This window comes from Pseudomonas sp. ATCC 13867 (assembly GCF_000349845.1).
Lineage (GTDB): Bacteria > Pseudomonadota > Gammaproteobacteria > Pseudomonadales > Pseudomonadaceae > Pseudomonas.
The window spans coordinates 5,592,794-5,650,464 of record NC_020829.1 but is presented as its reverse complement, the minus strand read 5'-3'; the positions used below and the strand labels follow the sequence as shown (position 1 = coordinate 5,650,464).

Genomic DNA, 57,671 nt, shown 5'->3' with positions numbered 1-57,671 from the left:
TAGCTGCGCGACAGGTACGACGGCGTCTCGAAGCCGCAGGCCACGCCGATCTCCAGCACGCTCATGTCGGTTTGCCGCAGCAGTTGGCGCGCCTTGTCCAGGCGCAGGCCGAGGTAGAAGTTCGACGGGGTGTCCTGCAGGTGCAGGCGGAACAGGCGCTCCAACTGGCGCCGGCTGACCCGGATGTGCTCCGCCAGTTCCAGCGTGGAGAGCGGCGGCTCGGTGTGGCGCTCCATCTCGTCGATCACCCGCGCCAGCTTGCGATTGCTCACCCCATAGCGGCTGGCCACCTGCAAGCGCTGGTGGTCCTGGCGGGTGCGGATGCGGCTGACCACGAACTGCTCGGATACCTGCACCGCCAGCGCCGGGCCGTGGTCCTGGGCGATCAGGTCGAGCATCAGGTCGATGGACGCGGTGCCGCCGGCGCAGGTGATGCGCGGCCCGTCGATCTCGAACAGCTCCTGGGTCGCCTGCACCTGTGGATAGGTTTCCCGAAAGGCCTCCAGCGCCTCCCAGTGCACCGTGCAGCGCTGGCGCGCCAGCAGTCCGGCCTCGGCCAGCACGAAGCTGCCGGTGTCGATGCCGCCCAGGATCACGCCGGCGCGGTCGAGCCGGCGCAGCCAGTGCAGCAGCGCCGGGGTGCTGGCGCGCAGCGGCTCGAAACCGGCCACCAGCAGCAGCGTATCGCCCGGCTTGAGTGCCTCCAGGCCGCTGTCGGCGTTCATCGACATGCCATTGCTGGCCAATACCGGACCGCCGTCCAGACTCATCAGGTGCCAGCGGTACAGCTCGCCGCGAAAGCGGTTGGCCACCCGCAGCGGCTCCACGGCGGAGACGAAACCCATCACGGAAAAGCCGGGCAACAGCAGGAACCAGAAGTCTTGGGACATGGCGGATACCGTGCGATTCGGGGCGGCGGTCGGGTGGCGTTCGATTGGCATAGTGCAATTGGCCGGCACTGGCAATCGGGGAGGTCGCTACCGTGCAAGAGCAGGTCGCACCAGTGCGATTCGCCCGGCCTGGCGCTGCGTAACGTGAAGACCAGTCCCCCGTGAGGGACCGCATGACAAAAACAACGATAACCAACGCCGCAAAGGCCTTGTGGGAGATGTCATGAAGCTATCGATCAAAGCGGTCGGCTGCGCAGCGCTGTTAGTCGCCGCCAACGCCACCTGGGCCGCCGAGCCCGCGCAGTGCCAGAACGTGCGCATGGGTTCGGTGAACTGGACGGATGTGGTGGCCAGCAGCGCCGTCGCCGAAGCGGTGCTCGACGGCCTGGGCTACCAGGTCAAGCAGACCAGCGCCTCGCAACAGATCATCCTGGCCGGCATGGCCGACAAGCAGCTGGACCTCTTCCTCGGCTACTGGCAGCCGACCATGCAACCGGTCGCCAAGCCCTACCTCGACAAGCAGCAGATCGACGTCATCACCCCGCCCACCCTGGCCGATGCGCAGTCCACCTATGCCGTGCCGGCCTACGTCTACGACGGCGGCCTGAAAACCTTCGCCGACATCGCGAAATTCAGGGACCAGTTGGGCAACAAGATCTACCTGATCGAGCCGGGCAGCGGCTCCAATCGCATCACCGCCGCCATGATCGCCAAGGACCAGTTCGGCCTGAAGGGCTTCCAGGTCGTCGAATCCAGCGAGGCCGGCATGCTCACCGCGGTCAAGCGCGCCATCAAGCGCAAGCAGTGGGTGGTGTTCTTCGGTTGGAAACCGCACCCGATGAACCTGCAGATCGACATGAAATACCTCACCGGCAGCGACGATGTGTTCGGCCCCAACGAGGGTGCCGCCACCGTCTCCATCATGACTGCCGGCGGCTACCAGCAGCAGTGCGGCAACGTCGCCAGGCTGCTGCACAACCTGAGCTTCAGCAGCGAGCAGGTCAGCCAGGTGATGGAACCGATCCTGAGTCGCACGCCGCCGGTGGATGCCGCCAGGGCGTGGCTCAAGGCGCATCCCGAGCCCCTGCGGAAGTGGCTCGACGGCGTGACCACCTTCGATGGCAAGGATGGCCTCGCCGCCGTCTGGGCCTCGCTCGAGTAACCCCTCCCCCTACAGGACGCCCTGTGCCCCGCCGCGCAGGGGTTCCGCTCGCCCACACGAAGGAGTACCACCGTGAACTACGAAGTCATCGTCACCTGCGCAGTGACCGGCGCCGGCGACACCGTCGGCAAGCACCCGGCCATTCCCGTCACGCCCAAGGAAATCGCCGCCGCCGCCATCGAGGCTGCCAAAGCCGGCGCCACCGTCGCCCACTGCCACGTGCGCGACCCGCAGACCGGCAAGCCCAGCCGCGACGTGAACCTCTACCGCGAAGTGGTCGAGCGCATCCGCGAGAGCGACACCGACGTCATTATCAACCTCACCGCCGGCATGGGTGGCGACCTGGAGATCGGCAAGGGCGAGCGGCCGTTGGAGTTCGGCGCCGGCACCGACCTGGTCGGTCCGATCGAGCGCCTGGCCCACGTCGAGGCGTTGCTGCCGGAAATCTGCACCCTGGACTGCGGCACCCTGAACTTCGGCGACGGTGACTTCATCTACGTCTCCACCCCGGCCCAACTGCGTGCCGGCGCCAGGCGCATCACCGAGCTGGGGGTGAAGGCCGAGCTGGAAATCTTCGACACCGGACACCTCTGGTTCGCCAAGCAGATGCTCAAGGAGGGCTTGCTGGAGGACCCGTTGATCCAGATCTGCCTGGGGATTCCGTGGGGCGCCCCGGCGGACACCACCACCATGAAGGCGATGGCCGACAACCTGCCGCCAGGCCTCACCTGGGCCGGCTTCGGCATCGGCCGCTCGCAGATGCCGATGGTCGCCCAGGCCATGCTGCTGGGCGGCAACGTGCGGGTCGGCTTGGAGGACAACATCTGGCTCGACCGTGGCGTGCACGCCAGCAACGGCCAACTGGTGGAGCGCGCCATCGAGATCATCGAGCGCCTGGGCGGCCGCGCCCTGAGCCCGGCCGAGGGGCGCAAGAAGATGAACCTCAAGGCCCGTTGATCCTGAACTGTAGGAGCGAGCTTGCTCGCGAACCAGCCCTGCTGCGGACCCTGTTCGCAAGCAAGCCCGCTCCTACGAAAAGCCCATGCCCCTATTCGTTGGAGCGCTTTCCATGTCCTTCATCACCCACATCAAGACCTTCGCCGCCCTCGGCAGCGGCGTCATCGGCAGCGGCTGGGTCGCCCGCGCCCTGGCCCACGGCCTCGACGTCATCGCCTGGGACCCGGCTCCCGGCGCCGAAGCCGCGCTGCGCGCGCGCATCGCCAACGCCTGGCCGGCGCTGGAAAAGGCCGGCCTCGTCCCCGGCGCGTCGCCCGATCGCCTGCGCTTCGTCGCCACCGTCGAGGAGTGCGTGCGCGACGCCGACTTCATCCAGGAAAGCGCCCCCGAACGCCTCGACCTGAAATGCGAGCTGCACGCCAGGATCAGTGCCGCCGCCAAGCCCAACGCCCTGATCGGCTCCAGCACCTCGGGCCTGCTGCCCAGCGAGTTCTACGCCGACGCCACGCACCCCGAGCGCTGCGTGGTCGGCCACCCGTTCAACCCGGTCTACCTGCTGCCGCTGGTGGAAGTGGTGGGCGGCGCGAAGACCGCGCCGGAAGCCATCCAGGCTGCCATCCAGGTCTACGAATCCCTCGGCATGCGCCCGCTGCACGTGCGCAAGGAAGTGCCCGGCTTCATCGCCGACCGCCTGCTCGAAGCCCTCTGGCGCGAAGCCCTGCACCTGGTCAACGACGGCGTCGCCAGCACCGGCGAGATCGACGACGCCATCCGCTTCGGCGCCGGCCTGCGCTGGTCCTTCATGGGCACCTTCCTCACCTACACCCTGGCCGGCGGCAATGCCGGGATGCGCCACTTCATGGCGCAGTTCGGCCCGGCGCTGCAATTGCCCTGGACCTACCTGCCGGCCCCCGAGCTGACCGACACCCTGATCGACCGCGTGGTGGAAGGCACCGCCGAGCAGCAGGGCAGCCGCAGCATCGCCGAGCTGGAACGCTACCGCGACGACTGCCTGCTGGCGGTGCTTGGCGCCATCAGGGACACCAAGTCGGAACACGGCTTCGCCTTCGCCGACTAACCTCACGGTTCATCACCCGCTCCGAACCGCCCCCTCTTCCTCCGGGAGAGGGCTGGGGTGAGGGCCTCACGGAAGCCGCGCCATGCACGCCCTGAAAACCTGGGAAACCCCCATCCTCGCCGAGTGGACCGACTACAACGGCCACCTGCGCGATGCCTTCTACCTGCTGCTGTTCAGCCATGCCACCGACGCGCTGATGGACCACCTCGGCCTCGACGCCGAACACCGCGCGGCGACCAACGACTCGCTGTTCACCCTCGAAGTGCACCTCAACTACCTGCACGAGGTGAAGGAAGGCGAGAAAGTTGAAGTGCGCACCCAGCTGATCGCCCACGACCGCAAGCGCCTGCAGGTTTTCCACAGCCTGCACCGCGCCAACGAAGACCTCGCCCTGGCCGCCAGCGAGCAGATGCTGCTGCACGTGAACCTCGAAGGCGGCGCGCGCTCGGCGCCCTTCGAAGGCCTGGTGCTGGAGCGCGTGCTGGCGCTGGCCGAAGCCCATCGCTCGTTGCCGCGCCCGGACTACGTCGGGCGCACCATCGGCCTGCCGGTCGAACGTCGATGACGCACCACTACCCGCTGTCCGACGCCATGCAGGCCTTCATCGCCCGGACGGAAGCCTTTGCCGTGGCCGACCCTTCCCTCGCCGCCCAGCGTGACGGCTATGAACGCATGGCCGTTGCCTTCGCCCCGCCGCCTCCAGAGGGCGTGCTGATCCGCGATGTGCAACCCGAGGGGCTGGTCGCCCTGCGCCTCTACCGGCCCGACGGATCGCCCCCGGTGGCAGGCTGGCCGGCCCTGCTCTACCTGCACGGCGGCGGCTGGATACTGGGCAATGCGCGCACCCACGACATGATCTGCGCGGAATTGGCTGCCGAGCTGGGCGCCCTGGTGGTCGCCGTCAGCTACCGGCTGGCGCCGGAACATCCGTATCCCGCCGCCCTGCACGACTGCCTGGCGGTGTGGCGGCAACTGCTCGCCGGCGGTTTGGGCGAGCCTGTGGATAACCGCCGCCTGCTGGTGGCTGGCGACAGCGCCGGCGGCAACCTCAGCGCCGCGCTCTGCCTCGCCCTGCGCGATGCGGGCGAGACGCTGCCGCGGGGGCAGGCGCTGATCTATCCCGCCCTGGGCAATGCCGACACACCGTCGCGCACAAGCTGCGTTGACGCGCCGTTGCTGTCCAGCGCCGACGTTGGCCGCTACCTGGCGGCCTACCTTTCCCGCCCCGCCGACTGGCAGGACCCGCTCGCGCTGCCACTGCTGGCGCCGGACCTGCGCGGGCTGCCGCCGGCCTTCATCGCCGTCGCCGAATCCGATCCCCTGCGCGACGACGGCGCGCTGTACCGCGACCGCCTGGGTGAAGCCGGCGTGGCGGTGGATTATTTCGCCGGCGCCGGACTGGTACACGCCTGCCTGCGCGCTCGCGGCGTGGAAGAGGTGGAAGCCCTGTACCGCGCGATTTTCCAGGCGTTGCGGGGCTTTCTCGGGCGCTAGGGCAGCGCTTGACCGAACATAAATCCGGCGAACGCCTCCAACGGCACATCGCCTCAGCGCCGAGCGAAAAAAATCCCCTGGGACGCCCGACGCGTGACAGGGGACAAAGCGAGCCGGTGTCGGGCTCTCGGTGTGCGTGAAGCCTGGGCCGGTGAGGCTTGCAGGTTCCGTATGGATCGCAGTCTGCCTGGCGGATTGCCCGTGCGATTAGCCGAAAACGACCTGTGCGTGCCCGTTGCGGACATTCCGTCGGCCGGGCGCTTGCCGCCCTTCGCCGGGCTTACCAGAATCGATGGAAACCCGAGCCGCTCCCAGGAGAACCGCCATGATGCATGCCGACCTGATCGACCAGGACGATTTCCGCGAACGCCTGCAAGCGCTGGGCTTCGCCGTGCCGCCGGATGTCACTGCGGAGCAGGCCTGCGAATACGCCGTCCGCGCCCTGACCCCGGAGCGCTCAATGGCCCTGCGCCGCCTGGTGGAAGAAATGCTCGCCGGCAACGCCACGCTGCTGCCCGCGGTGCGCGAGGCGATCTCCCGCCAACTGCTGCCGGCGTTGGTGCCCAGGCCGTGACAGATGGGCGGGCAGGAGAAGCCCTCCTGTGCGTCAATTCCCATAAAAATGGGAAAATGCTTACATCCTGAAAAGATGATGGCTTATGGGTATCATGTATCATTTATGATCCTATCGACCTTTTGGGGTGGGCTGTCCGGTTGGGCAGATGATAGGGATCGAAAGGATGCACGTTATCTACCGTGGCTGGATGCCTCTCCTGGCATTCTGCTGTGCCTCGGCAAGCTTTGCCGCGCCACTCCCCTCGCCGGGTGACAACGACCTCCAGCGCCAGCGCCAGGAACAACTGCTGCGCGAACAGCGCCAGCGCCTGGAAGAGCTCCAGCAGCTCCCCGGCAAGGCACCGGCCGAGGCGCCGCCGACCACCGCGCCGGACACCCGTTGCTTCACTATCCGCAGCATCAGCCTCGAAGGTGCCGAGCACCTCGACGCGCGTTCGCGCGAAGCGCTGCTGGCGCCGTACCAGGGTCAATGCCTGGGCGTGAACCAGCTCAACGAGCTGCTCAAGGGCATCACCGACCACTACCTCTCGCGCGGCTTCGTCACTACCCGCGCCTACCTGCCGCAGCAGGACCTCTCCAGCGGCGAGCTGAAGATCATCGTGGTCGAGGGCCGCTTCGAAGGCTTCGACCAATCGGAGCTGGCCAGCGAGCGCGAGCTGGCCATGACCTTTCCCGGCGCCACCGGCGAAATTCTCAACCTGCGCGACCTGGAACAACTGGTCGACCAGATCAACCGCCTGCCCTCGCGCCAGCCGCGACAACAACGGCGACTCGACCTCCGGTGAACAGCAGGCCGGTGTCGGGCTGGACTGGGACAGCCCGCTGGGCCTGGCCGACCAGTTCGGCCTGCGTTACGGCGAGGATGTGGTCAGCGACCACTGGAAGCACTCCGACAACCAGAGCCTGTGGTACAGCGTTCCCTACGGCTGGTGGACCTTCAACTACAGCTACAGCCGCAACTACTACCGCACCCGCAACGAGGACGCCGGCTTCGCCTTCAAGTACGACGGCGACAACGAGACCCATCAACTGGGCGCCGAGCGCGTACTGTTCCGCGACGACGTGAGCAAGACCGGGGTGAATTTCGGCCTCAGCCACCAGCGCACGCGCAACTACATCGACGACACCCTGCTCGACGTTTCCAGCACCCACCTCAGCGAATTCAGCCTGGGCTTCAACCACGGCCGGCGCGTCGGCAGCGCCTTCGTCAACGCCGACATCGGCTGGCAGCGCGGCGTCGGCGCCTTCGGCGCGCAGGACGACGACCACGACGCCCCGCACGGTAGCCCCACTGCCCGCTACAACAAGTACAGCCTGACCCTGAGCTACCTGCAGCCGTTCACGCTGTGGGAGCAAGCCTTCAGCTTCGAAAGCCTCGCCACCGGCCAGCACAGTGAAGACGTGCTCTACAGCCCGCAGCGCATCAGCCTGGGCGGCCTCAGTTCGATCCGCGGCTTCAAGGACCAGACCCTCTCCGGCGACTCCGGTTACTACTGGCGCAATCAGCTGCGCTGGCGCCGCGCCGTGACCTGGGAGCCGCTGCTGCCCTGGGTGCAGGAGTACGGCGTGGCCTATGCCTACGACTTCGGCGTCATCGAGCACGGCCAATACAACCCGGGCCTCTCCGGGCGCATGAGCGGCCATGGCCTGGAGTTCAGCGCACGCGGGCAGTACGCCGCCGCCTCTGTGACCCTGGCGCGCTCCCTGGAGCGCCCCGACATCATCGAGCGACGCGAGCACCCGGTGTATTTCCGCGTCGACCTCTTCTTCTGAACCGATTCGCTCTTTAGCTAGTAGCTGGCATCTGCCGGCACTTGGGAGATTCCCACATGGACGTACGCCACCCGCTGTACCAGGCCATTGCCAGCGTGCTTTCCGGCATCCTGATCCTCAACCCCATCGTTGCGGCAGCGGCCGAGCTGGCGGTGGATGCGGCAGCCGGTGGCAATACGCACCTGGGCGCGGCGGGCAACGGCGTGCCCGTGGTGAACATCGCCACGCCCAACGGCGCGGGCCTCTCCCACAACAGGTTCAGCGACTACAACGTCGGGCAGAACGGCCTGATCCTCAACAACGCCACCGGCAAGACCCAGTCCACCCAACTGGGCGGGATCATCGTCGGCAACCCGAACCTCAAGGGTGGCGCGGCCAACAAGATCCTCAACGAAGTCACCGGGGCCAATCCCTCGCAGCTGCGCGGCTACACCGAAGTGGCCGGGCAGGCAGCCCACGTCATCGTCGCCAACCCCCACGGCATCACCTGCAACGGCTGCGGCTTCATCAATACTCCGCGCGCCACGCTGACCACCGGCAAGCCGCTGATGGATGGCGAGCGCCTGCGTGGCTACGACGTCGACGGCGGCGAGATCAGCGTCGAAGGCGCCGGCCTGAACGCCAGCAACCTCGACCAGTTCGAGCTGATTACCCGCAGTGCCAAGCTCAACGCCGACCTCTACGCACAGCAACTCGCCGTGGTGACCGGCCGCAACCAGGTGGACGCCGAGACCCTCGCCGCCACCGCCAAGGCCGACGACGGCAGCGCCAAGCCGCAACTGGCGATCGACAGCTCCGCGCTGGGCGGCATGTACGCCGGCGCCATCCGCCTGGTGGGCACCGAGCAGGGCGTCGGGGTAAAACTCGCCGGCAACATGGCCGCCAGCGGCGGTGACATCCAGATCGACGCCAACGGCCAGTTGACCCTGGCCCGCACCAGCGCCGCCGGCAACCTGCGCGCCAGGGCCCAGGACATCGCCCTCACCGGCCCGGCCTATGCGGCCGGTGCTGCCGAACTGAATGCCAATGGAACGCTGACCAATCAGGGGCAACTGGCTGCCGGCTCGCGCATTCAGCTTTCCGCTGCGCAGTTGGCCAATACCAGCATCCTCGAAGCTGGCGTGAATCCGGACAACAGCCGCAACGCCCAGGGCGATGTGGCGATCAGCGCGCAAAACCTGCGCAACAGCGGCAGCGTGGTCGCCAGTCGCAACCTCGATATCAACGCCAGCGGCACCCTGGACAACCAGGGCGGCGCGCTCAAGGGCGCCACCACCCGCATCAGCTCCGCCAGCCTGGACAACCGCCAGGGCCGATTGCTCGCCAGCGACCAGCTGAATCTCAGCGCCGCGCGTCTGGACAACCGCAACGGCCAGGCCGTCGCTAACCGCGTGCAAGTCAGCGGCGGCGCGCTGGACAACCGCCTGGGCCTGTTCTCCGCCGAGCAGTCGCTGGACTTCACCCTCGACAGCCTCGACAACAGTGGCAAGGGCACCCTGGTCAGCAACGGCACCCTGCAGGCCCGCGTCCAGCAGAAGCTCGACAACCAGGCCGATGGCCTGCTCTCGGCCAAGGGCGCGCTCGGCGTGCAGGCCGGCACCCTCGACAACCGGGGCGGGCTGGTGGTCGGCGACGCCGGCGTGACCCTGTCCGGGGCCAGCCTGAACAACAGCGCGCTGGGCGTGATCAGCAGCCTGGGCGAGTTGAAGATCGACGTCGGGCAGCTGGACAACAGCCAGGGCGGCGCCCTCGACAGCGGCGCGGCACTGCGCCTGACGGCCAGCCAGGTGAACAACGCCCAGGGCAGCGTGAATGCCAAGGGTGACCTGCAGGCCAAGGCCGACAGCTTCAGCCAGCAGGGCGGCGAACTGCTCGCCCAGGGCGCGCTGAACCTCGAAGCCGGGCAGCTCGACAACCGTAACGGCGGCCTCATCGCCGCCAACAATGGCGTCAGCGTCAAAGGCACCGACCTGCTCAACCAGGGCGGCGAAATCTCCAGCCGCGCCAAGGTCGCTGTGCAGGCTGCCAGCCTGGACAACGGCGCCGGCAAGGTCATCGGCGACGCCGGCCTCGACCTGCAGGTGCAGCGCATCGCCAACCGCGCCGGCACCCTGGCCGGCCGCGACGGCCTGAGCATCACCGGGCAGAGCCTGGACAACAGCCAGGGCGGCCGGGTGAACAGCCAGAACAGCCTCTGGCTGCAACTGGCCGGCGCGCTCGACAACAGCGGTAACGGCGCCTTGCTCAGCCAGGGCAGCCTGACCCTCAACGCCGGCAGCCTCGACAACCGTGGGGGCGCGGTCTCCAGTGCCGGCCTGCTGTTCTCCCGTCTCGCCGGTGCGCTCGACAACCGCGGCGGCAAGCTGCTCAGCGACGGCAGCATCGACCTTGCCGGCGCCGACCTGAACAACGCCGGCGGCCTCCTCAGCGCCGCCGGCGACATTCGCCTGCAAGGCGCGAAGCTCGACAACAGCCAGCAGGGTCGCATCGTCACCGACGCCGCCATCCACCTCGCCACCGTCCAGCTGGACAACAGCCAGGGCGGCAGCCTCTCCGCGCGCGGCGTCATCGACGGCCGCATCGCTGGCCTCGACCAGCATGGCGGCGGCCAGCTGATCGGCCAGGGCGGCGTCGACCTCGACCTCCAGGGCGGCGCCCTGAACAACGCCGGCGGCCTGCTCGGCAGCCCCGGCCAACTGGTGTTGCGCAACGTCGTCAGTCTCGACAACCGGGGCGGTGAAATCTCCAGTGACCGCGCCTTCGCCCTCACTACCGGGACATTGCTCAACCAGGACGGAAAGATCCTCTCCGGCGACCGTCTGACCCTCACCAGCGGCGCGCTGAACAACAGCAACGCCGGGGTGCTTTCCGGAACTAACGGCCTCAGCGTCAGCGCCGCCAGCCTGGACAACAGCCAGGGCGGCACCCTCGCCAGCCGGGGCGACCTGCTCGTGCGCAGCCAGGGCGCGCTGGACAACCACGGCGACGGCGCACTGGTCGCCAGCGGCAAGCTCAATGTCGGCAGCGCCAGCCTGAACAACCAGGGTGGCCTGCTGTCCGCCACCGGCGACCTGCTGCTGGCCACCGGCAGCACCGACAACCGCGACGGCCGCCTGCTCGCCCAGGGCCGCCTCGACGCCAGCACCGCCGACCTCGACAACCGCGACGGTGTGATCAGCGGTGCCCTGGGCCTCGACCTCGGCGCCGGCAACGTCCTCAACGGCGCCAGCGCCACCGGCAAGCCCGGTGGCCTGATCACCAGCCAGGGCGCGCTGACCCTGCGCGGCGGCAAGCTCGAATCCACAGACGGCGGGGAAATCTCCGCCAAGGGCGACCTGCACCTGATCGTCGCCCAACTGATCCAGCGCCAGGCCGCACTGATCGGCGAAGGCAAGGTCACCCTCGACCTGGGCAACGGCGCCCAGCGCGGCGACTTCGACAACCGTGGCGGCCTGCTCAGCGCCACCGGCGCCCTGCAGATCAACGGCCTGGGCAACCTCGACAACCGGGGCGGGGAAATTTCCGCCAGCCAGGGCTTTGCGCTCACGGCCAGCGGCCAGCTCGACAACGGCGACAGCGGCCGGATCATCAGCGCCGGCCAGCTCGAACTGAACGCCGGCGCCCTGCGCAACGTAAGCCAAGGCCTGCTCTCCGGCTGGCAAGGCCTGCTGGTCAACGCCGCCAGCCTGGACAACAGCAGCAGCGGCACGCTCTCCAGCCGCGATGGCGCGCTGACCCTGACGGTCAGCGGTGCGCTGGACAACCACGACGCCGGCGCGCTGGTCAGCAAGGGCAACCTCGGCCTTGGCGCCGGCAGCCTGAACAACGCCGGCGGCATCGTTTCCACCCAGGGCGGGCTCGGCCTGACCGTGGGCGGCGACGTGGACAATAGCAACGGCGGCCTGCTCAGTGCCCAGGGCGGCCTGACTGGCAGCGCCAAGGCTGTGGATAACCGCACCGGGCAGATCAGCGCGGCCAGCGTCGACTACGACGCCGCCAGCCTGAACAACAGCGGCGGCAGCCTGGTCAGCCAGGGCGCGCTGCGCCTGGGCTTGCTCGGCGCGCTGCTGAACAACGGCGCCGGCTCGAAGATCGCCAGCGGCGGCCCGCTCAACCTGAGCGTCGGCAGCCTGGAAAACCGTGGCGGCCAGCTCGCCAGCCAGGGTTTGCTCAAGGTCCTCGCCGGGCGCTTCGACAACAGCGTCGGCGGCACCGTGGCCGCGCAGGACGACCTGACCCTGCAACTCACCGCCGAACTGCTCAACGGCCAGGACGGCCTGGTCTTCAGCAAGGCCGGCCAGCTCAACCTCAGCGCCGCCAGCATCGCCAACGGCGGCGGCACCCTGCAGGGCCAGGGCGACACCACCCTCAAGACAACCGGCGCCCTCGGCAACCAGAACGGCCGCATCATCAGCCAGACCGGCCAGCTCGACCTGGGCAGCGCCAGCCTCGACAACAGCAACGGCGGTGTCATCAATGCCGCCAACGGCAACCTCAAGCTGGTCACCGGCACCTTCAGCAACAACGCCGGCACCACCCAGGCCAAGGGCCTCGATATCACCGCCACGGGCGGCATCGACAACCGCGCCGGCCACCTCTCGGCGGTCAGCGGCGACAACCGCATCAGCACCACCGACCTGAACAACCAGGGCGGCGGCCTCTACGCCGGCAACCTGCTCTACCTGCACGGCAACCAGCTGCTCAACGACGGCACAGCACTTGGCCAAGGCGGCAAGATCGGCGCCGGTAGTATCGACGCCAGCCTGAACGGCGCGCTGAACAACCAGTTCGGACTGATCGAAAGCAGCGGCAACCTGACCCTCGGCGCAGCCAGCATCAACAACGTGGTCGGCGCCATTCGCGCGCTGGGCCAGACGCCCGCCAGCCTGATGCGCGCAGCCAGCCCCAGCCAGATGAAGATCGTCAGCGGCGGCCTGCTCAACAACAACCTCGGCCGCATCGAAGGCGCCACCCAGGACCTGATCCTGCAGACCGGCGCCCTGCAGAACGGCGGCGGCAACGTGCTGCACGTCGGCACCGGCACCTTCGGCGTCGACCTCGGCCAGGCCGGCCTTGCCGGCGGCAACTTCACCTCCAACGGCAGCCTCACCTACCAGGCCGCCAGCTGGACCAACAACGCCATCATCCAGGCACGCAACCTGAACCTGGATATCGGCCAGCTCAACCAGGGCGCCAACGGCCAGCTGCTGGCCGCGCAGAGCCTCATCGGCCGCGGCGGCAACTGGGCCAACGCCGGCCTGATCGCCAGCGATGGCACGCTCGATCTCGATCTGAGCGGCAACTACACCGCCGATGGCCGCCTGAGCAGCCTGGGCAGCCTGTCCCTCGGCGCTGGCTACATCGGTATCGGCCAGAGTGGCAGCATTGGAGGCGGTGGCGCGACGACAGTCATCAACAGCAGCGGCACCCTCGACAACGGCGGTCGCCTGACCGCCACCCAGGACCTGCGCGTCAGCGCCGCCAGCCTCAACAACCGCGGTACCCTCGGCAGCGCCGGCAATCTGTATCTGGGCGCCGGTAACCTGCTCAACGAGAACGGCCTGATCTTCAGTGGCGGCAACATGCAGTTGCGCATGCAGAATTTCACCAACCGCAACGCCGACCTCTACAGCCTGGGCATATTGCACATCGCCGCCAACGACCAGGAAGGCTGGGCGAGCAGCGTGCAGAACATCTCCGGCAGCTTCGAAAGCGCCGGCGCCATGACCCTGCTGGTGCAGGATTTCGACAACCGCCGTGCCGACGACTTCCAGATCGGCGAGCGCATTGTTTCCGGCAGCATCCAGTTCAAGTACGACGACGTCTGCGATGGCAAGGGCTGCGAAGTCCACTTCCTATCCCAGGAGCGCTCCGAGGACGTCATTCTCAAGGACGCGCCGCAGGCGTCGATCACCGCCGGCGGCGACTTCCGCTTCCGTGGCGGCTCCTTCGACAACCTCTACAGCAGTATTGGCTCGGGCGGAAACATCGACATCCAGACGGCCACCTTCCGCAACCAGGGCGCCGCTGGCGGCGTCGAGCGCCACTACAACGCCGAGTTCTACACCCGCAACGACAATGAGTACTGGGTCTTCCGTACCAACAAGGACCTCTACAACAGCTACAACGACCCGAACTCTCCGGACTACGATCCCGGCCGCCTGACCCGCCAGCAAGTCTTCGATTCCGGTGGCTTCCCGGATGGCTTCTACAACATCACTACTTCCGACGTAGCGGTCTCCGGCTCTCCCGCCGCCTCCGCGGTGATCCAGGCCGCCGGCGATGTGGTGATCAACGCCAGCGAACGCTTCGACAACAGCGTGGTGAAGCGCGACGCCGGTGCGCAGACCATCAGCCCGCGCGACGTCGGTGTTGCCAACGGCGCCACCACCGTCCAACTGGCGATCACCTCGCAACTGCCGCCGGACCTCGCGCAGAAGCAGGTCAACCCCGTCACCCTGCCGGGCTTCAGCCTGCCGCAGGGCGAAAACGGCCTCTTCCGCCTCAGCGGCCAGGGCGGCACCGGCGGCAGCACCGGCACAGTGCAGGGTGCGGGCGATCTCAGTTTCAGCGGCCAGAGCATCAGCGCCGCGCAGCGCGAACGGAGCCTCGACGGCGCTGCGCCTGGCGCGGGCAGTGTCGTCCCGGCTGGCAACGTCGCCAGCGCCGATGCCCAGTCAGGCGCGGCCCTCAACGTCCCGCGCGTACAGGGCCTGCCCAGCAGCGCCACACCGGACAACAGCCACAAATACCTGGTCGAGACCAACCCTGAGCTGACCAACCTGAAGAGCTTCCTCGGCTCCGACTACCTGCTCGGCCAGCTCGGCTACGACCCGGACAAGGCACAGAAGCGCCTCGGCGACGGCCTCTACGAACAGCGCCTGATCCAGCAGGCGGTGATCGCCCGCACCGGCCAGCGCTACATCGACGGCATGGCCAGCGACGAAGCCCTGTTCAAGTACCTGATGGACAACGCCATCGCCTACAAGGACAGCCTCCAGCTGCAATTGGGCGTCGGCCTTTCCGCCGAGCAGGTCGCCGCGCTGACCCACGATATCGTCTGGCTCGAAGAAGCCACCATCAATGGTGAAAAGGTCCTGGTGCCGGTGCTCTACCTCGCCCAGGCCGAAGGCCGCCTGGCCGCCAACGGTGCCCTGATCATGGGCAACGACCTGTCGCTGATCAGCGGCGGCAACCTGACCAACCAGGGCACCCTGCGCGCCAGCGGCGACCTCGCCGCCAGCGCCACCAACATCAACAACAGCGGCCTGATCGAAGCCGGCAACCGCCTCGACCTGCTGGCCGTCGACAGCATCCGCAACGCGGCTGGCGGCATCATCAGCGGCCGCGACGTCAGCCTCACCGCGCTGACCGGCGACGTCATCAACGAGCGCAGCATCACCTCGGTCGACGCCAGCAACGAGGCCCACCGCATCCACAAGGAAATCGCCAACAACGCCGCCCGCATCGAAGCCCGCGGCGACCTGGAGATCACCGCCGGCCGCGACCTGATCAGCGCCGGCAGTGTCATCCAGGCCGGCGGCAATGCCGACCTTACCGCCGGACGCGACCTGCGCCTGGAGGCCGCGCAGGAGGTCGACAGCTTCGACTTCCAGAGCCGCCGCGTCACCGGCAACGTCACCAGCGTCACCCAGCACGGCAGCGAGGTGCAGGTTGGCGGCAACCTCGAACTCAACGCCGGCCGCGACCTCAGCGCCGTCGCCAGCCGCATCGACGCCGCCCGCGACATCGCCATGAGCGCCGGGCGCGACGTAGTCCTCGCCTCCGCCGCCAACGAAGAACACAGCGACGCCAAGTACAAGGGCGGCGGCAAGAAGATCACCACCCAGGAAGACCACGTCGGCCAGCAGGCCTCCGAGGTCAACGCCGGTGGCGACGTCCTGATCAGCGCGGGCGAAAACCTCACCCTCGTCAGCAGCAAGATCGGCGCCGGCAATGAAGCCTACCTGGTGGCCGGCGACAAGATCGAACTGCTCGCCGCCAACGACAGCGACTACAGCCTTTACGACAAGAAAGAAAAGGGCAGTTGGGGCAAGAAGAAGACCCAGCGTGACGAAGTCACCGACGTCAAAGCCGTGGGCAGCGAAATCAGCGCCGGCGCCGACATCACCCTGCTCAGCGGTGGCGACCAGAAGTACCAGGGCGCCAAACTGGAGGCGGGCAATGACATCGCCATTCTCAGCGGCGGCGAAGTCACCTTCGAAGCGGTGAAGGACCTGCACCAGGAGAGCCACGAGAAGAGCAACAGCGACCTTGCCTGGAGCAGCGCCAAGGGCAAGGGCAAGACCGACGAAACCGTGCGGCAGAGCGAGTTGATCGCTCAGGGCAACCTGACGATCAAGGCCGTGGACGGGCTGAAGATCGACTACAAGCACCTCGACCAGCAGTCCGTGAGCCAGGCCATCGATGCGATGGTGCAGGCCGATCCGAACCTGGCGTGGCTGAAAGATGCCGAGGCGCGCGGGGATATTGATTGGCGCGCGGTGCAGGAATTCCACGATTCCTACAGCTACAGCAGCTCCGGCATGGGCCCGGCCACGCAATTGGCTGTTGCTATCGCGGCGGCGGCTATTGGCGGTATGGCAGCGGCGGGGGCTCTCAGCAGTGCCGGCGTTGCCGGAGGCAGCTTTGCCATGGGCGCTGGTGTGGGGGCGGCAGGCAGTCTCGCAGGAACGGCTGGCGTCAGCCTGATCAACAACAAGGGAGACCTGGGCAAAGTCCTCAGCGACAGCTTCAGTAGCGACAACCTTAAGCAGATGGCGATTGCCAGCCTCGTTGGCGGCCTGACCTCCGCCTACTTCGATGACATGCTGAACACCAAGACTGACCCGATTACCAAAAAGGTCACGGTGGACCTGAGCGACGTCAGTGGTGTCAGTCGTTTCGCCGCCAACCAGGCTGCGCAAAACATCACCAGCACTGCCCTGAGCAAGACCATGGGGCAGGGTGGCAGTTTTGGTGATGCACTCAAGGACAGCGTCTACAACACCTTCGCGGCGGCGGGCTTCAACGCCATCGGCGACTTCGGCAGCACGCACGGCCTACAGGCTGGTGATGCGCAAATGGTGGTGATGCACGCCTTGATGGGTGGCCTCGCCGCACAAGCGCGTGGTGATAGCTTCGCTGCAGGTGCGGCAGGTGCCGGCCTCAACGAAGCCTTGGTAGCAGACCTGGACAAGTTGGTCAGCGGCTATTCACCGGAAAACCGTGAAGCGCTGCTGACCATGAGTTCGCAACTGGTGGGCCTGATCGGCGCCGTGGCGCAGGACAGCAATGCCAGTTCCAGTCAGCTCGAAACAGGGGCTTGGGCGGCGAAGAACTCTGTTCAGTACAACTACCTCAACCACGAAGAAAACCAGGAGCGCTTCGAGGCCAAGAAGGCATGCAACGGCGGGGACTCAACCGCTTGTGGCCGCGTTGATGAGCTAAATCAGCTCGACCGCAATCGTGACTTGGCGCTACTCGCAGCGTGCTCACCAGGGGGCAACGGTGCGACTTGCACGGCGCTACGCAAGGAAGCGCTTGAAGCAGCGAGAAGTCTGCAGAAGGCCAGTTGGAGTGCCGAAGGTTGGGAGCAGGCCGAACAGGCTAGGCAGAATCCCCAGTTGATGGCGTACACCATCACTGCGGAGCTGCAGAGCAACCTGGCGGTTAATAACCCGATAACGGCAGCTGACTCCAAGCGTCTGGCCGAAGCGATGGTCAGTTTTGGCTCGGATTTCATTCCGGGTTATGGCGATGCCAAAAGCTTTGTTGAGGCACAGGACCCCTTCGATTACACGATGGCCGGCATAGGCTTGGTCCCGGGCATTGGGGATGCCGCCGGGAAGATCCTGGGCAAGGCGAAGGCTCTTTACAAGGAAGGTAAAGTATCTGAGGCTGCTGATCTGGTCGAGGGATTGGGTAAGCTGCCGGCTCCGCAAGTCCCAAAAGGGGGAGGTCAATCTGTTGGGCGCGGTCTTGCCTATGAGAAACCTTCTGATCTTGTCCAAAATCGTGTGAGTGAATTACAAGCCCAGATACCCGCTAACTCCAAAGGGCGAATAACTATGGGAGTGGCGGTAGTAGAAGATGCAAACGGTGCTCGCTCTGTCTTGGTCAGTACAAGTGAGCCACGTGGTTATCTTCGTCCAGGTGTGACGTTGCAGTCTGGGGAAAAGGTAATCGCAGGCACGGGGCATGCAGAGGCTGATATTGTTAAATATGCAAATGCAAATGGTTTAAAGGTGATTGATATCGGTGCGACCAGGCCTGTCTGCGCTTCGTGTCAAAATATTCTTGAGCCGACTGGTGCCAATGTCTCTACACCTTTAAAGCCACTTCCTAGGAACAAACAGTGACAATGCGATTAGAAACAATTTCAGAGTATCTGGTCGAGAAATTGGCAGCAGCCACTTCCGAACAAAGGAAGCGAGCGGTTCTTGCTGCTTGCGATCATGCGTTAAAGGCTGTTTCGCTATCGAACTCTGTCGTGGACTTATCTATGGAAAAGTTACGTCGAGGAGAGATGTTTTCACCTCGACTTGTGTTGGAGTTGAAAGATTTTTCTGAAAAGCTAGATAGTGAGTACTTTGACTTTCAAGAGAGCTCTGAGGAAGAGTCTGGGTTTGATGCGAATGCTTTGAACTTGTTTAGTCAAGCTCGTGCTGTATCGGCCTTAGCTTTTGGTGGAGGTGAAGAGTCTCTGCTCTCTTCGGCTGAATCAATATATGAAGCGTCAGCAGCAGTGGATGATAGCGATACCTTGCTTAACGCTGTACTTGCAGCCTTGTCAGAGCAATAGGAATCGTAGTTTGTACAGGTGCAGTAGTCACCTGACAGCGGCCTCGCGCCGGTGTTGTTTTATTCGCGGTCAGTGGCGGGGGTAGCCGCCCATCCATGATCCTGCCCCCGAACTCCTCCGCGAAAAGGGGACAGATTTATTTTTCTACTCTAGAACTTGCTGGTTAGAGTACAGAAAATAAAGCTGTCTCCTTCTTCTTAGTGCACCAGTTGGGGACGTACTGTCATTTCGATTCCGAGAGCATTCATCACGGCCAACTGACCCAACAACTACACTCCTGGACCCGATTTGCCGGGGCGCAACTGACTCAGGGCGCACTGACCGGCGTGGCCAACGAAGCCTTGGGGCAAGGCTCCTTCAACGACGCGCTGCAAGGCACCCTGTACAACATCCTCCAGGGCAGTGCCTTAGACCGAAAAGGGGACAGATTTATTTTTCCTACTCTAATCTCGGCTAATGTGAAGGTGACTAAGTACCACTTATAAGTGGTAGCCTTTCTCTAAAATAAAATACGCATGGAGAGAGCGATGCCTAGGGTTGGTCGTGTCATATTACCTAACTACCCACATCATGTCGTTCAGCGGGGCCATAACCGACAGGTGGTGTTAGGAGAAAAAGGGGACAAGGAGAAAAAGGGGACAGATTTATTTTCTACTCTAAATCGTAAGCCTCTGGTTCTTTAAGATTTCGAATATTAGAGAAGCTAAGCCTTGGAGACGCCGCGCAGGAAGTCGACAGCTTCGACTTCCAGAGCCGCCGCGTCACCGGCAACGTCACCAGCGTTACCCAGCACGCCAGCGAAGTGCAGGTTGGCGGCAACCTCGAACTCAACGCCGGCCGTGACCTCAGCGCCGTCGCCAGCCGCATCGACGCCGCCCGCGACATCGCCATGAGCGCCGGGCGCGACGTAGTCCTCGCCTCCGCCGCCAACGAAGAGCACAGCGATGCCAAGTACAAGGGCGGCGGCAAGAAGGTCACCACCCAGGAAGACCACGTGGGCCAGCAGGCCTCCGAGGTCAACGCCGGTGGCGACGTCCTGATCAGCGCGGGCGACAACATCACCTTGGTCAGCAGCAAGATCGGCGCCGGTAACGAAGCCTACCTGGTCGCCGGCGACAAGATCGAACTGCTCGCCGCCAACGACAGCGACTACAGCCTTTACGACAAGAAAGAAAAGGGCAGTTGGGGCAAGAAGAAGACCCAGCGTGACGAAGTCACCGACGTCAAAGCCGTGGGCAGCGAAATCAGCGCCGGCGCCGACATCACCCTGCTCAGCGGCGGCGACCAGAAGTACCAGGGAGCCAAACTGGAGGCGGGCAATGACATCGCCATTCTCAGCGGCGGCGAAGTCACCTTCGAAGCGGTGAAGGACCTGCACCAGGAGAGCCACGAGAAGAGCAACAGCGACCTTGCCTGGAGCAGCGCCAAGGGCAAGGGCAAGACCGACGAAACCGTGCGGCAGAGCGAGTTGATCGCTCAGGGCAACCTGACGATCAAGGCCGTGGACGGGCTGAAGATCGACTACAAGCACCTCGACCAGCAGTCCGTCAGTCAGGCCATCGATGCGATGGTGCAGGCCGATCCGAACCTGGCGTGGATCAAGGACGCCGAAGCCCGTGGGGATGTGGATTGGCGGGCGGTGAAGGAGTTCCATGACTCCTACAAGTACAGCAATAACAGCCTGGGAGCGGCTCCATCGCTGGCTATTGCCATCGTGGCTGCGGCCTATCTCGGCCCCGTCTATGGCCCGATGGCCAGCAACCTCGCGGTGGGCACTATCAACAACGGAGGGGACCTCGGTCAGGGGCTGAAATATGCCGCCAGCTCCGACAACCTGAAGAGCTACGCCATTGCGGCAGCCACGGCGTACCTAGCCACCAAGTACTTCGACAAGGTTCTCGACACTCAGACCAACATTGACACCACTAAGGTTTCGAACGTGGACCTGAGCACCGTCAGTGGTGCCAGTCGCTTCGCCGCCAACCAGGCCATGCAGAACCTCACCAGCACCGCCCTGAGCAAAACCCTGGGGCAAGACGGCAGCTTTGGTGATGCACTCAAGGACAGCCTCTACAACACCTTTGCCGCAGCGGGCTTCAATGCCATTGGCGACTTCGGCAAGGCGAACGGCCTGAGTGCCGGTGACGCGCAGATGGTGGTGATGCATGCCCTGATGGGTGGCCTTGCAGCCCAAGCGCGCGGTGACAGCTTCGCGGCTGGAGCCATCGGTGCAGGGCTCAACGAAGCGCTGGTAAGCGATCTGGACAAGCTGGTCAGCGGCTATTCGCCAGAAAATCGCGAAGCCATGTTGACCATGGCCTCGCAACTGACGGGCCTGATTGGTGTGGCGGTGTCAGACCCTGGAGCCAGCGCTGACAAGCTCAATACCGGCGCGTGGGCGGCGAGGAATTCTGTCCAGTACAACTACCTTAATCACGAAGAGAACCAGGAGCGCTTCGAGGCCAAGAAGGCATGCAACGGCGGGGACTCAACTGCTTGTGGCCGCGTTGATGAGCTAAATCAGCTCGACCGCAATCGTGACTTGGCGCTACTCGCAGCGTGCTCACCAGGGGGCAACGGTGCGACTTGCACGGCGCTACGCAAGGAAGCGCTTGAAGCAGCGAGAAGTCTGCAGAAGGCCAGTTGGAGTGCCGAAGGTTGGGAGCAGGCCGAACAGGCTAGGCAGAATCCCCAGTTGATGGCGTACACCATCACTGCGGAGCTGCAGAGCAACCTGGCGGTTAATAACCCGATAACGGCAGCTGACTCCAAGCGTCTGGCCGAAGCGATGGTCAGTTTTGGCTCGGATTTCATTCCGGGTTATGGCGATGCCAAAAGCTTTGTTGAGGCACAGGACCCCTTCGATTACACGATGGCCGGCATAGGCTTGGTCCCGGGCATTGGGGATGCCGCCGGGAAGATCCTGGCCAAGGCGAAGGCACTTTACAAGGAAGGTAAAGTGGCTGAGGCTGCCGATCTGGTTGAGGGGCTGGGTAAGCTGCCGGCTCCGCAAGCGGCAAAAGGGGCTGCAGGTGCTCCGAAGATCACCATCAGAGATCATTACGATCATCACCTGAACATGGTGGACGATGTTAAGGACCAACTAACGGCACAGGGCTATAGCGTCAGTCCAAGGGAGATTTCTTTTGGCAGCTCTTGTGGTGTAGGACGATGCAGGCCGGATATTGTTGCGAAAGCGCCAGACGGCAGTGTCAGAATTATTGAGGTTAAGACTGGAGATGCAGGTTTAAGTATCAGGCAATCGGAGATATTCCCTCAAATCCGAGATGGCAGCTCTATTCCTCGGGGGGATGTTGCAAGAGAGTTTGGCCTTATCCCCGGTAAGCCGCTTAAGGAACAAGGTTATCCTAATGGTATTCCTATTGAGGAATTGCATTTTCCAGGGGCGAAGAAATGACTGAGGCAGAAGCTATTTCCATCCTCGAAAAACATGGCTGGAACTGTGGGGCTGATGAGGTGGGGGATCGCTTCTGTACCTTGGATGTTGACGGCAAAGTGGTTCGTATATTTCCAACAATTGGAAAGCGCTCAGACCACTTTAGAGTTAATTTTATGCCGTCTATATCTTCTAAACAGTTCTCGGAAGTGGTTTCTTTTATTTATGGGGAAGGTGTTAAGCATGATCCCGTAATCGTAAGTAATGAGCTTCCTGAGAAACTGTCTGAACTCTCAGCTAATGATGTGGTGAGGTTGTCAGAGAAAGCAGTTTCTTGGGCGCATGCTCAAAACCTTGAAGATGGACTGGCTGCCTATAGGAATCTGCCCACGGATGCTAAAGGCGCGATGCCGATTCGTCACTTGGCGGCCTTGGCTATTGCCGGGGAAGTTGATCGCCTTGAGTCGTATCGGAGAAGTTTTGAACAAGGTGATCGCCGTGGCTTTGTGCCGTACATAACCTCCGAAATGCTTGATAGAGCAATTTTTATAGCCCAGAAATATAGGGTTTGATCGATTACAAATAGCCCCGGCACTGCCGGGGCTATTTGTTTCTACCGCTGTAAGTTCCTATCGCCCGAACCGCCGCCTTTCATGCTCCGCCTGATACAACGACTGCGCATCGGAGGCCAGCAGCAACAGCGAGCGGCAAATCTGCAACACATCGCAGAAGGGCGCGCTGTTCAGCTCCGCCAGTCGCAGCGTGGACGGCAGATCAATCACCGCGTTGAGTCGGTTGTTCTCCACGCAACCTCACGTGCCGCCATTCATAACGGCAGCAATCCATTCCATAGTTTGTTTATTTTTCTGCCACTCCCTACTGCCTGAAGCTCTTGCGCTCATGCTTCAGTTGAGGCGGCGAATGCGCATCGGAGATTAGCAGTATGGTCGCTGGGCACGGACATGGCTGAATAGCTGTAGATACTTTCAGAAGTCGTCTAATAGTTATTGCTTAATTGACTCAAACGTTTATCGTGGAGTCTTCAGTACGGAGGATGATACGATGGGTTATTTGATACTGCAACGCAATAAAGGTGAGGAAGTCGTACTGAGTGTGGCACCGGAGGTGAGCGATGCGGAGTTGATTCGCCAGCTTCGTGGTGATGGTATCCGGGTGTTAGGAGAAAAAGGGGACAGATTTATTTTCTACTCTAAATCGTAAGCCTCTGGTTCTTTAAGATTTCGAATATTAGAGAAGCTAAGCCTTGGAGACGCCGCGCAGGAAGGGAACCTCCAAAAACCGGCCGTTCCCATTAAAATCTGAGTTCCCGAACCACAGGACTGCCAGCGCATGCTAAGCCTATTTGCCGACCAGGAACGCGAAGCGAAACTCGACAGCTTGGGTGATCCGCTGGCACTGCTGAACAAGCATGTCGACTTCCGCCTCATGGCCGAGGAGATCGACCGCTGGGTTCCTCGCCCGAGTCGCGCCAAAGGCGGTAGGCCTCCGTACCCGACAGAGCTCATGACGCGCCTGCTGGTCTTGCAGCAGTTGTTCAACTTGTCCGACGAGCAGATGGAGTTTCAGCTACTCGACCGCATGAGCTTTCAGCGTTTTGCCGGGCTGAAGAACACCGCGCGTGTGCCGGATCGCAATACGATCTGGAATTTCCGTGAGCGGCTCGTTCAGGCCAAGGTCGAGCATCTGATCTTTGATGAAGTGCAGCGCCAACTGCAGCTCAACGGCTTCAACGCCCGCGAAGGACAGATCATCGATGCCAGCATCGTCCGCGCTCCAACCCAGCACAACACGGCTGAAGAACAGGAAGTCGTGAAGCAGCGAGCAGCACCCGTCGAGTGGGAACCAGCCAAGCGCCGGCAAAAGGATGTCGAGGCGCGCTGGACAAAGAAGCACGGCAAATCGTACTTCGGCTACAAGCTGTCGGTCAGCGTGGATCGCCGGCACAAGCTGATCCGCAACGTGCGGGTGAGCGATGCCAGCGAGGCCGACACGCTTCATTTGATCGATGTGCTGGATCGGGGTAACAGCAACCGGGACTTCTGGGCTGACCGTGGCTATCACGACAAGCCACGCGAACGCTGGCTCAAGCTCAATGGATGGCGCCCGCACATTCAGCGCAAAGGGCAAGCCGGCAAGCCGATCACAGAGCGGGACAAGGCACGCAACAAGCGCATCGCCAGCCCACGCGCTCGGGTTGAGCACATATTTGCCAGCCTGGCACAGATGGGCGGCAAGACGATCCGCAGCATCGGGATGGCACGCGCGCAGTTTGGTTTGACGATCAAATCAGCGGTGTACAACCTGAAAAGGATGTCGAGCCTGCTGGAGATGGCGTGAGGAGGACAACAGGCCGGCGTCTTCGGCCTGCATTGCACCCGTTGCGATAAGTGTCAGGCCTGAACTTTTGCCGCCAGTCACTTCCACACGCCTTGCATTCAGCTCAAAAACTGGGTTTTTAGAGGTGCCCGGAAGTCGACAGCTTCGACTTCCAGAGCCGCCGCGTCACCGGCAACGTCACCAGCGTCACCCAGCACGGCAGCGAGGTGCAGGTTGGCGGCAACCTCGAAATCAACGCGGGCCGTGACCTCAACGCCGTCGCCAGCCGCATCGACGCCGCCCGCGACATCGCCATTCTCAGCGGCGGCGAAGTCACCTTCGAAGCAGTCAAGGACCTGCACCAGGAAAGCCACGCCAAGGAAGACAGCGATCTCTCCTGGACCAGCTCCAAAGGCGAAGGCAAGACCGACGAGACGCTGCGTCAGACCCAGATGATCGCCCAGGGCAACATCGCCATCAAAGCGGTGGACGGGCTGAAGATCGACTACAAGCAGATCGACCAGAAGACTGTCAGCCAGGCCATCGATGCGATGGTGCAGGCCGATCCGAACCTGGCGTGGATCAAGGACGCCGAAGCCCGTGGGGATGTGGATTGGCGGGCGGTGAAGGAGTTCCATGACTCCTACAAGTACAGCAATAACAGCCTGGGAGCGGCTCCATCGCTGGCTATTGCCATCGTGGCTGCGGCCTATCTCGGCCCCGTCTATGGCCCGATGGCCAGCAACCTCGCGGTGGGCACTATCAACAACGGAGGGGACCTCGGTCAGGGGCTGAAATATGCCGCCAGCTCCGACAACCTGAAGAGCTACGCCATTGCGGCAGCCACGGTGTACCTGGCCACCAAGAAAGCGAAAAGGGGACAGATTTATTTTTCTACTCTAGAACTTGCTGATTAGAGTACAGAAAATAAAGCTGTCTCCTTCTTCTTAGTGCACCAGTTGGGGACGTACTGTCATTTCGATTCCGAGAGCATTCATCACGGCCAGTAGCGTCTTCAGCGTCGGGTTGCCGTGTTCGCTGAAGGAACGATAGAGCTGCTCGCGAGACAGGCCGGTTTCCCGCGCCAGTTCCGTCATGCCTTTGGCGCGAGCGACGACTCCCATGGCTTTGGCAATGTAGGAGGCATCGCCGGTTTCCAGCGCGTCACTCATGAACTCGGCAATGGCTTCGGGGTTGGTGAGGTACTGCGCGGGATCGAATTCGGTGAACGTCTCAGTCATGTTGTGCTCTCCACGCCGCCAGCATTTTCTGCGCAGCTTCGATGTCACGACCCTGGCTGCCCTTGTCGCCTCCGCAGAGGAGTATCAGCAGAGTGCTGCCCTGCTGATGGAAATAGACGCGGTAGCCTGGTTCATGGTGTATCCGAAGCTCGCTGACACCCTGGCCGACCGGTGCGACGTCGCCTGGCAGGCCTTCCAGCAGGCGGTTTATCCGGGCGACGATGCGGGCCCTGCCCCTATTGTCCTTCAGGTTCTGCAGCCAGGTTCGAAACTTGGCGGACTCGATTTTCTTCATATCGACTGTAGTCTATAAGTTACAGAAAGGGCAATCCCTGCCGGTATGAGCGCTGGTGAAATCGCACTGCTTGCCTTGGACGGGCTTATGGGGCGCCGGACGTGGTGAGAGTGGAAAGTAACCTCGATGCGCTCGGTCCGAGTTGGGTCGCCCGCAGTTTCCGAATCGCCTTACCGATGTCCTAGACTGGCCCCTTCCCTTCACAGGAGAGCCGCCATGACCACCGCCACTCCCTTCCTCATGTTCCAGGGCGGCGTCGCGCAGGCGGCGCTGGATTTGTATCTCGCTACTTTTCCCAACTCCCGCGTGGTGCACGTGGAGCGCTATGGCGCCGGTGAGCCTGGCCCGGAGGGGACGATCAAGGTGGCGCGGTTCGAGGTGTGCGGGCAGGCGTTCCTGTGTTCGGACAGCCCGGTGAGGCATGACTTCGATTTCACGCCGTCCAGTTCGATCTTCGTGGAGTTCGAGTCGGGCGATGTGTTGGAGCGCGTCTTCGCTGTGCTGGCGGAGGGTGGGCGGGTTTATATGCCGCTGGGAGACTACGGTTTCAGTCGGTGCTTTGGCTGGGTGAGCGACAGGTTCGGGGTGTCCTGGCAGCTCAGCTTGCCGTTGGGGGCATGAGGCGGGGTTCTGCAGTCGCGGCAGGGGCGGTGGATGCGGGCGGTTCCTACGAAGGCATCGCGTGCCGGAGTCGCGCGAGCAGGCTTGCTCCTACAAGCGCCTGAAACACAAAAGGGAGGCCAGCAGGCTTCCCTTTTGTGTTTCAGGCGACGGGCCTCAGAGCACCCGCACGCTGGCGAAGGTGGATTCGCCCTGGGCCTGGCTGAGGGCGGAGATGGCCGAGGAGTTGGGCATGAGGGCGAGGTCCTGCGGGATGGGCATGACCATGACCGGTTGGCCGATCGGCTGGCCCTGGCGTTCGTCGCGCGGGGGGATGCCGAAGTATTCGCGGTAGCACTTGGAGAAGTGCGGGGTGGAGACGAAGCCGCAGACCGAGGCGACTTCGATGATCGACATGGAGGTCTGCTTGAGCAGCTGGCGCGCGCGGATCAGGCGCAGCTTCAGGTAGTAGCGTGACGGCGAGCAGTGCAGGTACTTCTGGAACAGGCGTTCGAGCTGGCGGCGCGAGACGTTGACGTAGACGGCCAGTTCGTCGAGGTCGATGGGCTCCTCGAGGTTGGCCTCCATCAGCGCGACGATTTCCTGCAGCTTGGGCTGGTTGGTGCCGAGCATGTGCTTGAGCGGTACGCGCTGGTGGTCCTGTTCGTTGCGGATGCGCTCGTAGATGAACATCTCGGAGATCGCCGCCGACAGTTCGCGGCCATGCTCGCGGCCGATCAGGTGCAGCATCATGTCCATCGGCGCGGTGCCGCCGGAGGAGGTGAAGCGGTTGCGGTCGATGGAGAACAGGCGGGTGCTCATGGCCACGCGGGGGAAGGCTTCCTGCATGGCGGCCAGGCATTCCCAGTGCACCGAGCAGTCGTAGCCGTCGAGCAGGCCGGCGCGGGCCAGGGCCCAACTGCCGGTGCACACGGCGCCAAGCCGGCGGCCGTGGCGGGCCTGGGCCTGGAGGAAGGTGACGTGTTCGCGGGTGACGCTGCGCTGGATGCCGACGCCGCCGACCACGATCAGCGTATCCATCTGCGGGGCGCTGTCGCAGGCGGCGTCGGGGGTGATCTGCAGGCCGTCGCTGGCCCAGACCTGACGACCGTCGAGGCTGAGGGTGTGCCAGCGGTAGAGTTCGCGCCCGGAAAGCTGGTTGGCCATGCGCAGCGGTTCCACCGCCGAGGCCAGGGAGATCAGGGTGAAGTTGTCCAGCAGCAGGAAGCCGATGGACTGCGGAGCTCGGTTTTGCGGCGGAACTCCGGGGTTGAACGCGTTCATTCGATCACCTCACGCTAGTCACAGTCGCCTCTAGGGAGGCGTTTCTTATGCTTGTTGTTCTGTTGGGGAAGTCCGCCGTGGGCGGTTCCCTGGCTGTTCCTCTGCCTATAGCAAGGCAAATGCCATGCCTAGGTTGATTGAGCGTTCAATAAAAAAAGAAAACGGCAGGGATATGCCGTTTTTGAGGGATCGGAATGCGACCCGTCACAGGTCGCAAATGCGCATGGGGAAAGGGCTGGGGATTTTGGTAGCACTCCCCGGTCAGCCTGCCGATGGGACGATGCGCGAAACGGTAACGCTGCTCGGCGGTTCGGTACGAACGTGCCGCTGCGCCAGAATGAGGCGCCGTGGCGGCGGCGTGGTCGATTTCGGGCTCAGCATTCGATGCTGCTGACGGCCAGGCCGCCGCGCGAGGTTTCCTTGTACTTGTCGTGCATGTCGGCGCCGGTGTCGCGCATGGTACGGATCACCTGGTCGAGGCTGATGAAGTGCTGGCCGTCACCACGCAGGGCCATTTGCGCGGCGTTGATGGCTTTCACCGCAGCGATGGCGTTGCGTTCGATGCAGGGCACCTGGACGAGGCCGCCGACGGGGTCGCAGGTCAGGCCGAGGTTGTGTTCCAGGCCGATCTCGGCGGCGTTCTCCACTTGCTCGGGGCTGGCGCCGAGGACTTCGGCGAGGCCCGCCGCGGCCATCGCGCAGGCGGAGCCGACTTCGCCCTGGCAGCCGACTTCGGCGCCGGAGATGGAGGCGTTTTTCTTGCACAGGATGCCGACGGCGGCGGCGGCCAGGAAGTAGTCGGTGATGTCGCTTTCGCGGGCGTCGGGGTTGAAGCGCATGTAGTAGTGCAGCACCGCCGGGATGATCCCCGCCGCGCCGTTGGTGGGTGCGGTGACCATGCGTCCACCAGCGGCGTTTTCCTCGTTCACCGCCAGGGCGAAGAGGTTGACCCATTCCATCGCGCTCAAGGTGGAACCGATGACGTTGGGCTTGCCGATTTCCTGCAGGTTGCGGTGCAGGCGCGCGGCGCGGCGTTGGACGTTGAGACCGCCGGGGAGGGTGCCTTCCTGGCTGAGGCCGCTGTTCACGCAGTCGCGCATGGCCTGCCAGAGGGTCTTGAGGCCCTCGCGGATGTCGGTTTCGCTGCGCCACATGCGTTCGTTGGCCATCATCAGCTCGGATACGCGCAGGCCGTGGCGTCGGCAGAGCATGAGCAGTTCGGCGGCGCTGGAGAAGTCGTAGGGCAGGACGGTGTTGTCGGTGTCGAGGCTGCCGGATGCGGCCTGCTCCTCGTCGACGACGAAGCCACCGCCGATGGAGTAGTAGGTGTCGCCGTGCAGCTCGCCGTCGTGGCCGAAGGCGGTCAGGCGCATGGCGTTGGGATGGTAGGGCAGGCTTTCGTCGAGCAGGCGCATGTCGCGCACCCAGTCGAAGCGGATTGCCCGGCTGCCGGCCAGCAGCAGTTCGCCGGAGGCGCGCAGGGCGGCCATGCGCGGTTCGATCTGGCGTGGGTCGATGCGGTCGGGCCATTCGCCCATCAGGCCCATGATCACCGCGCGGTCGGTGCCGTGGCCGATGCCGGTGGCGGACAGCGAGCCGTACAGGCGTACTTCCACGCGCGTGGTGCGTTCGAGCATCTGCCGTTCGCGCAGGGCGCCGACGAACAGCGCGGCGGCGCGCATGGGGCCGACGGTGTGCGAGCTGGAGGGGCCGATACCGATCTTGAACAGGTCGAACACACTGATTGCCATGCCGGACTCCGAGCGGGCTGCGCTTCCTGCGGGGGTGGGGGCGTGGGCACCTCCCTGTGCCCGCGTTGCGTGCTCATCATCGGTCCAAGCGGTCGCGCGGCCCCTTCCGGCACCGACTTGGTCATATCCAAAAGCGCCGTGGCCGCTCCCTTGCAGGACGCGGCGGCTGCAACATCGGCGCGGGAATCCGGCTTGCCCCATGATCCGGCACCGACGACGACAACCAACGGATCCGCAAGCTGATCGATGACCGGAGGTTCGACCTGGACGGCTTCAAGCGGATGGCGTCCAGCGAGGCCGACATGCCGGCTTGTGCCAGGCGCGCCGAGGCGCTGAAACCGCCGATTGGGGAACCTCACCCGATGAATGGGCGTCTTCAGGTAAGGTACCTGGACGGTGGCGATGCCTGTTTCGAGCCGAATCATGGCGGCGCCACGGTCTTCGCCAGCGTCCGAACAGGCTATCTTCAGGAGTGCCCGAATGTCGCGCGGCTGCTGAAGAACCTGAAATTCGACCTGGCGCTGGAGAAGCAACGGATGGATGCGCTGCTCAACGAGCGGCGCAATCCACGCCAGGCCGCCAAGGCTTGGCTACAGGCCAATCCACAGGTGCGAGGCACCTGGTTGCAGGGGTGTGCCGTGTGTTTCCTGTGTTGCGCCGGTGGGGTCGAAGTCAGTCGCGATGGACTGATCGCGACCCCCGCAGGTCGCCTGCGCCGGGCCCTGCGATTGGATGCGACATGCCTGGTGCTGATTGCGACTTCGCCTGCACTGGTTGCGACGCACCCGGTATGCGGCGAATTTTTCCTGTTCCATGATCGATACGAAATGACAACAAAAGGGCCTGCAAGCCTGGCCCCACCCATAAAACGAGAGACCGCCGCGCCCTTTGCGGGAAGCGCCGGCGCCCCACCCCGCAGAGGAGTACGCTCATGAAAGGTTGCAAGTCTTTGCTGCTGGCTGTGTCCGTTTGCGCGCCGCTGGCGGTTCAGGCCGCTGAACCTGAGTCGTGCGGCACGGTTCGCTTCTCCGACGTCGGCTGGACCGACATCACCGTGACTACCGCCACTACCCGCCAGGTGCTCGAATCGCTTGGCTACACCACCAAGATGAACATGCTGTCCGTGCCGGTGACCTACAAGTCGCTGGCGAACAATGACCTCGACGTGTTCCTCGGCAACTGGATGCCGAGCATGGCCAACGACATCAAGCCTTACGCCGATGCGGGCACGGTGGAAACCGTGCGGGCCAACCTCGAAGGCGCCAAGTACACCCTCGCCGTTTCCCAGGCCGCGTATGACGGTGGCCTGAAGACCTTCGCCGACATCAGCAAGTACGCCGACAAGCTGGGCAACAAGATCTACGGCATCGAGCCGGGCAACGACGGCAACCGCCTGGTGCAGGGGATGCTCGACAAGAATCAGTTCAACCTGGGCAAGTTCAAGCTGGTGGAGTCCAGCGAGGCCGGCATGCTCTCGCAGGTCGGGCGCGCCGATCGCCGCAACCAGTGGATCGTGTTCCTGGGGTGGGAGCCGCATCCGATGAACACCCGCTTCAAGATGAAGTACCTCGAAGGCGGCGATGACGTGTTCGGCCCCAACTACGGCGGCGCGACCATCTACACCAACGTGCGCAAGGGCTATGCCCAGGAATGCCCGAACATCGGCAAGCTGCTGGCCAACCTGAGCTTCACCCTGGACATGGAAAACAAACTCATGGACGCCGTGCTCAACGGGGGCAAGAAGCCCGAAGAGGCGGCAAAAGCCTGGTTGAAGGACCATCCGGAACTGCTCGACGCCTGGCTTGCCGGCGTGACCACCCGTGACGGCAAACCGGCCTTGGCGGCAGCCAAGGTGGCATTCTCGAAATAAGTGCCGAAATCATTGCCGTTGGCCGATTCCTCAAGCTTCTGATGGGCCCGCATTATGTTTCTGACTGACCACAAGCTACCGCTGGGCGAGCATATCGCCGCCTTCGTCGACTGGCTCACGCAACATGGCGCGTCGGTGTTCGACAAGATTTCCGACACCCTCGAGTTCCTTATCCACGGCGTCACCAACAGCCTGCTCTGGTTCAACCCGCTGGCGCTGATCGCGCTGATGGTCTTCCTGGTGTTCTACATCCAGCGCAGCTGGGGCCTGGCGGTCTTCGCCCTGGCCTCGCTGCTGCTGATCCTCAACCTGGGGTACTGGCAGGAGACCATGGAGACCCTGGCGCAGGTGATCTTCGCCACGGTGGTGTGTATCGCCATCGGGGTGCCGCTGGGCATCCTGGCGGCGCACAAGCCCTGGTTCTACACCGCGCTCAGGCCGCTGTTGGACCTGATGCAGACGGTGCCCACCTTCGTCTACCTGATCCCCACCCTGACCCTGTTCGGCCTGGGTGTGGTTCCGGGCCTGATCTCCACGGTGATCTTCGCCATCGCCGCGCCCATCCGCCTGACCTGCCTGGGCATCCAGGATGTGCCGGCGGAGCTGATGGACGCCGGCAAGGCCTTCGGCTGCTCGCGCTGGCAACTGCTGACGCGCATCGAGCTGCCGCACGCCATGCCGAGCATCGGCGCGGGGATCACCCAATGCATCATGTTGTCGCTGTCGATGGTGGTTATCGCCGCGCTGGTGGGTGCTGACGGCCTCGGCAAGCCGGTGGTCAACGCGCTCAACACGGCGGATATTTCCCTCGGCTTCGAGGCCGGTCTGGCCATCGTCCTGCTCGCCATCCTGCTCGATCGGGTGTGCAAGCAACGTTCGCTGCGGGGGAGGTAAGCATTATGTCGGCGATTCGATTCGAACATGTGGATGTGATTTTCGGCACCCACACCAAGGAAGCGCTCAAGCTGCTGGACAAGGGTCTGGGCCGCGAGGAGATCCTCAAGCGTACCGGCCAGGTGCTGGGTGTCGAGGATGCCTGCCTGGACGTCAATCGCGGCGAGATCTGCGTGCTGATGGGCCTGTCGGGCTCGGGCAAGTCCAGCCTGCTGCGCTGCATCAATGGCCTCAACCGGGTCAGCCGCGGCAAGCTGCTGATCGAGCACGAAGGCCAGCAGGTGGACATCGCCAACTGCTCGCCGGCCACCCTCAAGACCATGCGCACCAAGCGCATCGCCATGGTGTTCCAGAAGTTCGCGCTGATGCCCTGGTTGACCGTCGCCGAGAACATCGGCTTCGGCCTGGAAATGCAGGGCCGCCCGGCCAACGAGCGGAAGAAGGTGATCGACGAGAAACTGGAGCTGGTCGGCCTGTCGCAATGGCGCGACAAGCGCCCGGATTCGCTCTCTGGCGGCATGCAGCAGCGCGTCGGCCTGGCCCGCGCGCTGGCGATGGATGGCGACATCCTGTTGATGGACGAGCCCTTCTCCGCGCTGGACCCGCTGATCCGCCAGCAGTTGCAGGATGAACTGCTGGTGCTGCAACGCCAGCTGCACAAGACCATCGTCTTCGTCAGCCACGACCTCGACGAGGCGCTGAAGATCGGTACGCGCATCGCGATCATGAAGGACGGCCGCATCATCCAGCACGGCAAGCCCGAGGAAATCGTGCTCAGCCCGGCGGACGACTATGTGCGTACCTTCGTCGCCCACACCAACCCGCTCAACGTGCTGTGCGGCTCCAGCCTGATGCGCGGCCTGGACCAGTGCCGCCGCCAGGCCGACGAGGTGTGCTTCGACCAGGGCCGCGACTGCTGGCTCGGCCTGACCGAGGGCAACCAGATCAAGGCCGTGCGCCAGGGCAGCAACATCATCGACCTGCAGCAATGGCGCCCGGGCGACCCGGTGGAGAAGCTCAAGCATGAGCCGACCCTGGTCGACGTCAGCATCCGCATGCGCGATGCCTTGCAGATCCGCTACCAGACCGGCCACAAGCTGGTGCTGCAGGAACAGAACCGCGTGGTGGGCGTGCTCGGCGACAGCGAGCTGTACCACGCGCTGCTGGGCAAGAACCTGGGCTGATTCGCCGCCCGAATGAAAAACGCCGGCTCCCTGGGAGGGGAGCCGGCGTTTTTGTTGGGGCTGGAGCCTTGTTTTTTGTAGGAGCGAGCTTGCTCGCGAACGCATTTTCCCGGCTGCTCAGGCGCTGGGCGGTTCGCGAGCAAGCTCGCTCCTACAAGTCAGGTCAGGTTCCGCGCCGAGCCGGATCGCTTTTGTAGGATGGGTATCGCTTCGCTCCACGCCATCCTACGTTCAACCAACCCGGCACATCGATCAGTGCTTGAGCTCTGCCAAGCCCTTGAGCAGCGCGTCGTGGAAGCGCTTCGGGTCCTGGATCTGCGGCGCGTGGCCCAGGTCGTCGAATTCCACCAGGGTGGCGTTGGGGATCGCCTTGGCGGTCTGCTTGCCCAGCTCGGCGTAGTTGCCCAGCTTGGCTTTCAGCTCGGCCGGGGCCAGGTCCTTGCCGATGGCGGTGTTGTCCTTGGTGCCGATCAGCAGCAGGGTCGGCATCTTCAGCTGGCCGAATTCGTAGACCACCGGCTGGGTGAAGATCATGTCGTAGAGCAGTGCCGAGTTCCACGCCACGCGCTCGTGGCCGGCACCGTTGAACAGGCCGGCGAGCATGATCACCCACTTGTCGTACTCGGGCTTCCACTGGCCGGCGTAGTAGGTTGCCTGCTCGTACTGGCGGATGCCTTCGGCGCTGGTCTTCAGCTCACGCTCGTACCACTGGTCCGGGGTGCGGTAGGGCACGCCGAGGGCCTTCCAGTCTTCCAGGCCGATGGGGTTGACCATCGCCAGTTGCTCCACCTGCTGCGGGTACATCAGCGCGTAGCGGGTGGCGAGCATGCCGCCGGTGGAGTGGCCGAGCAGGGTGACCTTGCCGATCTTCAGGTGCTCCAGCAGCGCATGGGTGTTGCTCGCCAACTGCTGGAAGCTGTACTGGTAGCGCTCGGGCTTGGTGGACTTGCAGAAGCCGATCTGGTCCGGCGCGACCACGCGGTAGCCGGCATTGCTCAGCGCGGCGATGGTGCTTTCCCAGGTGCCGGCGCAGAAGTTCTTGCCGTGCAGCAGCACCACGGTGCGGCCGTTGGCGTTCTGCCTGGGTTTCACGTCGATGTAGGCCATGTGCATGTGGTGGCCCTGGGACGCGAAGCTGTAGTGGCCGACCGGATAGGCGTAGTTGAAGCGCTCCAGTTCCGGGCCGTAGGTGGGTTTGGATTCGGCGGCGTGCAGCGGCAGGGCGGCGGCCAGTAGCAGGGCGGGTAGCCAGCGGCGCATCGGGAGCTCTCCGGGTGGTGTGGGCACGGGTCAGACAGCGGGAAAGGCCATAGGTTGGCAGATTTTCCGGGTCGGCGCCGCATTGGCGCTTGGGCTTCTCGTAGGAGCGAGCTTGCTCGCGAATCGCTTTACTCCGTGCCCGCCCGGTTCGCGAGCAAGCTCGCTCCTACAACAGCACAGCTTGTCGGCGAGCCAGGGCCGCAGGATGGGGTAGAGCAGCTTCAGGCCGCGCTGGCACCGCCGGTCAGCCAGTCGATGAACAGCGAAAACAGCTCCGCCTGGGAATTGATTTCGAGCTTTGTGTAGAGGTGCTTGCGGTGCATGCGCACGGTTTCCGGCGAGATGTCCAGCACCCGCGCGCTGGATTTCACCGAGTGGCCGCGCAGCAGCAGGTGGGCGATTTCCCGTTCGCGCTCGGTCAGGAGGTCGGCGCCGAAGTTCATGAAGGCGGCGCGGATGTGCCGGTTCAACGGCGCCTGGGCGACGTGCGCACTACTGTCACCACGCCCGGCGAGCAGCAGGTCGAGGCCGCCGTTGCGCTCGAACTGGCGGATCAGTTCGCGCACCAGCGGCAGCGCGCCGGCCAGCAGGTCCAGTTGGGTGGCGCTGAAACGCGCGCCGCTGTGGCCCTGGTACAGGCACAGGGAGACCTTGCGTTGCTCGCCGAGGTCGACGATGAAGTGGCAGTCCTCGGTGCAGCCGCAGCGCAGGTAGTAGGTCTTGTAGTACTCGCTGGCGAAGAAGTCGTCCGGGGCGATGTCGGCCAGCGGGTAGAAGCCTTCGGTGAGGCCGGCTTCCATCGCCAGGCAGAAGGGGTCGAGCAGGTAGCCGCGGGCGTAGTAGCGGTCGATCAGCGCCTCGTGGTGCGCCGGGGCAATGCCGCGCTGGTACAGCGGCTGCGGCGGCTGGCCGCGCTGCTCCAGGCCGAGCATCAGCGACTCCACCGGCACCAGGCAGCCCAGGGCGTCGGCCAGGCGTTCGACGAAGACGATTTCGCCGACGCTGGCCAGGGCGCGCGCCAGCCCCGCATGCCAGGCATGCAGGGTCGGTGCGTCGGAGGTTTCGCTCAGCGCCTGGGATTCGCTCATGTCCGGCAGTCTAAAGGGCTGCCTGGATGTAGGCAAAATCCTCAGAACCTGTTTCCAATCTGCTGCGCGTCGGCATAACTGCGTTGAAATCGGTTTCGGGATGCTCATTTACTGCGCGTAGACTCCGCTCCCTCAACCGATTTCGCCTTGTTCTGCTCTAGCTCGCGAGATCGTAAACAGGTTTTCGGATCGATCATCAGTGCCCCGCGTAATCACCGCTGCGCTTGAGGTCTTCGGCGGCCTCGAGGATCGACTCGCGCAGGGTGTCGACGATCTCGTCGACCTGCTCGCGGGTGATGGTCAGCGGCGGCGACATCACGTTCAGGTGCACGATCGGTCGCACCAGCAGGCCCTTGGCCTGGGCGCGCAGGTGGATCTTCTCGCCGATGTTCAGCTCCTCGGGGAAGAGCACCTTGCTGCGCTTGTCGGCGACGAACTCGACGCAGGCCATCAGCTTCTGGCAACGCACGCTGCCCACCAGCGGGAGGTCGGCCAGTTCCTGCAGACGCTGCTCCAGGTAGCCACCGACGTCCTTCACGTGCTCCAGCAGATTCTCACGCTCGATGATCTCGATGTTCTTCAGTGCCGAGACGCAGCTCACCGGGTGCCCGCTGTAGGTGAAGCCGTGGGCGAAGCAGCGGCCCTTGTCGGCCTCGCCGATCACCTTCCAGATGCGCTCGGAGAAGATGCACGCGCCCAGCGGCAGGTAGCCGGAGGTCAGGCCCTTGGCGGTGGTGATGATGTCCGGCTGCATGCCGAACACGTCCTCGGAGGCGAAGAAGGCGCCGAGGCGGCCGAAGGAGGTCACCACTTCGTCGGCGACGTAGAGCACGTCGTACTGCTGGCACACCTCCCACATGCGCTGGTGGTAGCCCTTGGGCGGGATGATCACGCCGCCCGAGCCCATGATCGGCTCGGCGAAGAAGGCGGCGACCTTGTCCTGGCCCAGCTCGAGGATCTTGTCCTCGAATTCCTTGACCAGGAATTCGAGGAAGTCGCCCTCGGTCATCCCTTCCGGCGCGCGGTAGGGGTTGGGGCAGGAAATGTGGTGGATGACGTCCTTGAGGAAGTCGAACTCGGCCGGGTGGTCGGCGACCTTGCCGCCCAGGGACATGGTGAGGAAGGTCGAGCCGTGGTAGGCGTTGACCCGGCTGATGATGTGCTTCTTCTCATGCTTGCCACGGCAGTTCTGGTAGTACTGGATGAGGCGGTAGGCGGTGTCCACGGCGGTGGAGCCGCCGGTGGTGAGGAACACATGGTCGAGGTCGCCCGGCGCCAGTTCGGCGAGCTTCTCGCAGAGCTGGATGGCGGTGACGTTGGCCATGTCGCAGAAGGGGTTGGAGTAGGCCAGCTGGCGCACCTGCTCGGCGATGGCGTCGGCCATTTCCGCGCGGCCCAGGCCGATGTTGGTGCACCACATGCCGCCCACGGCGTCCAGGTAGCGATTGCCCTGGGTGTCGTAGATGTAGGCGCCCGAGCCGGCGGCGATGTTCAGCGCACCGTTGACCCGGTGATCGTCGAACACGTGGTAGCCGTGCATGTAGTGGGCTTTGTCGGCGGCGACCAGCTGCTCGTCGTTGAACTGGGCGAAGAAGGCTGGGGTTGGGGTGGTCATCTGCTTTACCTCGGTATTCCGGTTATTCGTCCTGGGGAGAGCCTTCTCCCCGTGCCCCGGCGCTCAGGCCGGGGCGGGTGGTTGGCGATCCATCAGGTCCCGGTCTTCACCGCGTTCCAGGTACGGGTGATCAGGCGGGTCGCCTTGGGGTTCTGCACTTTCTGGGTGAACAGCCGGGCGCGGGTCTCGGCGTCGGGGTAGATCGCCGGGTCGTTGCGCACTTCGGCGGCCAGCAGCGGGGTGGCGGCGGCGTTGCTGGAGGCGTAGCGGATGTAGTCGGCGACGCCGGCGGCCACCTTGGGCTGCAGCATGTATTCGATGAACGTGTGGGCGTTGGCCACGTGTGGCGCGTCGGCCGGGATGTAGAAGTCGTCGAACCAGATCAGCGAGCCTTCCTTGGGCACGAAGTAGCCCAGCTTGACCTTGGCCCCGGCTTCGTCGGCGCGGGCCTGGGCGGTGGCGTAGTCGCCGGACCAGGTCATCGCCATGCACTGGTCGCCGTTGGCCAGGCCGTTCAGGTAGCTGGTGGAGTCGAACTTGCGGATGTACGGGCGGATCGATTGCAGCAGGTCCTGGGCGGCCTTCAGGTCCTCGGGCGCGGCGCTGTTGGGGTCGCGCTTGAGGTAGGCCAGGGCCAGCGGGATCACGTCGGTGGGCGAATCGATGATTGTCACCCCGCAATCGGCGAATTTCGACACGATCTTCGGATCGAACAGCATCGCCAGCGAGCCGATGGGCGCGTCCGGCATGCGCTGCTTGATCTTGTCGACGTTGTAGGTGATGCCGTTGCTGCCCCAGGTGTAGGGCGCCGAGTACCTCACGCCCGGATCGTAGTGCTCCAGGTGCTTGAGCACCTCCGCATCGAGGTTGTTCCAGCTGGGCAATTTGGACTTGTCCAGCGGCTGGAATACGCCCGCCTTGAGCAGCGGCGGCACCAGGGCGGCGTTGAGCACCACCAGGTCGTAGCCGGAGCGGCCGGGCATCAGCTTGCCCTGCACGGTTTCGTAGGAGTCGAAGGTGTCGTAGACCACCTTGATCCCGGTGGCCTTCTCGAAATCGGCGATGGTGTGCTCGCCGATGTAGTCGGTCCAGTTGTACAGCCGCAGCGTATTGGCGCTACTGCTGTCTTCCCCGTAGCCCAGCGCCGGCAAGGTCGCCAGTGCCGCGCCGAGTACCGCAGCGAGGGTTTTCTGCATGTCAGTCCACCTGTTGTTGTTGTGTTCGCTGATGGGGTCACTCTCGGCCAGCCCCGATTGGCGGACCATTCCCCGAACGGGTAGGTAGGGTCGGTTACCGTTACAACGCCCACATCGAAACGACGGCAGACCTGGGGCTGGCATCTTGTCGAACAATCGTTCAGATTCTCCCCATCCCCTACCCGGAATCACAGGAATGAACCAGGAAGTCCGCTTTTCCCGACTGGAGCCCGAACAGCGCAAGGCGCTGCTGATCGAGGCCACCCTCGCGTGCCTGAAGCGCCACGGCTTCCAGGGGGCATCGATCCGCAAGATCTGCGCCGAGGCCGGGGTCTCGGTGGGGCTGATCAACCATCACTACTCGGGTAAGGACGAACTGGTGGCCGAGGCCTACCTGACCGTCACCGGGCGGGTGATGCAGCTCCTGCGCGACGCCATCGCCGAGGCGGCGCCGGATGCCCGTGCGCGACTCTCGGCGTTCTTCCGCGCGTCGTTCTCCGCCGAGCTGCTCGACCCGCAGCTGCTGGATGCCTGGCTGGCGTTCTGGGGCGCGGTGAAGACCGCCGAGGAAATCAACAAGGCGCACGACCATTCCTACGGCGAGTACCGCGCGTTGCTGGCGCAGGCGCTGAACGCGCTGGCGAAGGAGCAGGGCTGGGCCGATTTCGACGCCGATCTTGCCGCCATCGCCCTCAGCGCCTTGCTCGATGGGTTGTGGCTGGAGTCCGGTCTGAATCCCAATACCTTCACCCCGGAGCAGGGCGTGCAGATCTGCGAGGCGTGGGTGGATGGCCTGCAACAGGGCGGCCGACAACGCTTCAGCCGCGCGGCGGCGGGCTGTTGATCGATTGTTCAGCGACCGGTAACCTGCTGCGACCGTAGGACCGGTCCTACAGAGCTCTCTAGACTAATAACAAGAATGCCCCGCCTCCGAGCGGTGGCGTCAGCAGGGTATTGCGATGACTTCCCGTGTACTGATCGTCGACGACGATCCGGTGGTTCGCGAGCTCCTCCAGGCCTACCTCGGCGAGGAAGGCTACGACGTGCTTTGCGCCGGCACCGCCGAACAGGCCGAGGCAAGCCTCGCCGAAGCCGAGCAGGCCGATCAGCCCATCGACCTGGTGATGCTCGACATCCGCCTGCCCGGCAAGGACGGCCTGACCCTGACCCGCGAACTGCGGGTGCGTTCGGAGGTCGGCATCATCCTGATCACCGGGCGCAACGACGACATCGACCGCATCGTCGGCCTGGAATGCGGCGCCGACGACTACGTGATCAAGCCGCTCAACCCGCGCGAACTGGTGTCCCGCGCGAAGAACCTGATCCGCCGCGTGCGCCATGCCCGCCAGGGCTCCGCCGCCCAGCCGGCGCGGCAGAACCACAAGCGTTTCGCCCGCTGGACGCTCGACCCCGACCGCCGCCGCCTGGTCGACCGCGACGGCAGCGAAACCCCGCTGACCCACGGCGAGTTCCAGCTGCTCTGCGTGTTCCTGCGCAACACCGGCCACACCCTGAGCCGCGACCAGCTGATGGACCAGATCCGCAACCGCGAGTGGCTGCCCAACGACCGCTCCATCGACGTGCTGGTCGGTCGCCTGCGCCGCAAGCTGCGCGACGACCCGGCCGAGCCCGAGCTGATCATCACCATTCACGGCGCCGGCTACCTGTTCACCGCCACGCCCGTCGACGCCTGAGCCATGCGCTGGCTGGCCCCGCTGTGCCTGGTGCTGCCGTTGCTGGCAGCGGGCGCCAGCGCCGCGCCGCCGATCCGTTACTGCGACTATCCCGTCTATCCGCCCATTTCCTGGAGCGACGGCCATGAAGTGCGCGGGCTGGCGCCGCAGACCGTACGCAGCGTGCTCGGCGAGCTGGGCTACGAGGTGCAGACCGTGGTGCTGGGCAACTGGAAGCGCTGCCTGCTGGATGCCGCCGAGGGTCGCGTCGACGTGGTGCTCGCCTACCAGACCCCGCAGCGCGACGATGGTCTGCTGTTCTCCCGCGTGCCGGTGTTGCGCGAGGAAGTGGCGATCTTCTACAACCGCCGCAAGCCGGTGCGTTTCGACCAGTTGGGCGACCTCGCCAATTACCGTGGCGGGCTGCTGTTCGGCGAGAGCTACGGGGCGGAGTTCGACCGTTTCGTCGCCGAGCACGGCAACGTCGAATGGGTCTCCGACAGCCGGCAGAACTTCGGCAAGCTGATCCGCCAGCGCATCGACTTCATCGCCCACGAGCGGCGCACCGGCTCGCTGTTCGTCGAGCAGTTGGCCGGCGGCCAGGACATCGCCGCGCTGCCCCGGCCGCTGACCGTGGATTACCTGCGCATCGCCGTCTCCCGCCATTCGCCGCTGGCCGCGCGAATGGAGGAGATCGATGCCGTGCTGAAGAAACGCGTGGACGACGGCAGCGTCGCTCGCTGGCTGCAGCAGAGCGAGCACGACTACCGCGCCATGCTCGCCGGCGACGGGGTGCCGCGTTGAAGCTGCCCGGCGGCCTGGCCCGGCGCCTGCTGCTGCGGGTGCTGCTGTTCAGCCTGTGCTTCACCGTGCTGGCCAGCGCGGTGCAGCTGTACTTCGAATACCGCCGCGAGATGCGCGACATCGACACGCGCCTGGAGCTGATCCGCGTCGGCTACCTGGCCAGCTTCGAGCGCAGCCTGTGGGACCTCAACCAGGAGCAGCTCAACGTGCAGCTGCACGGCCTGGCCGACTTCCCCGACATTGCCCAGGTGCGCCTGCGCAGCGCCGACTTCAACCTGGTGCAGGACGCCGACGACAAGCGTGGGCCGTTCCGCGTCGAGCGCTACGCCCTGGCCTTCCAGCCGCCGGACGGCGAGCGCCGCGAACTGGGCGAGCTGGAAGTCAGCATCGACCTCGGTGCCGTCTACCTGCGCCTGCTCCACGGCGGGCTGGCCAGCCTGTTGTGGATGGGGGTGTTCCTCTGCGGCCTGGCGGTGGCGCTGAGCTGGCTGTTCCACAGCCTGGTCACCCGCCACCTGCGCGTCATGGCCGACTTCGTCCGGGGCCTCACCGGCGGCGATCTGCAGACCGAACTGGCACTGCACAAGGGGCGCAAGGAGGATGAGATCGACACCGTCGCCGACGCGCTCGACGACTTGCGCCGCGCCCTGCGCGCGGAGCTGCGGCGCCGCGAGGCCGATCGCGCCGCGTTGCAGAGCAAGCGCGACGAGCTGCAGCAGCGCGTCGAGCGGCGCACCGCCAGCCTGCGCCGCGCCAAGGAGGAAGCGGAGGAGGCCAACCGCGCCAAGAGCCGCTTCCTTGCCACCATGAGCCACGAAATCCGTACGCCGCTCAACGGCATTCTCGGCATGGCCGAGCTGCTGCGTGCCGCGCCTCTGGGCGAGCAGGACCGGCGCCGGCTGCAGGCGCTGTCCACCGCCGGCGAAGGGCTGCTGGCGATCCTCAACGAGGTGCTGCACTTCGCCAAGCTGGAGGACGGCGCCAGCCAGCCGGAGCCGGTGGACTTTTCCCTGCGCCGCCTGCTCGACGACGTGGTGACCCTGCTGGAGCCGCGCGCCGCCGACAGCGGCCTCTGCCTGCGCTTGCGCGTGGATCCGCAAGTGCAGGACCCCTGCCGGGGCGCGGAACAGTTCCTGCGCCAGGTGCTGAGCAACCTGCTGGCCAACGCGGTGAAGTTCACCGAGGAGGGCGAGGTACTGCTGGAGGTGACGCTGCTGGAGCGCGGCGAGGCCGGGCAGCGCCTGCGCTTCGCGGTGATCGACGACGGCATCGGTATCTCCGCCGAGCAGCAGGAAAAGATTTTCCAGCGCTTCACCCAGGCCAGCGACGAAGTGGCACGACGCTACGGCGGCACCGGGCTGGGACTGGCGATCAGCAAGCGCCTGGTGGAGGCGATGGGCGGCGAGATCGGCGTGGAAAGCCTGGAAGGCGAGGGCAGCACCTTCTGGTTCGAGATCGCGCTGATGCCGGGCGTGCTGCCGCAGTCCGAGGTTTCCGCCGGGCTGGCGCCATCGCGAGAGGTGCTGGTGGTGGAAGACGTCGCCCTCAACCGCGAGGTCGCCCAGGCGCTGCTGGAGCGCGACGGCCACCGAGTCCAGCTTGCCGACGACGCGGAACCCGCGCTGGCGCTCACCGCCGCGCGGCGCTTCGACCTGATCCTGCTGGACATGCATCTGCCGGGCATGACCGGTCTCGACCTGTGCCGGGCGATTCGCGCGCAAGCCGGCGGCCTCAACGCCACCACGCCGATCCACGCCTTCACCGCCAGCGTGCAGCCGGGGATGGTCCGCCGCTATTTCGAGGCCGGCATGCAGGGCGTGCTGGGCAAGCCGTTGCGCCTGGGCGACCTGCGCCGCGCGCTGGCCGGCGTGTCTGCCGCCCTGCCACTGGCGGCCGTGGATAACGGCCCGCTGGACCGGCGGGTACTGGAAACCCATCGCCGGTTGCTGGGTGAGCACAAGCTGAACGAGTTGCTCGCCAGTCTGTGGACGTTGCTCGCCGAGCAGTGGCTGCTGTTGCTGGATGCCCTGCACCAGGAGGATGCTGTTGAAGCGGCGAGCTTCGCGCACCGGCTGGCGGGGAGTTGCCGGTCGATGGGGCTGCGCGGGTTGGGGGATTGCCTCGGCGAGCTGGAGGAGGCGGCGCTGGCGGGCTCGGTGCGCGGTGACTGGGCGGAGCGGTTGGAACGGGAGAGGGCGGTGGCGTTCGAGCTTCTGAAGGGCGCCCAGGCGCGTTCTCTGTAGGAGCGAGCTTGCTCGCGAACTCCGCCCAACTCCGTCACCGCCGGCCAATCCTGTTCGCGAGCAAGCTCGCTTCTACAAGATCGTCCCCTGAAAGACCCGTCCCATGCGCCCTGCACAAAATCCTTACATCTTTCTACAACTTCGATCCACTCGAACAACGGGGTCTTACATCGCCTTCCAATAATCCGGTGGCATCCGTGCCCGAGCCACGGCCTCTGATTGATTGGAGATAACAATAATGATCCAACGTAGAGTTCCGCTCAGTCGCGCCCGCCGTTCCCTGGAGGTGCGCCATGTCTGAGACCCATCACGCCGGTAGCGGCGAGAAGATCCAGCTCACCCGCGCGCTGAAGAGCCGCCACATCTTCATGCTGTCGCTGGGCGGCGTGATCGGCACCGGCCTGTTCATGGGCTCGGGCGTCACCATTGGCTCCGGCGGCCCGATGGGCGCCATCCTCGCCTACCTGGTCGCGGGTCTGCTGATGTACCTGGTGATGGTCTGCCTGGGCGAGCTGTCGGTGCAGATGCCGGTCTCCGGTTCCTTCCAGGCCCACGCCACGCGCTTCATCGGTCCGGCCACCGGGTTCATGATCGGCTGGGTCTACTGGATGAGCTGGGCCTCCACCGTCGGCCTGGAATTCACCGCCGCCGGCATGCTGATGACCCGCTGGTTCCCCGAGGTGCCGATCTGGCTCTGGTCGGGCTTCTTCGTGGTCGTGCTGTTCTCCCTCAACGCCCTGGCCACCCGCGCCTTCGGCGAGGCCGAGTACTGGTTCTCCGGGATCAAGGTCGCGGCCATCCTGGGCTTCATCGTGGTCGGCGTGCTGGTGATCTTCGGTGCCATTCCGCTCAATAGCGGCGCCGCTGCACCGGGGCTGTCCAACCTGGTCAGCGATGGCCTGTTCCCCAACGGCCTGTCCGCCGTGTTCGCGGTGATGATGACGGTGGTCTACGCCTTCCAGGGCTGCGAGATCATGGGTGTCGCCGCCGGCGAAACCGACCAGCCGGAGAAGAGCATCCCGCGCGCCGTGCGCAACGTGGTGTTCCGCGTGCTGATCTTCTATGTGCTGGCGATCGTCGTGCTGTCCTGCATCGTGCCGTGGAAGCAGGCCGGGCTGATGGAAAGCCCCTTCGTGCAGGTGTTCGACATGGTCGGCATTCCCTACGCCGCCGACCTGATGAACTTCGTGATCCTCACCGCGATTCTCTCGGTGGGTAACTCGGGCCTGTACGCCTCCACCCGCATCCTCTGGGCCATGTCCAAGACCGGCATGGCGCCGCGCGGTCTGTCCAGGCTCAGTGCCCGTGGCGTGCCGCTCTACGCGCTGCTGATCAGCCTGGCGTTCGCCCTGCTCTCGCTGCTCACCAGCATCGTCGCCGCCGACACCCTGTTCATGGTGCTGATGGCGGTGAGCGGAATGTCCGGCACCGTCACCTGGATCGTCATCGCCTACGCCCAGTACCGCTTCCGCCGCGAGCACATGGCCAAGGGCGGCAGCGTGGCCGACCTGAAGTACGCAGCGCCCTTGTTCCCGCTGATCCCGCTGGCGTGCATCGCGATCTGCTGCTCGCTGTTCGTGTTCCTGGCGATGGACCCGACCCAGCGTCCGTCGCTGTACTGGGGCTTCGGCTTCATGGCGGCCTGCTACCTGGCCTATTACGTGCTCAAGCGCAAGCGGCCGCAGGTGGTCAGCGAGGCGGCGTTGAGCGTGAGCTGAATGGGCAAGGGCCCCGCCCGCGGCCGGCGCGGGCGGGGCAGTCATGCCTCATTGCAGCGCTGTCAGCAGTCCCTGCAGATAGCGCTGGCCGTCGCCGTCCAGTTCCTGCAACGGCAGGCGTGGTACGCCAACCTCCAGGCCGGCCATGCGCAACCCGGCCTTGATGGTGGTCGGCAGGCCACGGCGGGTGATGTAGTCCAGCACCGCCAACTGGCGATAGAACGACTCCCGCGCATCCTCCATGCGTCCTTCCTGCACCGCTTCGTACAACGTGCGGTTGTGCTGCGGGATGAGGTTCGGCGCCGCCGTGCACCAGCCTTTCGCCCCGGCCACCAGCGCTTCCAGCGCCAGCGGGTTGCAGCCGTTGTAGAACGCCACCTGGCCGCCCGAGAGCAGGCGCAGGCGGTGCATGCGCTGGATGTCGCCGGTGCTCTCCTTGACCATGGTGACGTTCTCCACTTCGTTGACGATCCGCAGGATCAGCTCCACTGGCAGGTCGGTACCGCTGGTGCCGGGGTTGTTGTAGAGCATCACCGGAATACCGATCGCCTCGCCGACCGCGCGGTAGTGGGCGAGGATTTCCTCTTCGTTGAGCTTCCAGTAGGACACCGGCAGCACCATCACCGCGGTGGCGCCGAGGCGTTCGGCAAAACGCGCGCGGCGCACCGTGCGGGCGGTGGTCAGGTCGGACACGCTGACGATGGTGGGGATGCGGCCGGCGATGGTCTTCAGGCTGAACTCCACCACCGCGTCCCATTCCGGGTCGCTGAGGTAGGCGCCTTCGCCGGTACTGCCCAGCGGGGCGATGGCATGTACGCCGCCGGCGAGCAGTCGTTCGATGGAACGGCCGAGCGCCGGCAGGTCGAGCGCGCCGTCGGGGCCGAAGGGAGTGATGGTATAGCCGATGATGCCGTGGAGGGTGGTTGAGGACATGGTTGCACCTGGGGCACTTATGGATAAGTGGCGTTGTAGTTATCGGAGTGGGAGGCCGGTCAGCTCAGGCATTCGCCGTGCTCGCGCAGGCTGCGCCGGGCGTAGTAGCTGAAGGCGGCGCCGTGGCGCTTGGGCGTGGAAATCCAGTCGTGCGCTTCCTTGCCCAACGCCGGCGGAATCGGCTTGATCTCGCCGGCGGCCATCGCCAGCAACTGCATCTTCGCGGCGCGCTCGAACAGCATCGCCACCACGCAGGCTTCCTCGATGCTCGAACCGGTTACCAGCAGGCCGTGGTGGGAGAGCAGGATGGCGCGCTTGTCACCCAGGGCGGCGGAGATGATCTCGCCTTCCTCGTTGCCCACCGGCACCCCCGGCCAGTCCTTGAGGAAGGCGCAGTCGTCGAACAGCGGGCAGAGGTCCATGTGCGACACTGCCAGCGGCACTTCCAGCATCGACAGCGCGGCGGCGTGCAGCGGGTGGGTGTGGATGATGCAGTTGACGTCCGGGCGGGCGCGGTACACCCAGCTGTGGAAGCGGTTGGCCGGGTTGGCCATGCCCTGGCCCTGGAGCACCTTGAGGTCTTCGTCGACCAGCAGCAGGTTGCCTGCGGAAATCTCGTCGAAGCCCAGCCCCAGGCGCTGGGTGTAGTAGGTGCCGGGCTGTTCCGCGCGACAGGTGATCTGCCCGGCCAGGCCGGAGTCGTGGCCGCCGTCGAAGAGAATCCGGCAGGTCAGGGCCAGTTTTTGCCGGGCAGTCCACGTATTATCCGACAGGCTGGCCTGCATCTGTCGTTCGGCGTGCTGGATCAGCTGGTTCTTGGGGAGGTGCATGGTAGTTGCCATGAGAGTCTTCCTCTGTTCGGGGTGGACGCGAGTGGGGCTCGCGGTCATTTCGGTTACGTTGCAATGACACAGATCAAGCTAAATGACACAATGTGTCATTAGCAAGAGAAAAGTTTCCGCACCGACGCCAAGGGGCGTTCTGCATGTCCATGCGATTGAAATTGCTGAGAAAGAAACTGGGGATCACCCTGGAGACGCTGGCCGAGAAGACCGGCATGACCAAGAGCTACCTGTCCAAGGTCGAGCGCGGCCTGAGCACACCGTCGATTGCCACGGCGCTCAAGCTGTCGAAGGCGCTCAATGTCCAGGTGGAAGAACTGTTCGCCGAGGAAAGCGGCTCCGCCGAGGGCTACAGCCTGGTGCGCAGCGGCGAGCGCCAGTCGCTGGCGCGCGACGACGAAGGCCCGGCCTATGCGTCGCTGGCCCGGCAGATCGGCGACCGCGCGCTATTGCCGTTCATCGTCTATCCGCCGGCCGACTTCAGCCACTCGACCTTCAAGGAACACCTGGGCGAGGAGTTCATCTTCGTCCACCGGGGACGGGTGGAGGTGGACTTCATGTCCGAACGCCTGACCCTGGAAACCGGTGACGCGCTGCACTTCAACGCGCAGAAACCGCACCGCCTGCGCTCCCTGGGCGACGAGCAGGCCGAACTGCTGGTCGTGGTGCACAGCCAGGACTGACCCCGCGCGGTGCCCCTTCGCCGCGCCGTCCTCCGCGATTGTTCGAAGTTGTAACAAGCGCTCCCCCGATTGCCCTCCGAACTCCGGCAGCCCCCGCGCCGCGCGGCGTTCCCGCTAGTCCGCAGGCCGTTACAAGCCACCCTTTCGGGTGGATTGCCGTCTTGCTGAACACTTGTTTAGTATTGGTCCAACGCCTCAACACAATCGACTACAAGAACGAGGGCAGCATGACTCAGCCATCCCCGCTCAGCCGGGTCCAGGACGGTATCGCCTGGATCACCCTGAACCGCCCCGAGCAGCGCAACGCGCTCGACGTCCCCACGCTCAGGAATCTGCTGGCCCTGCTCGACGCCTTTGAGGCCGACGAAGCCGTACGCGTCATCGTGCTCGGCGGCGAAGGCCGCAGCTTCTGCGCCGGCGCCGACCTCGCCGAATGGGCCGAGGCCGAAGCCCGTGGCGAGCTGGAAACCTACGGCTGGACCGAAACCGCTCACGCCCTGATGCGTCGCCTGCACGGCCTGGACAAGCCGACCATCGCCGCCGTCAACGGCACCGCCGTCGGCGCCGGGATGGACCTGGCCTTGTGCTGCGACTTCCGCATCGCCGGCGCCTCCGCGCGCTTCAAGGCCGGCTACACCGGCATGGCCTACTGCCCGGACGCCGGCGCCAGCTGGCACCTGCCGCGCCTGATCGGCGGCGAAGCGGCCAAGCGCCTGCTGTTCCTCGACGAGCTGTGGAACGCCGAGCGCGCGCTGAATGCCGGCCTGGTCGGCGAAGTGGTCGCCGACGATCAGCTGCAGGCCCAGATCGGCGAATTCGCCGCGCGCCTGGCTGCCGGCCCGACCTTCGCCTTCGCCCAGACCAAGCGCCTGATGCGCGACGGCGCCGCCCGCACCCTGGCCCAGCAACTGGAAGCCGAACAGGCCGCCGGGCTGCTCTGTGGCCGCAGTGAAGATGCCGCCGAGGCGCTGCGCGCCGTGGCCGAGAAACGCTCCCCCCAATTCAAAGGCCGCTGACGGCTGCAGGTGATGTGATGGATTTCCAACTGACCCAGGAACAGGAAATGCTCGTCGAGGCGGTCAAGGCTTTCGTCGAGAAAGAGCTGCTGCCCTACGAGGAAGAAGTGGACCGCGCCGACGCGGTGTCCCCGGAACTGGCCGCGAAGATTCGCGGCAAGGCCCTGGCGGCCGGCTTCTACGCCTTCAACATGCCCGAGGAAGTCGGCGGCGGCGGCCTGGACTACCTGTCCCAGGCGCTGGTCGAGCGCGAACTGTCCAAGGTCTCCTGGGCGCTGCACGTGTTCGTCGCGCGTCCCTCGAAGATCCTCATGGCCTGCAAGGGCCAGCAGATCCAGGACTACCTGCTGCCGGTGGTGCAGGGCGAGAAGATCGACTGCTTCGCCCTCACCGAGCCGGGCGCCGGTTCCGACGCCAACTCGATCAAGACCCGCGCCGTGCGTGACGGCGAGGACTTCGTGATCAACGGCTCCAAGCACTTCATCAGCCACGCCGGCCACGCCGACTTCGCCATCGTCTTCGCGGTCACCGACACCTTCGAGCGCAACGGCAAGAAGCGCAACGCCGTGACCGCCTTCCTGGTGGACAAGGGCACCGCCGGCATGACCGTGCGCCGTGGCCCGAAATGCGTGAGCAACAAGGGCTACCACACCTACGAAATCTTCTTCGACGACTGCCGCGTGCCGGCTTCCAAGGTCCTCGGCGAAGTCGACAAGGGCTGGGAAGTGGCCAACGCCTGGCTCACCGCCGGCCGCGTGATGGTCGCCGCCAACTGCGTCGGCCAGGCCCAGCGCGCGCTGGACCTGGCGCTGCAGTGGTCGGCCGACCGCAAGCAGTTCGGTGCGGCCATCGGCAGCTACCAGGGCATCTCCTTCAAGCTCGCCGACATGGCCACGCAGATCCGCGCCGCCGAGCTGATGACCCTGCACACCGCCTGGAAGATGGACCGCGGCAGCATGACCGACGGCGAGGCCGGCATGGCCAAGCTGTTCGCCAGCGAGGTGCTGGGCAAGGTCGCCGACGAGACCGTGCAGATCTTCGGCGGCATGGGCCTGATGGACGAAGGTCCGGTGGAACGCATCTGGCGCAACGCGCGTATCGAGCGCATCTGGGAAGGCACCTCGGAAATCCAGCGCCACATCATTTCCCGCGAACTGCTGCGCCCGCTGCTGCGCTGATCCTTCGCTCCCCTCTCCCTCCGGGAGAGGGGGTGGGGGTGAGGGATAAATTCTGCCGAGACATGACATGAAAAGAGAAAACCTCCAGCGCCTGCTGGCGCCCCGGCACCTGGCCTTCATCGGCGGCCGCAGCATGGCGCGCGCGCTCCAGCGCTGCGCCGAAGGCGGCTTCCCGGGTGCGATGTGGCTGGTCAACCCGCAATACGACGAACTCGAAGGCGTGCCCTGCGTGCGCAGCATCGCCGAACTGCCCGAAGGGCCGGACGCGGTGTTCGTCGCCACCAACCGCGACCTGACCGTACAGGCCGTGGCCGAACTGGCCGCGAAAGACGCCGGCGGCGCCATCTGCTACGCCTCCGGCTTCGCCGAGACCGGCGCCGAGGGCGAGGTTCTGCAGCGCCGCCTGCTCGCCAGCGCCGGCGACATGGCCCTGCTCGGCCCCAACTGCTACGGCCTGCTCGATTACCTGCACGGCGCAGCGCTCTGGCCGGTAGCCCACGGCGGGCACCTGGTGGAGAAGGGCGTGGCCGTGCTGACCCAGAGCGGCAACTTCGCCTACAACCTGTCCATGAGCGACCGCTCGCTGCCCATCGCCTACATGGCCTCGGTGGGCAACCAGGCGCAACTGGGAGTCGCCGAACTGATGGACGTGCTGCTCGACGAGCCGCGCGTCACCGCCATCGGCCTGCACCTGGAAGGTTTGAAGAACGTCCCCGGCTTCGCCCGCGCGGCCTTCAAGGCGCTGCAGAAAGGCATCCCGGTGATCGCCCTGAAGACCGGCGTCTCCGAGATCGGCGCCGAGCTCGCGCTCAGCCACACCAGCTCCCTGGCCGGCTCCGACGCGCTGTACGACACGCTGTTCGACCGTCTCGGGGTGATCCGCGTCAGCGGCCCGGTGAGCTTCATCGAAACCCTCAAGGCGGCCGCCTGCGGCAACCTGCCGGCCGGCCCCAGCCTCGCCGCGCTGGCCTGCTCCGGTGGCGACGCCGGGCTGATCGCCGACTACGCCGAGCGCAACGGCCTGAGCCTGCCGAAGCTGGTCGATGCGCAGCGCGCCGAACTGGCCGAGGTGCTGCCGGACTACGCCAATATCGCCAACCCGCTGGACTTCACCACCGCCATCTGGGGCGACGGCCCGGCGCTCGAGCGCATGCTCGACAGTGCCCTGCAGACCCCGGCCGATGCCGCCCTGCTGGTGCTGGACTACCCCGGCGAGGAAACCGGCGAGCGCCCGCAGTGCGACCTGCTGCTGGAGCTTTACTGCGCTGCACTGGAGCGCCACGACAAGGTTGGCTTCATCGCCTCCGCGCTGCCGGAGCTGCTGCCCAAGCACGCCCGCGAACTGCTGCATTCCCACGGCGTCGCCGCGCTGCAAGGCGTGGAAGACGGCCTCGCCGCCTGGGGCCGCATCGCCCACTACCGCCAGCGCCGCGAAACGCTGCTGGCCCGTGGCGAAGCCGCGCTGGTGCCGCTCTGCCCGCAGGCGCTGGACAGCGAAGGCCGGCTGCTCGACGAGTGGAATTCCAAGCAGGCGCTGAAGCCCTTCGGCCTGCCGCTGCCGCGCGCCGCGCTGAGCACGCCGACCCAGGCGCGCGAGGCGTCTGCCGACGTCGGCTTCCCGCTGGCGCTGAAAGTGGTCAGCGCGCAGCTGCCGCACAAGACCGAGGCTGGCGGCGTGGCGCTCAACCTGCGCAACGAGGCGGCGCTGGAAGCCGCGTTGTTCGACATGCGCGAGAACATTGCCCGCCACGCCCCCGGCGTGCCCTTCGACCAGGTGCTGCTGGAGCGCATGGCCAATCCGCCACTGGCCGAGCTGATCGTCGGCATCAAGCGCGAGAACGGCTTCGGCCTGGCGCTGGTGCTGGGCGCCGGCGGCATCCTCGTCGAGCTGCTCAAGGACAGCCGCAGCCTGCTGCTGCCGACCACCGACGCGGCGATCCGCGACGCCCTGCTGGGCCTGCGCAGCGCGCCGCTGCTCACCGGTTTCCGCGGCCGCCCGGCGGTGAACCTGGAGGCGCTGGTGGAAGCCATCCGCGCGGTCGCCGACTACGCCTGCGAGCACGTGGACAACCTGCTGGAACTGGATGTGAACCCACTGCTGGCGGACGCCGAAGGCGCTGTGGCGGTGGATGCGCTGATCCGCACCGCCGAATGATTTCGTCATGCCTGTAGGAGCGAGCTTGCTCGCGAACGAACCCCCGCAGCGGGGTCTGGTTCGCGAGCAAGCTCGCTCCTACAAGGTCCTGCCATAGCCTTGGGGAGCAACCTCATGCAAGAGAACAAGAACCTCACCGGCGGCCAGGCCCTGGTCCGCCTGCTGGCCAACTACGGCGTCGACACCGTGTTCGGCATTCCCGGTGTGCACACCCTGGAGCTCTACCGTGGCCTGCCCGGCAGCGGCATCCGCCACGTGCTGACCCGTCACGAACAGGGCGCCGGCTTCATGGCCGACGGCTATGCGCGCGTCAGCGGCAAGCCGGGCGTAGCCTTCATCATCACCGGCCCCGGCGTGACCAACGCCGCCACCGCCATCGGCCAGGCCTACGCCGACTCCATCCCGATGCTGGTGATTTCCAGCGTCAACCACACCGCCAGCCTGGGCAAGGGCTGGGGCTGCCTGCACGAGACCCAGGACCAGCGCGCCATGACCGCGCCGATCACCGCATTCTCCGCCGTGGCGCTGACCCCGGAAGACCTGCCCGAACTGATCGCCCGCGCCTACGCCGTGTTCGACAGCGAGCGTCCGCGCCCGGTGCACATCTCCGTGCCGCTGGACGTGCTCGCCGCGCCCATCGCCCGCGACTGGACCCAAGAAGTCGTACGCCGCGCCGGCCGTGGCCGGCCCAGCGCCGATGCGCTGAAGCAGGCTGTGGATAAACTCAAGGCCGCCCAGCGTCCGATGATCATCGCCGGCGGCGGCGCGCTGCATGCCGCCGATGCCCTGGCCGCGCTGAGCGAGCGCCTGGCCGCGCCGCTGTTCACCAGCGTCGCCGGCAAGGGCCTGCTGGCTCCGGAAGCGCCGCTGTCCGCCGGCGCCACCCTGTGCACCCAGGCCGGTTGGGACATGATCGCCGAGGCCGACGTGGTCCTGGCCATCGGCACCGAAATGGCCGACACCGACTTCTGGCGCGACCGCCTGCCGGTCACCGGCGAGGTGATCCGCGTCGATGTCGACTCGCGCAAGTTCAACGACTTCTACCCGAGCGCCGTGGCGCTGCTGGGCGACTCCAAGGCCACCGCCGAAGCGCTGCTCGCCGCGCTGCCGAGTGCTACCCGTGACGCCGCCAAGGCGCAGTCGCGGATCGCCGAGCTGCGCGCGCAGATCGACGGCGGCCACGCGCCGCTGCAACTTATCCACAAGTCGATCCTGGAGCGCATCGCCAAGGCCCTGCCGGACAACGCCTTCATCGCCAGCGACATGACCCAGCTGGCCTACAGCGGCAACTACCTCTACCCGAGCAAGGCGCCGCGCGGCTGGCTGCACCCCACCGGCTACGGCACCCTCGGCTACGGCGTGCCGGCCGGCATCGGCGCCAAGTTCGGCGCGCCGGAGCGCCCCGGCCTGGTGCTGGTCGGTGACGGCGGCTTCCTCTACACCGCGCAGGAACTGGCCACCGCCACCGAGGAGCTGGACAGCCCGCTGGTGGTGCTGCTGTGGAACAACGATGCGCTGGGGCAGATCCGCGACGACATGATCGGCCTGGACATCGAGCCCATCGGCGTCCTGCCGCGCAACCCGGACTTCGCCCTGCTCGGCCGCGCCTATGGTTGCGAGATGCGCCAGCCGCAGAGCCTGGACGAACTGGAGCGCGACCTGCGCGAAGGCTTCGCCCATCCGGGCGTCACCCTGATCGAGCTGAAACACGCCTGCGCCCAGTAGGACCCGTTGCACCCGCCGGAGCCCACGGGCTCCGGAACCTTGAAGGAAGCACAGCATGCGCTACTCGAACTTCACCCAACGCATCGCCGGCGACGGCGCCGCCGCCTGGGACATCCACTACCGCGCCCTGGCGCGCCTGGAGCAGGGCGACGACATCCTGCTGCTGTCGGTGGGCGACCCGGACTTCGACACCCCGGTACCCATCGTGCAGTCGGCCATCGACAGCCTGCTGGCTGGCAATACCCATTACGCCGATGTACGTGGCAAGCGTTCGCTGCGCGAAGCCATCGCCCGCCGCCACACCCAGCGCAGCGGCCAGGCCGTGACCGCCGATGAAGTGGTGGTGCTGGCCGGCGCCCAGTGCGCGCTGTATGCCGTGGCGCAGTGCGTGCTCAACCCGGGTGACGAGGTGATCGTCGCCGAGCCGATGTACGTCACCTACGAGGCGGTGTTCGGCGCCTGCGGCGCCAAGGTCATCCCGGTGTCGGTGCGTTCCGAGCACGGCTTCCGCGTGCAGGCCGAGGACGTCGCCGCGCTGATCACCCCGCGCACCCGCGCCCTGGCCATCAACAGCCCGCACAACCCCTCCGGCGCCAGCCTGCCGCGCGCCACTTGGGAGAAGCTGGCCGAGCTGTGCATAAGCCACGACCTGTGGATGATTTCCGATGAGGTCTACAGCGAGCTGCTGTTCGACGGCGAGCACATCAGCCCCGCCAGCCTGCCGGGCATGGCCGAGCGCACCGCGACCCTCAACAGCCTGTCGAAATCCCACGCCATGACCGGCTGGCGCGTGGGCTGGGTGGTTGGCCCGCAGGAACTCTGCGCGCACCTGGAAAACCTCGCCCTGTGCATGCTCTACGGCTCGCCGGACTTCATCCAGGACGCCGCCTGCACCGCGCTGGAGGCCAAGCTGCCGGAACTGGAAGCCATGCGCGAGGCCTACCGCCAGCGCCGCGACCTGGTGCTCGACTGCCTCGCCGATTGCGTTGGCGTGCGCGCCCTGCGCCCGGACGGCGGCATGTTCGTGATGGTGGATATCCGCGCCACCGGGCTTTCCGCCCAGGATTTCTCCAACCTGCTGCTGGATCGCCACGGCGTCTCCGTGCTGGCCGGCGAAGCCTTCGGCCCCAGCGCCGCCGGGCACATCCGCCTCGGCCTGGTGCTCGGCGCCGAACCACTGCGCGAAGCCTGCCGCCGCATCGCCCTGTGCGCCGCCGAACTGCTGAAGGAAAAACGCTATGCGTGAGCGTACACAGCTCTACATCGACGGCACCTGGCTGGCACCGCAGGGGCAGGGCCTGGCCGAGGTGCAGAACCCGGCCACCGAGGAAACGGTCGGCCGCGTGCCGCTGGGCGGTGAAGGCGACGTGAACCGCGCGGTGGACGCCGCGCGCCGCGCCTTCCCGGCCTGGTCGCAGACGCCATCCCAGGTGCGCGCGGGTTACATCCGCGCCCTTGCCGAGCAACTGAAGAACCGTGCCGACGAGATGGCCGCGCTGATCACCGCCGAGCTGGGCATGCCCATCCAGTGGTGCCGGATGGTGCAGGTCGACGGACCGATCGAGGGCCTGGAAAGCTACGCCGCGATGGCCGCGCACATGGACGAGGTGCGCGAGGTCGGCAACTCGCTGGTGGTGAAGGAAGCGGTGGGCGTCTGCGCCTTCATCAACCCCTGGAACTACCCGCTGCACCAGTTGATCGGCAAGCTGGCCCCGGCCCTCGCCGCCGGCTGCACCGTGGTGGTCAAGCCGAGCCAGGACACCCCGCTGCATGCCTTCCTGCTGGCCGACATGATCCACGCCATCGGCCTGCCGGCCGGCGTGTTCAACCTGGTCAGCGGCCCCGGCTCCAAGGTCGGCGAAGCCCTGGCGCGGCACCCGGACGTGGACATGGTGTCCTTCACCGGCTCCACCGGTGCGGGCATCAAGGTCTCCAAAGCCGCGGCGCCGACGGTCAAGCGCGTGTGCCTGGAGCTGGGCGGCAAGTCGCCCTTCCTGATCACCGCCGATGCCGACCTGGCCGCCGCCGTGCGCCACGGCGTGCAGGACGTGATGATCAACTCCGGGCAGACCTGCACCGCGCTGACCCGCATGCTGCTGCCCGCCAGCCGCTACGACGAAGCCGTGGAAATCGCCCGCGCGGAAACCCTGGCGCTGAAGATGGGTGACCCGCTGGACGCCGACAGCTTCCTCGGTCCGATGTGCTCGGGTGGCCAGCGCCGCACCGTGCTGGATTACATCCGCGTCGGCCAGGAGGAGGGCGCACAGCTGGTATGCGGCGGCGCCGAACGTCCCGTCCATCTGGAGCGCGGCCACTACGTGCAGCCGACGATCTTTGCCGGCGTGAACAACCAGATGCGCATCGCCCGCGAGGAAATCTTCGGCCCGGTGCTGTGTCTGATTCCCTACGCCGATGAGGCCGAGGCGATCGCCATCGCCAACGATTCGCCGTTCGGCCTGTCCAGCGCCGTGTGGGCGGGCGACCGCGAAGATGGCCTGCGACTCGCCCGGCAGATGCGCGCCGGCCAATGCTTCGTCAACGGCGGTGCGTTCAACTACCGTGCGCCGTTCGGCGGCTACAAGCAGTCCGGCAACGGCCGCGAATGGGGCGAGCAGGGCTTGCACGAGTTCGTCGAGCTCAAGGCCATCCAGCTTTAAACAGACCCCCTCTCCCACCAGGAGAGGGCTGGGGTGAGGGCAGTTCCGCTCACCGAATTGTCAGGAATCCACATGAACGTACTGATCGTCCACGCCCACAACGAACCGCAATCCTTCAGCACCGCGCTGTACCAGCTCGCCGAGGAAACCCTGCGCGGCCAGGGCCACGAGGTGCAGGTCTCCGACCTCTACGCGATGAACTGGAACCCGGTGGCCAGCGCCGCCGACTTCGGCGCCCGCGCCAACCCCGACTACCTGGTCTACGCCCTGGAGCAGCGCGAAGGCGCCAAGGCCAGGACCATCGCCGCCGACATCCAGGCCGAGCTGGACAAGCTGCTCTGGGCGGACCTGGTGATCTTCAACTTCCCGATCTACTGGTTCTCCGCGCCGGCCATCCTCAAGGGCTGGTTCGACCGCGTGCTGGTCTCGGGCATCTGCTATGGCGGCAAGCGCTTCTACGACCAGGGCGGCCTGACCGGCAAGAAGGCCCTGGTCAGCGTGACCCTCGGCGGCCGCGACCACATGTTCGGTGATGGCGCCATCCACGGCCCGCTGGAAGACATGCTGCGGCCGATCCTGCGTGGCACCCTGGCCTACACCGGCATGAGCGTGCTGCCGCCCTTCGTCGCCTGGCACGTGCCCTACATCAGCAACGAGGCGCGCGTGGACTTCCTGCGCCAGTACCAGGACCGACTGCAGAACCTGGAGAGCGACCAGCCGCTGGAGTTCGTGCGCCTGGAGCAGTTCGACGAGCGCCTCTACCCGCTGCCGCGCTGATTGGCTTTTCGTAGGAGCGAGCTTGCTCGCGAACGGGATCGCCGGCTGCTCCGACGCTGGGCGGTTCGCGAGCAAGCTCGCTCCTACAATCCGGCTCGACTCCGATGCTATGGCCAAAAACGAAAAAGGGCGGCCATCCGAAGATGACCGCCCCTGGAGAAAAAGTCAGCCGCTGCAGCCAGGTATGCGCGGGGGAGAGGGCCGTCGATTGGTGTATCGACGGCCGTACGATGAGCCTGGTATGCCCACCGTCGCTGCAGCGACTTGGCCGGCACTATACGTGGTAACAATCGGTAAAAAACGACCCTATACTGCGATTCAGTTTTGCGGCGCGGACAACAATTGTCGTCGCCTCCTACAAAGATGGATAAGCAGGGGGAATCATGGACGTACTTCACGCGATGCGGGCCTTCGTCCGGGTGGTGGATGCCGGCAGTTTCACCGCCGCCGCCAACGCCCTGGGGTTATCCACAGCCCAGGTCTCGCGCGTGGTCTCCGACCTCGAAGCCCAGCTCGAAGCA

42 protein-coding genes and 4 pseudogenes (2 of these 46 running past the window's edge) are annotated in these 57,671 nt (G+C 65.3%); 34 read left to right on the top strand and 12 right to left on the bottom strand.

Annotation, left to right across the window (positions count from 1 at the left end; translation table 11 throughout):
• A protein-coding gene (locus H681_RS25220; RefSeq protein ID WP_015479737.1) for a GlxA family transcriptional regulator crosses the window boundary here: on the bottom strand, positions 1 to 890 show its 5' portion. The gene continues 121 nt to the left of window position 1, outside the view; only the first 890 of its 1,011 coding nucleotides appear in the window; the start codon lies at positions 888 to 890; its stop codon lies beyond the left edge, outside the window.
• Between the two features lie 223 nt (positions 891 to 1,113).
• Here H681_RS25220 and choX point away from each other — a divergent pair, with 223 nt between their 5' ends.
• The 12 genes and pseudogenes from choX (at position 1,114) to H681_RS26180 (ending at position 22,703) form a co-directional block, all read left to right on the top strand.
• Complete coding sequence (gene choX, locus H681_RS25215; protein WP_015479736.1) at positions 1,114 to 2,052, top strand: choline ABC transporter substrate-binding protein; 939 nt, start codon at positions 1,114 to 1,116, stop codon at positions 2,050 to 2,052.
• A gap of 72 nt (positions 2,053 to 2,124) precedes the next feature.
• Complete coding sequence (locus tag H681_RS25210) at positions 2,125 to 3,009, top strand: 3-keto-5-aminohexanoate cleavage protein (RefSeq protein WP_015479735.1); 885 nt, start codon at positions 2,125 to 2,127, stop codon at positions 3,007 to 3,009.
• A gap of 112 nt (positions 3,010 to 3,121) precedes the next feature.
• Positions 3,122 to 4,087: an L-carnitine dehydrogenase gene (locus tag H681_RS25205; RefSeq protein WP_015479734.1), complete on the top strand. Its 966-nt coding sequence runs from the start codon at positions 3,122 to 3,124 to the stop codon at positions 4,085 to 4,087.
• 82 nt (positions 4,088 to 4,169) lie between these two features.
• Positions 4,170 to 4,652 (top strand): thioesterase family protein, encoded by a 483-nt coding sequence (locus H681_RS25200; RefSeq protein ID WP_015479733.1) that lies wholly within the window; start codon positions 4,170 to 4,172, stop codon positions 4,650 to 4,652.
• Complete coding sequence (locus H681_RS25195; RefSeq protein ID WP_015479732.1) at positions 4,649 to 5,581, top strand: alpha/beta hydrolase; 933 nt, start codon at positions 4,649 to 4,651, stop codon at positions 5,579 to 5,581. The genes H681_RS25200 and H681_RS25195 overlap by 4 nt, the downstream gene beginning before the upstream one ends.
• 325 nt (positions 5,582 to 5,906) lie before the next feature.
• The gene (locus H681_RS25190) at positions 5,907 to 6,155 is read left to right on the top strand and encodes a hypothetical protein (protein ID WP_015479731.1); all 249 of its coding nucleotides are present in this window, start codon (positions 5,907 to 5,909) and stop codon (positions 6,153 to 6,155) included.
• A gap of 166 nt (positions 6,156 to 6,321) precedes the next feature.
• Positions 6,322 to 7,930 (top strand): annotated as a pseudogene (locus tag H681_RS25185) (ShlB/FhaC/HecB family hemolysin secretion/activation protein).
• A gap of 56 nt (positions 7,931 to 7,986) precedes the next feature.
• Positions 7,987 to 18,291, top strand: a complete 10,305-nt coding sequence (locus H681_RS25180) for a two-partner secretion domain-containing protein (RefSeq protein WP_015479728.1) — start codon at positions 7,987 to 7,989, stop codon at positions 18,289 to 18,291.
• Positions 18,288 to 18,734 carry a hypothetical protein gene (locus H681_RS26540; protein WP_157883361.1) on the top strand — a complete coding sequence of 149 codons (447 nt, stop codon included), beginning with the start codon at positions 18,288 to 18,290 and terminating at the stop codon, positions 18,732 to 18,734. The genes H681_RS25180 and H681_RS26540 overlap by 4 nt, the downstream gene beginning before the upstream one ends.
• Positions 18,735 to 19,261: 527 nt before the next feature.
• A pseudogene (locus tag H681_RS27015) lies at positions 19,262 to 19,381 on the top strand (transposase); the annotation flags it as partial.
• A gap of 125 nt (positions 19,382 to 19,506) precedes the next feature.
• Positions 19,507 to 22,152, top strand: a pseudogene (locus H681_RS25170) (DUF637 domain-containing protein); the annotation flags it as partial.
• The gene (locus H681_RS26180; RefSeq protein WP_080636260.1) at positions 22,149 to 22,703 is read left to right on the top strand and encodes a DUF6990 domain-containing protein; all 555 of its coding nucleotides are present in this window, start codon (positions 22,149 to 22,151) and stop codon (positions 22,701 to 22,703) included. The pseudogene H681_RS25170 and the gene H681_RS26180, both read left to right, overlap by 4 nt.
• 57 nt (positions 22,704 to 22,760) lie before the next feature.
• On the opposite strand, the gene H681_RS26535 is transcribed toward H681_RS26180, so the two are convergent.
• Entirely contained in the window at positions 22,761 to 22,937 is a 177-nt protein-coding gene (locus tag H681_RS26535; RefSeq protein WP_157883360.1) for a hypothetical protein, read from the bottom strand.
• Between the two features lie 256 nt (positions 22,938 to 23,193).
• Between H681_RS26535 and H681_RS26530 the strand changes: the two genes are divergently transcribed.
• From H681_RS26530 to H681_RS25160, 3 genes and pseudogenes are all read left to right on the top strand, one after another.
• The gene (locus tag H681_RS26530) at positions 23,194 to 23,352 is read left to right on the top strand and encodes a hypothetical protein (protein WP_157883359.1); all 159 of its coding nucleotides are present in this window, start codon (positions 23,194 to 23,196) and stop codon (positions 23,350 to 23,352) included.
• Between the two features lie 129 nt (positions 23,353 to 23,481).
• The gene (locus H681_RS25165; protein WP_015479723.1) at positions 23,482 to 24,489 is read left to right on the top strand and encodes an IS5 family transposase; all 1,008 of its coding nucleotides are present in this window, start codon (positions 23,482 to 23,484) and stop codon (positions 24,487 to 24,489) included.
• Positions 24,490 to 24,713: 224 nt separating this feature from the next.
• Positions 24,714 to 25,325 (top strand): annotated as a pseudogene (locus tag H681_RS25160) (DUF637 domain-containing protein); the annotation flags it as partial.
• A gap of 90 nt (positions 25,326 to 25,415) precedes the next feature.
• On the opposite strand, the gene H681_RS25155 reads toward H681_RS25160, so the two are convergent.
• Positions 25,416 to 25,709 (bottom strand): addiction module antidote protein, encoded by a 294-nt coding sequence (locus tag H681_RS25155; RefSeq protein ID WP_015479721.1) that lies wholly within the window; start codon positions 25,707 to 25,709, stop codon positions 25,416 to 25,418.
• Positions 25,702 to 26,004 (bottom strand): type II toxin-antitoxin system RelE/ParE family toxin, encoded by a 303-nt coding sequence (locus H681_RS26175; RefSeq protein ID WP_015479720.1) that lies wholly within the window; start codon positions 26,002 to 26,004, stop codon positions 25,702 to 25,704. Before H681_RS26175 ends, H681_RS25155 begins: the two co-directional genes overlap by 8 nt.
• A gap of 216 nt (positions 26,005 to 26,220) precedes the next feature.
• Here H681_RS26175 and H681_RS25145 point away from each other — a divergent pair, with 216 nt between their 5' ends.
• Entirely contained in the window at positions 26,221 to 26,625 is a 405-nt protein-coding gene (locus H681_RS25145; RefSeq protein ID WP_015479719.1) for a VOC family protein, read from the top strand.
• A gap of 156 nt (positions 26,626 to 26,781) precedes the next feature.
• On the opposite strand, the gene H681_RS25140 is transcribed toward H681_RS25145, so the two are convergent.
• Together H681_RS25140 and H681_RS25135 are read right to left on the bottom strand one after the other, a co-directional pair.
• Positions 26,782 to 27,888: a GlxA family transcriptional regulator gene (locus H681_RS25140; protein ID WP_015479718.1), complete on the bottom strand. Its 1,107-nt coding sequence runs from the start codon at positions 27,886 to 27,888 to the stop codon at positions 26,782 to 26,784.
• A gap of 374 nt (positions 27,889 to 28,262) precedes the next feature.
• Positions 28,263 to 29,639, bottom strand: a complete 1,377-nt coding sequence (locus H681_RS25135; protein WP_015479717.1) for an L-serine ammonia-lyase — start codon at positions 29,637 to 29,639, stop codon at positions 28,263 to 28,265.
• A 281-nt stretch (positions 29,640 to 29,920) separates the two neighbouring features.
• Between H681_RS25135 and H681_RS26170 the strand changes: the two genes are divergently transcribed.
• From H681_RS26170 to choV, 4 genes are read left to right on the top strand one after another with little or no spacing between them, the layout of a single operon-like run.
• Positions 29,921 to 30,574 carry a glycine betaine ABC transporter substrate-binding protein gene (locus H681_RS26170; RefSeq protein WP_080636259.1) on the top strand — a complete coding sequence of 218 codons (654 nt, stop codon included), beginning with the start codon at positions 29,921 to 29,923 and terminating at the stop codon, positions 30,572 to 30,574.
• Positions 30,571 to 31,509: a choline ABC transporter substrate-binding protein gene (locus H681_RS25130; RefSeq protein WP_015479716.1), complete on the top strand. Its 939-nt coding sequence runs from the start codon at positions 30,571 to 30,573 to the stop codon at positions 31,507 to 31,509. Before H681_RS26170 ends, H681_RS25130 begins: the two co-directional genes overlap by 4 nt.
• 54 nt (positions 31,510 to 31,563) lie before the next feature.
• On the top strand, positions 31,564 to 32,403 hold the full coding sequence (gene choW, locus H681_RS25125) for a choline ABC transporter permease subunit (RefSeq protein WP_015479715.1): 840 nt from the start codon (positions 31,564 to 31,566) through the stop codon (positions 32,401 to 32,403).
• Positions 32,404 to 32,408: 5 nt separating this feature from the next.
• Positions 32,409 to 33,587 (top strand): choline ABC transporter ATP-binding protein, encoded by a 1,179-nt coding sequence (gene choV / locus H681_RS25120; RefSeq protein ID WP_015479714.1) that lies wholly within the window; start codon positions 32,409 to 32,411, stop codon positions 33,585 to 33,587.
• A gap of 252 nt (positions 33,588 to 33,839) precedes the next feature.
• Here choV and H681_RS25115 read toward each other — a convergent pair whose 3' ends face one another.
• The 4 genes from H681_RS25115 to H681_RS25100 all read right to left on the bottom strand — a co-directional run bounded on the left by H681_RS25115 (position 33,840) and on the right by H681_RS25100 (position 38,746).
• Positions 33,840 to 34,847: an alpha/beta fold hydrolase gene (locus H681_RS25115; protein WP_015479713.1), complete on the bottom strand. Its 1,008-nt coding sequence runs from the start codon at positions 34,845 to 34,847 to the stop codon at positions 33,840 to 33,842.
• A gap of 221 nt (positions 34,848 to 35,068) precedes the next feature.
• Positions 35,069 to 35,935 (bottom strand): helix-turn-helix transcriptional regulator, encoded by an 867-nt coding sequence (locus H681_RS25110; RefSeq protein ID WP_015479712.1) that lies wholly within the window; start codon positions 35,933 to 35,935, stop codon positions 35,069 to 35,071.
• Between the two features lie 196 nt (positions 35,936 to 36,131).
• Complete coding sequence (locus H681_RS25105) at positions 36,132 to 37,550, bottom strand: aminotransferase (RefSeq protein WP_015479711.1); 1,419 nt, start codon at positions 37,548 to 37,550, stop codon at positions 36,132 to 36,134.
• 92 nt (positions 37,551 to 37,642) lie between these two features.
• A complete protein-coding gene (locus tag H681_RS25100) occupies positions 37,643 to 38,746 on the bottom strand; it encodes a polyamine ABC transporter substrate-binding protein (RefSeq protein ID WP_015479710.1) in 1,104 nt (367 codons plus the stop codon).
• A 196-nt stretch (positions 38,747 to 38,942) separates the two neighbouring features.
• Between H681_RS25100 and H681_RS25095 the strand changes: the two genes are divergently transcribed.
• The 5 genes from H681_RS25095 to H681_RS25075 all read left to right on the top strand — a co-directional run bounded on the left by H681_RS25095 (position 38,943) and on the right by H681_RS25075 (position 45,184).
• Positions 38,943 to 39,590 (top strand): TetR family transcriptional regulator C-terminal domain-containing protein, encoded by a 648-nt coding sequence (locus tag H681_RS25095; protein ID WP_015479709.1) that lies wholly within the window; start codon positions 38,943 to 38,945, stop codon positions 39,588 to 39,590.
• Positions 39,591 to 39,699: 109 nt separating this feature from the next.
• Positions 39,700 to 40,440 (top strand): response regulator, encoded by a 741-nt coding sequence (locus H681_RS25090; RefSeq protein WP_086009581.1) that lies wholly within the window; start codon positions 39,700 to 39,702, stop codon positions 40,438 to 40,440.
• A 3-nt stretch (positions 40,441 to 40,443) separates the two neighbouring features.
• Positions 40,444 to 41,223 carry a substrate-binding periplasmic protein gene (locus H681_RS25085; protein WP_015479707.1) on the top strand — a complete coding sequence of 260 codons (780 nt, stop codon included), beginning with the start codon at positions 40,444 to 40,446 and terminating at the stop codon, positions 41,221 to 41,223.
• Positions 41,220 to 43,466, top strand: coding sequence for an ATP-binding protein (locus H681_RS25080; protein WP_015479706.1), 2,247 nt, complete (start codon positions 41,220 to 41,222; stop codon positions 43,464 to 43,466). Before H681_RS25085 ends, H681_RS25080 begins: the two co-directional genes overlap by 4 nt.
• A gap of 293 nt (positions 43,467 to 43,759) precedes the next feature.
• Entirely contained in the window at positions 43,760 to 45,184 is a 1,425-nt protein-coding gene (locus tag H681_RS25075) for an amino acid permease (RefSeq protein WP_015479705.1), read from the top strand.
• 48 nt (positions 45,185 to 45,232) lie between these two features.
• Here the strand turns inward: H681_RS25075 and H681_RS25070 are convergent, their stop codons facing one another.
• Together H681_RS25070 and H681_RS25065 are read right to left on the bottom strand one after the other, a co-directional pair.
• Positions 45,233 to 46,117: a dihydrodipicolinate synthase family protein gene (locus H681_RS25070; RefSeq protein WP_015479704.1), complete on the bottom strand. Its 885-nt coding sequence runs from the start codon at positions 46,115 to 46,117 to the stop codon at positions 45,233 to 45,235.
• Between the two features lie 59 nt (positions 46,118 to 46,176).
• Entirely contained in the window at positions 46,177 to 46,959 is a 783-nt protein-coding gene (locus tag H681_RS25065; protein ID WP_015479703.1) for an aldolase, read from the bottom strand.
• Positions 46,960 to 47,102: 143 nt separating this feature from the next.
• Here H681_RS25065 and H681_RS25060 point away from each other — a divergent pair, with 143 nt between their 5' ends.
• The 9 genes from H681_RS25060 to H681_RS25020 all read left to right on the top strand — a co-directional run.
• Entirely contained in the window at positions 47,103 to 47,642 is a 540-nt protein-coding gene (locus H681_RS25060) for a helix-turn-helix domain-containing protein (protein WP_015479702.1), read from the top strand.
• A 227-nt stretch (positions 47,643 to 47,869) separates the two neighbouring features.
• Positions 47,870 to 48,658 (top strand): enoyl-CoA hydratase/isomerase family protein, encoded by a 789-nt coding sequence (locus H681_RS25055; protein ID WP_015479701.1) that lies wholly within the window; start codon positions 47,870 to 47,872, stop codon positions 48,656 to 48,658.
• A gap of 17 nt (positions 48,659 to 48,675) precedes the next feature.
• Complete coding sequence (locus tag H681_RS25050; RefSeq protein WP_015479700.1) at positions 48,676 to 49,836, top strand: acyl-CoA dehydrogenase family protein; 1,161 nt, start codon at positions 48,676 to 48,678, stop codon at positions 49,834 to 49,836.
• Between the two features lie 67 nt (positions 49,837 to 49,903).
• Positions 49,904 to 51,991, top strand: a complete 2,088-nt coding sequence (locus H681_RS25045; protein ID WP_015479699.1) for an acetate--CoA ligase family protein — start codon at positions 49,904 to 49,906, stop codon at positions 51,989 to 51,991.
• Between the two features lie 114 nt (positions 51,992 to 52,105).
• Positions 52,106 to 53,716 (top strand): 5-guanidino-2-oxopentanoate decarboxylase, encoded by a 1,611-nt coding sequence (locus H681_RS25040; RefSeq protein ID WP_015479698.1) that lies wholly within the window; start codon positions 52,106 to 52,108, stop codon positions 53,714 to 53,716.
• Positions 53,717 to 53,771: 55 nt separating this feature from the next.
• Positions 53,772 to 54,962: a pyridoxal phosphate-dependent aminotransferase gene (locus H681_RS25035; RefSeq protein WP_015479697.1), complete on the top strand. Its 1,191-nt coding sequence runs from the start codon at positions 53,772 to 53,774 to the stop codon at positions 54,960 to 54,962.
• Entirely contained in the window at positions 54,955 to 56,373 is a 1,419-nt protein-coding gene (locus H681_RS25030) for an aldehyde dehydrogenase family protein (protein WP_015479696.1), read from the top strand. The genes H681_RS25035 and H681_RS25030 overlap by 8 nt, the downstream gene beginning before the upstream one ends.
• 72 nt (positions 56,374 to 56,445) lie before the next feature.
• Positions 56,446 to 57,150 carry an NAD(P)H-dependent oxidoreductase gene (locus H681_RS25025; RefSeq protein WP_015479695.1) on the top strand — a complete coding sequence of 235 codons (705 nt, stop codon included), beginning with the start codon at positions 56,446 to 56,448 and terminating at the stop codon, positions 57,148 to 57,150.
• 383 nt (positions 57,151 to 57,533) lie between these two features.
• Positions 57,534 to 57,671 carry the 5' portion of a LysR family transcriptional regulator gene (locus H681_RS25020; RefSeq protein WP_015479694.1) on the top strand. It continues 798 nt past the right edge of the window, so only the first 138 of its 936 coding nucleotides appear in the window; its start codon is at positions 57,534 to 57,536; the stop codon falls past the right edge of the window.

Bases quoted from the DNA above. Each gene is read 5' to 3' on its own strand.
- H681_RS25115 (WP_015479713.1), bottom strand. From the start codon at position 34,847: ATGCGCCGCTGGCTACCCGCCCTGCTACTGGCCGCCGCCCTGCCGCTG.
- H681_RS25065 (WP_015479703.1), bottom strand. From the start codon at position 46,959: ATGGCAACTACCATGCACCTCCCCAAGAACCAGCTGATCCAGCACGCC.
- H681_RS25070 (WP_015479704.1), bottom strand. From the start codon at position 46,117: ATGTCCTCAACCACCCTCCACGGCATCATCGGCTATACCATCACTCCC.
- H681_RS26170 (WP_080636259.1), top strand. From the start codon at position 29,921: ATGGCGTCCAGCGAGGCCGACATGCCGGCTTGTGCCAGGCGCGCCGAG.
- H681_RS25105 (WP_015479711.1), bottom strand. From the start codon at position 37,550: ATGACCACCCCAACCCCAGCCTTCTTCGCCCAGTTCAACGACGAGCAG.
- choX (WP_015479736.1), top strand. From the start codon at position 1,114: ATGAAGCTATCGATCAAAGCGGTCGGCTGCGCAGCGCTGTTAGTCGCC.
- H681_RS25035 (WP_015479697.1), top strand. From the start codon at position 53,772: ATGCGCTACTCGAACTTCACCCAACGCATCGCCGGCGACGGCGCCGCC.
- H681_RS25165 (WP_015479723.1), top strand. From the start codon at position 23,482: ATGCTAAGCCTATTTGCCGACCAGGAACGCGAAGCGAAACTCGACAGC.
- choV (WP_015479714.1), top strand. From the start codon at position 32,409: ATGTCGGCGATTCGATTCGAACATGTGGATGTGATTTTCGGCACCCAC.
- H681_RS25110 (WP_015479712.1), bottom strand. From the start codon at position 35,935: ATGAGCGAATCCCAGGCGCTGAGCGAAACCTCCGACGCACCGACCCTG.
- H681_RS25140 (WP_015479718.1), bottom strand. From the start codon at position 27,888: ATGAACGCGTTCAACCCCGGAGTTCCGCCGCAAAACCGAGCTCCGCAG.
- H681_RS25180 (WP_015479728.1), top strand. From the start codon at position 7,987: ATGGACGTACGCCACCCGCTGTACCAGGCCATTGCCAGCGTGCTTTCC.
- H681_RS25200 (WP_015479733.1), top strand. From the start codon at position 4,170: ATGCACGCCCTGAAAACCTGGGAAACCCCCATCCTCGCCGAGTGGACC.
- H681_RS25030 (WP_015479696.1), top strand. From the start codon at position 54,955: ATGCGTGAGCGTACACAGCTCTACATCGACGGCACCTGGCTGGCACCG.
- H681_RS25075 (WP_015479705.1), top strand. From the start codon at position 43,760: ATGTCTGAGACCCATCACGCCGGTAGCGGCGAGAAGATCCAGCTCACC.
- H681_RS25085 (WP_015479707.1), top strand. From the start codon at position 40,444: ATGCGCTGGCTGGCCCCGCTGTGCCTGGTGCTGCCGTTGCTGGCAGCG.
- H681_RS25025 (WP_015479695.1), top strand. From the start codon at position 56,446: ATGAACGTACTGATCGTCCACGCCCACAACGAACCGCAATCCTTCAGC.
- H681_RS25055 (WP_015479701.1), top strand. From the start codon at position 47,870: ATGACTCAGCCATCCCCGCTCAGCCGGGTCCAGGACGGTATCGCCTGG.
- H681_RS25205 (WP_015479734.1), top strand. From the start codon at position 3,122: ATGTCCTTCATCACCCACATCAAGACCTTCGCCGCCCTCGGCAGCGGC.
- H681_RS25155 (WP_015479721.1), bottom strand. From the start codon at position 25,709: ATGACTGAGACGTTCACCGAATTCGATCCCGCGCAGTACCTCACCAAC.
- H681_RS25050 (WP_015479700.1), top strand. From the start codon at position 48,676: ATGGATTTCCAACTGACCCAGGAACAGGAAATGCTCGTCGAGGCGGTC.
- H681_RS25145 (WP_015479719.1), top strand. From the start codon at position 26,221: ATGACCACCGCCACTCCCTTCCTCATGTTCCAGGGCGGCGTCGCGCAG.
- choW (WP_015479715.1), top strand. From the start codon at position 31,564: ATGTTTCTGACTGACCACAAGCTACCGCTGGGCGAGCATATCGCCGCC.
- H681_RS25135 (WP_015479717.1), bottom strand. From the start codon at position 29,639: ATGGCAATCAGTGTGTTCGACCTGTTCAAGATCGGTATCGGCCCCTCC.
- H681_RS25040 (WP_015479698.1), top strand. From the start codon at position 52,106: ATGCAAGAGAACAAGAACCTCACCGGCGGCCAGGCCCTGGTCCGCCTG.
- H681_RS25045 (WP_015479699.1), top strand. From the start codon at position 49,904: ATGAAAAGAGAAAACCTCCAGCGCCTGCTGGCGCCCCGGCACCTGGCC.
- H681_RS26180 (WP_080636260.1), top strand. From the start codon at position 22,149: ATGACTGAGGCAGAAGCTATTTCCATCCTCGAAAAACATGGCTGGAAC.
- H681_RS26175 (WP_015479720.1), bottom strand. From the start codon at position 26,004: ATGAAGAAAATCGAGTCCGCCAAGTTTCGAACCTGGCTGCAGAACCTG.
- H681_RS26530 (WP_157883359.1), top strand. From the start codon at position 23,194: ATGGGTTATTTGATACTGCAACGCAATAAAGGTGAGGAAGTCGTACTG.
- H681_RS25060 (WP_015479702.1), top strand. From the start codon at position 47,103: ATGTCCATGCGATTGAAATTGCTGAGAAAGAAACTGGGGATCACCCTG.
- H681_RS25095 (WP_015479709.1), top strand. From the start codon at position 38,943: ATGAACCAGGAAGTCCGCTTTTCCCGACTGGAGCCCGAACAGCGCAAG.
- H681_RS25100 (WP_015479710.1), bottom strand. From the start codon at position 38,746: ATGCAGAAAACCCTCGCTGCGGTACTCGGCGCGGCACTGGCGACCTTG.
- H681_RS25195 (WP_015479732.1), top strand. From the start codon at position 4,649: ATGACGCACCACTACCCGCTGTCCGACGCCATGCAGGCCTTCATCGCC.
- H681_RS25190 (WP_015479731.1), top strand. From the start codon at position 5,907: ATGATGCATGCCGACCTGATCGACCAGGACGATTTCCGCGAACGCCTG.
- H681_RS25130 (WP_015479716.1), top strand. From the start codon at position 30,571: ATGAAAGGTTGCAAGTCTTTGCTGCTGGCTGTGTCCGTTTGCGCGCCG.